Source organism: Enterococcus sp. LJL51, from assembly GCF_054871795.1.
Genome location: NZ_JBTXLW010000003.1, coordinates 172337 through 230007, shown reverse-complemented (window position 1 = coordinate 230007; position 57671 = coordinate 172337). Strand labels below are relative to the sequence as shown.

60 protein-coding genes, 1 other RNA gene and 1 CRISPR repeat array (2 of these 62 running past the window's edge) are annotated in these 57671 nt (G+C 39.3%); of the genes, 49 read left to right on the top strand and 12 right to left on the bottom strand.

Annotated elements, in window-relative coordinates:
* The 8 genes from ACYSNQ_RS05135 to ACYSNQ_RS05100 all read left to right on the top strand — a co-directional run.
* Positions 1-185, top strand: partial view of a hypothetical protein gene (locus ACYSNQ_RS05135; protein WP_426081753.1) — the 3' portion only. It extends 133 nt beyond the left edge of the window; 185 of the gene's 318 nt are visible here — the last part of the coding sequence; its start codon lies beyond the left edge, outside the window; it ends in the stop codon at positions 183-185.
* 53 nt (positions 186-238) lie between these two features.
* Positions 239-619 carry a hypothetical protein gene (locus tag ACYSNQ_RS05130; RefSeq protein WP_426081752.1) on the top strand — a complete coding sequence of 127 codons (381 nt, stop codon included), beginning with the start codon at positions 239-241 and terminating at the stop codon, positions 617-619.
* A 45-nt stretch (positions 620-664) separates the two neighbouring features.
* Positions 665-961 (top strand): hypothetical protein, encoded by a 297-nt coding sequence (locus tag ACYSNQ_RS05125; RefSeq protein ID WP_426081751.1) that lies wholly within the window; start codon positions 665-667, stop codon positions 959-961.
* A gap of 60 nt (positions 962-1021) precedes the next feature.
* A complete protein-coding gene (locus ACYSNQ_RS05120) occupies positions 1022-1663 on the top strand; it encodes an HD domain-containing protein (protein ID WP_426081750.1) in 642 nt (213 codons plus the stop codon).
* 27 nt (positions 1664-1690) lie between these two features.
* Positions 1691-2218, top strand: coding sequence for a hypothetical protein (locus tag ACYSNQ_RS05115; RefSeq protein ID WP_426081748.1), 528 nt, complete (start codon positions 1691-1693; stop codon positions 2216-2218).
* 119 nt (positions 2219-2337) lie between these two features.
* Positions 2338-2766, top strand: a complete 429-nt coding sequence (locus ACYSNQ_RS05110) for a hypothetical protein (RefSeq protein WP_426081747.1) — start codon at positions 2338-2340, stop codon at positions 2764-2766.
* Between the two features lie 166 nt (positions 2767-2932).
* Complete coding sequence (locus ACYSNQ_RS05105; RefSeq protein WP_426081746.1) at positions 2933-4240, top strand: glucosaminidase domain-containing protein; 1308 nt, start codon at positions 2933-2935, stop codon at positions 4238-4240.
* Positions 4241-4359: 119 nt separating this feature from the next.
* Positions 4360-5184 carry an aldo/keto reductase gene (locus ACYSNQ_RS05100; protein WP_426081744.1) on the top strand — a complete coding sequence of 275 codons (825 nt, stop codon included), beginning with the start codon at positions 4360-4362 and terminating at the stop codon, positions 5182-5184.
* 274 nt (positions 5185-5458) lie between these two features.
* Here ACYSNQ_RS05100 and ACYSNQ_RS05095 read toward each other — a convergent pair whose 3' ends face one another.
* The gene (locus ACYSNQ_RS05095; protein WP_426081743.1) at positions 5459-6181 is read right to left on the bottom strand and encodes a gamma-glutamyl-gamma-aminobutyrate hydrolase family protein; all 723 of its coding nucleotides are present in this window, start codon (positions 6179-6181) and stop codon (positions 5459-5461) included.
* Between the two features lie 367 nt (positions 6182-6548).
* Entirely contained in the window at positions 6549-6926 is a 378-nt protein-coding gene (gloA, locus tag ACYSNQ_RS05090) for a lactoylglutathione lyase (protein ID WP_426081742.1), read from the bottom strand.
* Positions 6927-7071: 145 nt separating this feature from the next.
* Between gloA and ACYSNQ_RS05085 the strand changes: the two genes are divergently transcribed.
* On the top strand, positions 7072-7521 hold the full coding sequence (locus tag ACYSNQ_RS05085) for an NUDIX hydrolase (RefSeq protein ID WP_426081741.1): 450 nt from the start codon (positions 7072-7074) through the stop codon (positions 7519-7521).
* Positions 7522-7842: 321 nt separating this feature from the next.
* Here ACYSNQ_RS05085 and yidA read toward each other — a convergent pair whose 3' ends face one another.
* From yidA to ACYSNQ_RS05065, 4 genes are read right to left on the bottom strand one after another with little or no spacing between them, the layout of a single operon-like run.
* The gene (gene yidA / locus ACYSNQ_RS05080) at positions 7843-8652 is read right to left on the bottom strand and encodes a sugar-phosphatase (RefSeq protein WP_426081740.1); all 810 of its coding nucleotides are present in this window, start codon (positions 8650-8652) and stop codon (positions 7843-7845) included.
* A gap of 17 nt (positions 8653-8669) precedes the next feature.
* A complete protein-coding gene (locus ACYSNQ_RS05075; RefSeq protein WP_426081739.1) occupies positions 8670-10037 on the bottom strand; it encodes an HD domain-containing protein in 1368 nt (455 codons plus the stop codon).
* Positions 10021-10893 (bottom strand): lipoate--protein ligase family protein, encoded by an 873-nt coding sequence (locus ACYSNQ_RS05070; protein WP_426081738.1) that lies wholly within the window; start codon positions 10891-10893, stop codon positions 10021-10023. The genes ACYSNQ_RS05075 and ACYSNQ_RS05070 overlap by 17 nt, the downstream gene beginning before the upstream one ends.
* Complete coding sequence (locus ACYSNQ_RS05065) at positions 10886-11245, bottom strand: hypothetical protein (protein ID WP_426081737.1); 360 nt, start codon at positions 11243-11245, stop codon at positions 10886-10888. The genes ACYSNQ_RS05070 and ACYSNQ_RS05065 overlap by 8 nt, the downstream gene beginning before the upstream one ends.
* Positions 11246-11609: 364 nt before the next feature.
* Between ACYSNQ_RS05065 and ACYSNQ_RS05060 the strand changes: the two genes are divergently transcribed.
* From ACYSNQ_RS05060 to ACYSNQ_RS05015, 10 genes are all read left to right on the top strand, one after another.
* Complete coding sequence (locus ACYSNQ_RS05060) at positions 11610-12620, top strand: thiamine pyrophosphate-dependent dehydrogenase E1 component subunit alpha (protein WP_426081736.1); 1011 nt, start codon at positions 11610-11612, stop codon at positions 12618-12620.
* The gene (locus ACYSNQ_RS05055; RefSeq protein ID WP_426081735.1) at positions 12617-13612 is read left to right on the top strand and encodes an alpha-ketoacid dehydrogenase subunit beta; all 996 of its coding nucleotides are present in this window, start codon (positions 12617-12619) and stop codon (positions 13610-13612) included. Before ACYSNQ_RS05060 ends, ACYSNQ_RS05055 begins: the two co-directional genes overlap by 4 nt.
* Positions 13609-14553 (top strand): sugar-binding transcriptional regulator, encoded by a 945-nt coding sequence (locus ACYSNQ_RS05050; protein ID WP_426081734.1) that lies wholly within the window; start codon positions 13609-13611, stop codon positions 14551-14553. Before ACYSNQ_RS05055 ends, ACYSNQ_RS05050 begins: the two co-directional genes overlap by 4 nt.
* A gap of 236 nt (positions 14554-14789) precedes the next feature.
* Positions 14790-15224 carry a YwiB family protein gene (locus tag ACYSNQ_RS05045; RefSeq protein ID WP_426081733.1) on the top strand — a complete coding sequence of 145 codons (435 nt, stop codon included), beginning with the start codon at positions 14790-14792 and terminating at the stop codon, positions 15222-15224.
* A gap of 75 nt (positions 15225-15299) precedes the next feature.
* Positions 15300-15935 carry a DNA-directed RNA polymerase subunit delta gene (gene rpoE, locus ACYSNQ_RS05040; RefSeq protein WP_426081732.1) on the top strand — a complete coding sequence of 212 codons (636 nt, stop codon included), beginning with the start codon at positions 15300-15302 and terminating at the stop codon, positions 15933-15935.
* Positions 15936-16192: 257 nt separating this feature from the next.
* Positions 16193-16954: an IclR family transcriptional regulator gene (locus ACYSNQ_RS05035; protein ID WP_426081730.1), complete on the top strand. Its 762-nt coding sequence runs from the start codon at positions 16193-16195 to the stop codon at positions 16952-16954.
* Between the two features lie 196 nt (positions 16955-17150).
* Positions 17151-17798 (top strand): bifunctional 4-hydroxy-2-oxoglutarate aldolase/2-dehydro-3-deoxy-phosphogluconate aldolase, encoded by a 648-nt coding sequence (locus tag ACYSNQ_RS05030; protein WP_426081728.1) that lies wholly within the window; start codon positions 17151-17153, stop codon positions 17796-17798.
* A 2-nt stretch (positions 17799-17800) separates the two neighbouring features.
* On the top strand, positions 17801-18811 hold the full coding sequence (locus ACYSNQ_RS05025; protein ID WP_426081727.1) for a PfkB family carbohydrate kinase: 1011 nt from the start codon (positions 17801-17803) through the stop codon (positions 18809-18811).
* A 64-nt stretch (positions 18812-18875) separates the two neighbouring features.
* On the top strand, positions 18876-19715 hold the full coding sequence (gene kduI / locus ACYSNQ_RS05020) for a 5-dehydro-4-deoxy-D-glucuronate isomerase (RefSeq protein ID WP_426081726.1): 840 nt from the start codon (positions 18876-18878) through the stop codon (positions 19713-19715).
* Positions 19716-19819: 104 nt separating this feature from the next.
* Complete coding sequence (locus tag ACYSNQ_RS05015; RefSeq protein WP_426081725.1) at positions 19820-20623, top strand: gluconate 5-dehydrogenase; 804 nt, start codon at positions 19820-19822, stop codon at positions 20621-20623.
* A 392-nt stretch (positions 20624-21015) separates the two neighbouring features.
* Here ACYSNQ_RS05015 and ACYSNQ_RS05010 read toward each other — a convergent pair whose 3' ends face one another.
* On the bottom strand, positions 21016-21870 hold the full coding sequence (locus tag ACYSNQ_RS05010) for an AraC family transcriptional regulator (protein ID WP_426081812.1): 855 nt from the start codon (positions 21868-21870) through the stop codon (positions 21016-21018).
* A 261-nt stretch (positions 21871-22131) separates the two neighbouring features.
* On the opposite strand from ACYSNQ_RS05010, the gene bglB reads away from it, so the two are divergent.
* From bglB to ACYSNQ_RS04975, 7 genes are all read left to right on the top strand, one after another.
* Positions 22132-23238, top strand: coding sequence for a beta-galactosidase BglB (gene bglB / locus ACYSNQ_RS05005; RefSeq protein WP_426081724.1), 1107 nt, complete (start codon positions 22132-22134; stop codon positions 23236-23238).
* Positions 23239-23255: 17 nt separating this feature from the next.
* Positions 23256-24272 (top strand): TRAP transporter substrate-binding protein, encoded by a 1017-nt coding sequence (locus tag ACYSNQ_RS05000; protein WP_426081722.1) that lies wholly within the window; start codon positions 23256-23258, stop codon positions 24270-24272.
* A 9-nt stretch (positions 24273-24281) separates the two neighbouring features.
* Positions 24282-24767: a TRAP transporter small permease gene (locus tag ACYSNQ_RS04995; protein ID WP_426081721.1), complete on the top strand. Its 486-nt coding sequence runs from the start codon at positions 24282-24284 to the stop codon at positions 24765-24767.
* A 3-nt stretch (positions 24768-24770) separates the two neighbouring features.
* On the top strand, positions 24771-26066 hold the full coding sequence (locus ACYSNQ_RS04990) for a TRAP transporter large permease (protein WP_426081720.1): 1296 nt from the start codon (positions 24771-24773) through the stop codon (positions 26064-26066).
* 467 nt (positions 26067-26533) lie between these two features.
* Positions 26534-27367 (top strand): sugar phosphate isomerase/epimerase family protein, encoded by an 834-nt coding sequence (locus ACYSNQ_RS04985; RefSeq protein ID WP_426081719.1) that lies wholly within the window; start codon positions 26534-26536, stop codon positions 27365-27367.
* A 365-nt stretch (positions 27368-27732) separates the two neighbouring features.
* Complete coding sequence (locus ACYSNQ_RS04980; RefSeq protein ID WP_426081718.1) at positions 27733-27912, top strand: transposase family protein; 180 nt, start codon at positions 27733-27735, stop codon at positions 27910-27912.
* A 318-nt stretch (positions 27913-28230) separates the two neighbouring features.
* Entirely contained in the window at positions 28231-28635 is a 405-nt protein-coding gene (locus ACYSNQ_RS04975) for a hypothetical protein (protein WP_426081717.1), read from the top strand.
* Between the two features lie 260 nt (positions 28636-28895).
* Here ACYSNQ_RS04975 and ACYSNQ_RS04970 read toward each other — a convergent pair whose 3' ends face one another.
* Positions 28896-29765: a helix-turn-helix domain-containing protein gene (locus tag ACYSNQ_RS04970; RefSeq protein WP_426081716.1), complete on the bottom strand. Its 870-nt coding sequence runs from the start codon at positions 29763-29765 to the stop codon at positions 28896-28898.
* Between the two features lie 180 nt (positions 29766-29945).
* Between ACYSNQ_RS04970 and rhaB the strand changes: the two genes are divergently transcribed.
* The 6 genes from rhaB to ACYSNQ_RS04940 all read left to right on the top strand — a co-directional run bounded on the left by rhaB (position 29946) and on the right by ACYSNQ_RS04940 (position 38114).
* Positions 29946-31412 (top strand): rhamnulokinase, encoded by a 1467-nt coding sequence (gene rhaB / locus ACYSNQ_RS04965; RefSeq protein WP_426081715.1) that lies wholly within the window; start codon positions 29946-29948, stop codon positions 31410-31412.
* Entirely contained in the window at positions 31413-32699 is a 1287-nt protein-coding gene (gene rhaA, locus ACYSNQ_RS04960) for an L-rhamnose isomerase (RefSeq protein ID WP_426081714.1), read from the top strand. It begins immediately after the preceding gene.
* Between the two features lie 45 nt (positions 32700-32744).
* Positions 32745-33572 (top strand): rhamnulose-1-phosphate aldolase, encoded by an 828-nt coding sequence (gene rhaD, locus ACYSNQ_RS04955; protein ID WP_426081811.1) that lies wholly within the window; start codon positions 32745-32747, stop codon positions 33570-33572.
* Between the two features lie 10 nt (positions 33573-33582).
* A complete protein-coding gene (gene rhaM, locus ACYSNQ_RS04950; protein WP_426081713.1) occupies positions 33583-33894 on the top strand; it encodes an L-rhamnose mutarotase in 312 nt (103 codons plus the stop codon).
* A 188-nt stretch (positions 33895-34082) separates the two neighbouring features.
* The gene (gene fucO, locus ACYSNQ_RS04945; protein ID WP_426081712.1) at positions 34083-35234 is read left to right on the top strand and encodes a lactaldehyde reductase; all 1152 of its coding nucleotides are present in this window, start codon (positions 34083-34085) and stop codon (positions 35232-35234) included.
* Between the two features lie 238 nt (positions 35235-35472).
* Positions 35473-36164: a CRISPR direct-repeat array (repeat unit 30 nt; unit sequence GTTTTAATCTAAACATAGTGTAATGTGAAT).
* Between the two features lie 339 nt (positions 36165-36503).
* On the top strand, positions 36504-38114 hold the full coding sequence (locus tag ACYSNQ_RS04940; RefSeq protein WP_426081711.1) for a CTP synthase: 1611 nt from the start codon (positions 36504-36506) through the stop codon (positions 38112-38114).
* Between the two features lie 347 nt (positions 38115-38461).
* On the opposite strand, the gene ACYSNQ_RS04935 is transcribed toward ACYSNQ_RS04940, so the two are convergent.
* A complete protein-coding gene (locus tag ACYSNQ_RS04935; protein WP_426081710.1) occupies positions 38462-40768 on the bottom strand; it encodes a PBP1A family penicillin-binding protein in 2307 nt (768 codons plus the stop codon).
* A gap of 30 nt (positions 40769-40798) precedes the next feature.
* Positions 40799-41416, bottom strand: coding sequence for a Holliday junction resolvase RecU (recU, locus tag ACYSNQ_RS04930; protein WP_426081709.1), 618 nt, complete (start codon positions 41414-41416; stop codon positions 40799-40801).
* Between the two features lie 62 nt (positions 41417-41478).
* Between recU and ACYSNQ_RS04925 the strand changes: the two genes are divergently transcribed.
* The 7 genes from ACYSNQ_RS04925 to nth all read left to right on the top strand — a co-directional run bounded on the left by ACYSNQ_RS04925 (position 41479) and on the right by nth (position 47320).
* Entirely contained in the window at positions 41479-42018 is a 540-nt protein-coding gene (locus ACYSNQ_RS04925) for an SLOG family protein (protein ID WP_426081708.1), read from the top strand.
* Positions 42019-42109: 91 nt separating this feature from the next.
* Positions 42110-42529 (top strand): cell division regulator GpsB, encoded by a 420-nt coding sequence (gene gpsB, locus ACYSNQ_RS04920; RefSeq protein WP_426081707.1) that lies wholly within the window; start codon positions 42110-42112, stop codon positions 42527-42529.
* Positions 42530-42547: 18 nt separating this feature from the next.
* Positions 42548-42916: RNase P RNA component class B (gene rnpB, locus ACYSNQ_RS04915), an RNA gene on the top strand.
* 232 nt (positions 42917-43148) lie between these two features.
* Entirely contained in the window at positions 43149-44321 is a 1173-nt protein-coding gene (locus tag ACYSNQ_RS04910; protein ID WP_426081706.1) for a THUMP domain-containing class I SAM-dependent RNA methyltransferase, read from the top strand.
* Between the two features lie 2 nt (positions 44322-44323).
* Positions 44324-45823 carry a carboxypeptidase M32 gene (locus tag ACYSNQ_RS04905; RefSeq protein ID WP_426081705.1) on the top strand — a complete coding sequence of 500 codons (1500 nt, stop codon included), beginning with the start codon at positions 44324-44326 and terminating at the stop codon, positions 45821-45823.
* Between the two features lie 119 nt (positions 45824-45942).
* Positions 45943-46659: a DnaD domain protein gene (locus ACYSNQ_RS04900; RefSeq protein WP_426081704.1), complete on the top strand. Its 717-nt coding sequence runs from the start codon at positions 45943-45945 to the stop codon at positions 46657-46659.
* Between the two features lie 10 nt (positions 46660-46669).
* Complete coding sequence (nth, locus tag ACYSNQ_RS04895; RefSeq protein WP_426081703.1) at positions 46670-47320, top strand: endonuclease III; 651 nt, start codon at positions 46670-46672, stop codon at positions 47318-47320.
* A 93-nt stretch (positions 47321-47413) separates the two neighbouring features.
* Here nth and ACYSNQ_RS04890 read toward each other — a convergent pair whose 3' ends face one another.
* Together ACYSNQ_RS04890 and ACYSNQ_RS04885 are read right to left on the bottom strand one after the other, a co-directional pair.
* Positions 47414-49216, bottom strand: a complete 1803-nt coding sequence (locus ACYSNQ_RS04890; RefSeq protein ID WP_426081702.1) for a glycerophosphoryl diester phosphodiesterase membrane domain-containing protein — start codon at positions 49214-49216, stop codon at positions 47414-47416.
* 160 nt (positions 49217-49376) lie between these two features.
* Positions 49377-49976, bottom strand: a complete 600-nt coding sequence (locus ACYSNQ_RS04885) for a TVP38/TMEM64 family protein (protein ID WP_426081701.1) — start codon at positions 49974-49976, stop codon at positions 49377-49379.
* A 319-nt stretch (positions 49977-50295) separates the two neighbouring features.
* Here ACYSNQ_RS04885 and rimM point away from each other — a divergent pair, with 319 nt between their 5' ends.
* From rimM to ACYSNQ_RS04835, 10 genes are all read left to right on the top strand, one after another.
* Entirely contained in the window at positions 50296-50820 is a 525-nt protein-coding gene (rimM, locus tag ACYSNQ_RS04880; RefSeq protein WP_426081810.1) for a ribosome maturation factor RimM, read from the top strand.
* Positions 50810-51571 (top strand): tRNA (guanosine(37)-N1)-methyltransferase TrmD, encoded by a 762-nt coding sequence (gene trmD / locus ACYSNQ_RS04875; protein WP_426081809.1) that lies wholly within the window; start codon positions 50810-50812, stop codon positions 51569-51571. Before rimM ends, trmD begins: the two co-directional genes overlap by 11 nt.
* On the top strand, positions 51568-51909 hold the full coding sequence (locus ACYSNQ_RS04870; RefSeq protein ID WP_426081700.1) for a VOC family protein: 342 nt from the start codon (positions 51568-51570) through the stop codon (positions 51907-51909). Before trmD ends, ACYSNQ_RS04870 begins: the two co-directional genes overlap by 4 nt.
* 202 nt (positions 51910-52111) lie before the next feature.
* Positions 52112-53140: a YeiH family protein gene (locus tag ACYSNQ_RS04865; RefSeq protein ID WP_426081699.1), complete on the top strand. Its 1029-nt coding sequence runs from the start codon at positions 52112-52114 to the stop codon at positions 53138-53140.
* An 813-nt stretch (positions 53141-53953) separates the two neighbouring features.
* Positions 53954-54301, top strand: a complete 348-nt coding sequence (rplS, locus tag ACYSNQ_RS04860; protein WP_426081698.1) for a 50S ribosomal protein L19 — start codon at positions 53954-53956, stop codon at positions 54299-54301.
* 464 nt (positions 54302-54765) lie between these two features.
* The gene (locus ACYSNQ_RS04855; protein ID WP_426081697.1) at positions 54766-56247 is read left to right on the top strand and encodes a BglG family transcription antiterminator; all 1482 of its coding nucleotides are present in this window, start codon (positions 54766-54768) and stop codon (positions 56245-56247) included.
* On the top strand, positions 56237-56677 hold the full coding sequence (locus tag ACYSNQ_RS04850; RefSeq protein ID WP_426081696.1) for a PTS sugar transporter subunit IIA: 441 nt from the start codon (positions 56237-56239) through the stop codon (positions 56675-56677). The genes ACYSNQ_RS04855 and ACYSNQ_RS04850 overlap by 11 nt, the downstream gene beginning before the upstream one ends.
* A gap of 11 nt (positions 56678-56688) precedes the next feature.
* A complete protein-coding gene (locus ACYSNQ_RS04845; RefSeq protein WP_426081695.1) occupies positions 56689-57006 on the top strand; it encodes a PTS fructose transporter subunit IIB in 318 nt (105 codons plus the stop codon).
* Between the two features lie 19 nt (positions 57007-57025).
* Positions 57026-57475: a PTS sugar transporter subunit IIA gene (locus ACYSNQ_RS04840; RefSeq protein WP_426081694.1), complete on the top strand. Its 450-nt coding sequence runs from the start codon at positions 57026-57028 to the stop codon at positions 57473-57475.
* Between the two features lie 92 nt (positions 57476-57567).
* Positions 57568-57671: the 5' portion of a PTS fructose transporter subunit IIC gene (locus ACYSNQ_RS04835; protein ID WP_426081693.1), read on the top strand. Its footprint extends 997 nt past the window's final position; 104 of the gene's 1101 nt are visible here — the first part of the coding sequence; its start codon is at positions 57568-57570; its stop codon lies beyond the right edge, outside the window.

Below are 57671 nucleotides of genomic sequence, written 5' to 3'. Positions count from 1 at the left end.
TGTCAGTAAAAGATAAGAAGACGGATGATTATTGTCAATTAACCTCATTCCAGCAAGCAGAAATACTTCGTAGAATAAATTATTGGACTTTAAAGGAATATAAGCGCCAATTATTTGAAACCGAAGCGGGCTTTATAGAAACAGCACCAGATAATTTAGAAGTTCCTTTATTAGAAATGACGTAGAATTCGTAATTAGTTGTGTAGAAGCTGGTAAATGAACGAGGAGAGAACACGTGATGAAATCAGGGAATTATGGCATCTATCATGAAAATGAATATGAAATAATTGGAGACATGGATGGAAATACGTTACTACTTACTGAGAATAAGGGAATAATCGATGATAGCTTTGAAGATACATATAATAGCGGTGTTTATACAAAGAAAATAGAGAAGAGTGAATTGAGTGAGTACTATTCAATCGAACTGATGGCGAAGTACAAAGAGTTTGAATTTTATTTGCGTCCAAATGAAAAAAATGGGAATTATGTCATTGGAACCAGCTTAGCAGATATTGCTGAGGAATACGGATTTTTAAGAACCGATAAATACTTTTATGAAAAAGAAGTTCCAAAATCAGAAGTTGAAGTTAGGAAGATAAGAAAACAGTTGCAATGATTTTTGATATGAATAAGTGAATCGTCAAATCAGGAAGGAAACACAATGATACTAAAATATATTATGTCGGTTGGTTTTAAGATGGAAAAAGATGGAGAGCAGCGAATTGCTGGCGGATTGGCTTCAGACTATTCTATTGATAATTTAAAAGGCTTGTATCTAGAGGAAAAAGAAATTATTATTCAGTCTGAGGGGCATGAATACAGATTTAAAGTAAAAAAAAGTGAAATTGCGACCTCTATAATTGAGCAGGTAAATTTAGGACTTAGTTTATATAAATCAGCTGACTTTCATAAGGTTAAGTTGGGAGATAAGGTTCATATTTCTATAGAGCATCATTAAATAGCTAAACTAGCCTTTATGGTGCTGACTTTTGTTTTAAGAAATAGCAAGGAGGATGTAATGAAATATTACAGATTAACAGACAAATTGAATTTTAATGAAGTAATCAAAGATACAAATACCTATTCTTATCGTTATTATTTTGGTTTAGAAAAGTGGGTCAAAACCGGTATTATGATTAGATACCAATGGCCCGAGGATGAACTATTTGATGAATATGAGGAAATAAGCGAAACTGCGGCATTCCAGCTTTTAAGCGAACAGCGGGAAAGGTTAAAGTTATTACACGGGCTGGCTGAACAGCTTGCAGCAAAAGCACATGCGGGGCAAGTCGATAAGGGAGGTCAGCCTTATATCAAGCACCCTCTGGCCGTAGCCAATATGGTAGGAAGTACCGAACAAAAAATTGTTGCATTGCTCCATGATAGTATTGAAGACACCTTTGTAACGGAGGCGTTTTTAAGAGAAAACGGGTTTACAGAACGAATCATTCAATCGATTGTAACTCTTACAAAAGATAAAACAATTTCTTATGAAGAGTATCTTTCTGCTGTAAAAATGGATAATAGTGCCTGGATAGTGAAAATGGCTGATTTAAAACAAAATATGGATCTCAGCCGGATTCCTCAGCCAAAAGAAGAGGATTTCAAAAGACTTGAAAAATATGAAGCAGCTTTGAGCTATTTGGAAAGCTTTTTATAAAATAAGTTTAGAGGAAGGAAAAGTGTTGTGGTGGTAGTAGTAAATAATCAGTTTTATCAATCGGGGATTCTCTGTGGCTCCTATCTTCTTGATCCAAAGGCTGTTTCTTTCAAAAATAAAAAAGATTATTTTATTTCGATTGGAGATCAAGCAAAGCTTCTAAAAATTAAAACAAAAGTAAATACAAATACATTAGAGGGTGCAATTATCCTGAAGTATTTTGATGAAGAGCTATTGTCCTTTGAAGAATGGGATTTGCTTGATCAGCTGTGGTGCTATCTAATCGATATGGTAGAAGGATATTTAAAAGAGGGACAGGCAGAAACTTATTTTCCGGATCAGCCAATTAGAATCAGCTTTAAAAAGCTACCTGGAAAGCAGCTTCTTTTTACTAAAGAAGGAAAAGAAAAAAGCAAGTGGGTATTACCGGAACAGCTTTTTTTAAGCGTTCTTTTGACCGCAGGATTCACTTTTTTTGAAGAAATCATGGCTGTTTTTCCAGTGAACTATGGCATAGAGAAAAAACAAATTGAAGTATTACTTGAAACATTCTAGCGAGTGAAGGGAAAAAATCAGACGGTCTAGATTAGCATTAATATAGCAAAATAATTAAATTAAATATTACGGATATTAAATCTATATTTTCTGATTCAGGACAAAGAGGGGCAAAAAATATGAATAATGAAGATGGTAGTATTTTGATTGGAGATATACGGATTTATCCATTTATGGAAGAGCAACATTTTATCCAGCTGTTTAAGGAGCCGTTAAGAGAAGATAATTATTCTGGTGTGAAAATGTTGAATCAGCCAGTTCTCATTTCAGGATTATTCTTTTGGTTTACTGCTGTATTTAAGGAAGATACGCTCAAAGGAATCAATTTATCTAATGCAGATAAAAATCTTCAAAATAGTTATGCTGACTGGTCAAATGAACGCAATCGGTTAAAGCGGTTGAGCCATGATACTTGGTTGGAAGAACAGCTTGGAAAACCTTATGAGAAGACTGCTACAGCCATTATATTCAAACGAAGCTGGGGTGAAGTGACTTCTTATACTGATATGAAAGGCGGCGGTGTTGAAATCAGCCTTTATTATAAATAGTTATTTGTATATGTTGTTTTTAAGAAAGCAGGAGAGGGAATGTTGTAAATATAACCCCAATATCGTTCACCTAAAAAAATAAAAACCAGAAAGACTTCGTATATTAATGACGAAGCCTTTTTTGTATGAAAAATTAAAGTAGCGAAATGATTGGAGGAAAACAGCAATGATAAAAAAACAACTAATGGTACTATTGATAATTTTAATGGGGATGGCAGGAAATGTTCCTATTGTGCATGGTATGGAAAGTGGGATAGAGAGTTCAAAGGAAATGGAAATCCCAAGTTCTAATGGGGAGAGTGGAACCGTTTATACTGATACTACGAATGAACTGATTGTAGAGCAATCTTTAAGTCCTACCAATGAATTTTCTGATGGGGTAGAGTCAGGAGTAGCAGTAGAGCCAGAAGCAATTGAGTCGTCAGTTATTGAAGAGGAGACAAAAACTACAGAAGATGAAACAGCGGGAAGCAGTATATTAAATTATGAGGAAAATCAATGGTTACCTGAGATAATTACCATTGAAAGAACGAATGAAACTGAAGTATTTATTCAAGAAATCGGCGAGCAGGCACGTAAAATAGGTCAGGAATATGGATTATACAGTTCAGTGATGATTGCACAGGCAATTTTGGAGAGCGGATCTGGGAATAGTCAGCTTAGTCAAAGCCCTTATTATAACTTGTTTGGAGTGAAGGGAGCTTACAATGGAAGCTTTGTTGCATTTCCTACCTATGAAGACGATGGCTATGGCAGTTGGTATCAGATAGAAGCTGCATTCAAACGCTATCCAGGTTATGAGGAATCTTTTCAGGATTATGCAGTACTTTTAAAAGAGGGGACTGACTGGAACCCTTTTATCTATCAGCAAGCATGGAAAGATTCTGCACTGAGCTATCAAGAAGCAGCAAAAGCGTTAACAGGAGTCTATGCGACAGACATTCTCTATGATCAAAAATTAATTGCTCTAATAGAAGCTTACGAGTTAATGAACTATGATTTACCGGAATCAGTGATAACAGATTTTGGCAGAATTGTATCAGAAGAAAGTGTGGACAGTGATTTTATACAGTATTTTGGTGAAAACTATGATGGAGCAGAATACTATGCGTTTGGTAATTGTACGCAGTATGCCTATAATCGGGTGAAACAGTTAGGAGGGCATCTGGATGTAGACATGGGAAACGGCATGGATTGGGGGCAGACTGGAGCTGTAAGAGGTTATGAAGTTTCCCCTCATCCAGCTGCTGGAACTGTGGTCAGCTTTCAACCAGGAGCTGCTGGGGCAGATGCTGTTTATGGGCACGTTGCTTTCGTAGAGCATGTCTACGAAAATGGCAGCATCTTGCTTTCTGAAATGAACGTAATCGGTTTGAATGTAGTCTCCTATCGAATAATAGATAAAGTAAATGCGGACACCCATACTTATATTGTGCCTAAAGATTTTTATCCCAATCAATTAAGTGTAGAATGAAGGCTGCTTTCAGATAGCTTCAGTCACATAAGAAATAGGTAAACTAATTTTTTCAAACTTTGCCGTTTATAGCGTATAATAAGTATGTAGTGGATTTTTAGAAAGGAAGGATTAATATTATGACTTTTGAAAAAACCAAAGAACTGGCAAACGGCAATAAAATTCCTCGGCTTGGACTAGGTGTCTGGCGAGTAGAAGATGGAAATCAAGTGATTGATTCTGTGAAGTGGGCATTAAAAGCAGGGTATCGCTTGATTGACACAGCAGCTGTTTATAAAAATGAAGAGGGTGTAGGAGAAGGGATTCGCCAATCTGGTGTTCCAAGAGAAGAAATCTTCGTTACAACCAAGCTGTGGAATGCCGATCAAGGCTATGAATCAGCACTAAAAGCATTTGATGAAAGCTTGAAAAAATTAGGTCTGGATTATGTGGATTTATATCTAATTCACTGGCCTGTGAAAGATAAATATAAGGACTCGTGGCGGGCAATGGAGGAAATCTATGCCAGTGGTCGCGCAAAAGCCATCGGTGTCTCTAACTTCCATCAGCACCATATTGAAGACTTAATGACTAGTGCGAAGGTTAAGCCGATGGTTGATCAGATTGAACTGCATCCAACCTTGACGCAAGAACCCTTGCGGGCATTTTTGAAAGAGGAAGGCATTGCTGTTGAAGCATGGTCTCCTCTGGGTCAAGGAACAATTTTAAAAAATGCTGATTTAATTGAAATTGGAGAAAAATACGGAAAAACAGCAGCGCAGGTAATTATCCGCTGGCATCTGCAAAGTGATATTATTGTGATTCCTAAATCTGTTCATGAAGACCGGATCAAAGAAAACTTTGATGTGTTTGATTTTGAATTAAGTGAAGCAGATATGAAGAAAATTGACGGATTAAACAGTAATGAACGACTAGGTGCTGATCCAGATAATTTTAACTTTTAATTAAAGAACAGCTGGCGAATCATAGCCAGCTGTTTTTCTCTATTTTACTATGTTGTGTCAGCAAAAAAAAATTGCCGACATCTTTTTGAATAGTTAAAAACAAAAAAATTAAATAACTGATTGATAAAATAAAATCGTCAAAAACAAGTGGGAATCAAAAAAAGACTTTTCCAAAAATAAAAAAACTTAAAACAAAAACAGCTGGTTTTGTTTCAAGTTTTAAGGTTTCATTCAGTTTTTTAATTCTATAAAAGCAATTAAATGTAGAACTATTTTATAGTTCATTAACGAAATAGTCGAAAAGTCCTAGTTCTTTTGGTTCTTTATGAAAAATCAATTCAGGATGCCATTGAACGCCCAGTATGCGGGAATCCGCTTGTTTTCCTTCCACACCTTCAATAATTCCGTCAGCAGCTCGGGCGGTGACAGTTAAATCAGGAGCCAATGTATGAATCGCCTGATGATGATAAGAGTTAACTTGATAATGCTCTCCTAATAAGCGGCTCAATATACTGCCTTTTTCAGTTGTAATAGAATGTGTAGGAAATTCAGGAGCCGTTGGTTCTTGGCTGTGTTTAACTTTCCAGTCTGAATACTGAGAAAGATCTTGATATAAAGTTCCGCCCAGAGCAACATTCAGCAGCTGTGTTCCTCGGCATACGGTAAAAATGGGCTTTTTCTGCTTTATTGCTTCTGAAATAAGTGCTAATTCAAATTTGTCTCTATTTTTATTTGTTTCCTCAAGCTTGGGATGTGGTTCTTCACCGTAAAATTCGGGAGAAACATCTTGACCGCCAGCTAGTAAGAGTTTATCGATTTTTTCAATATATGCGGAAGCTGATTCAGGTGTTCCGATTGGCAACACGAAGGGCAACCCGCCGGTTTGTTGAACACCAGCAACAAATCCCTGTGGGGTGTAGGATACCTGATTGCCATGAAAAACGTCAGCAGCATGAATCAGCTGGTTTCCAGCAATTCCGATTATTGGTTTTGTCATCTTATCACTCCTTTATTCTTTCTATTTCTTATTCTATCATTTTTTTCTGAAAAGGCTATTGAAGCGTCTCAATCCCAAGGACAATGAGATTTGTTTCAGAAAAAGTATAAAAGAAGACAGGCAAAAACAACCAGCATTGATTTATTTTTACTCAGCAATCAGTTATTTATTTTTTAGTCTAAAAGAAATAGAGAACCGGCTTCTATTTCTGCCGGCTCTCTATTAATCTGAACAAAATAGTGAGACAAAAGGATTTACCAGTACTAAACTGCAGCGAGGTAGCAGCAAGAATAGTTTTTTCAAAGATAAGTCGAACGTCTCGGCATTAAGTTTTTTGTCATAGACTCAAAAAATAGCTGTAATTGGCTTAATATTTCGTACGGATAACTTCAACTTTGTATCCATCTGGATCAGTAATAAAGAAGTAAGAAGGAGGTGTTCCAGGTAAACCCTTCATATCTGTTACGTTAAAGCCAGCAGCTTTTTGTTTTTCATGAAGTGCTTCAATGTCATCTGTACTGATAGCAATATGTCCATAGCCGTTTCCAAGATCATAAGCTTCGTGGTCATAGTTATACGTTAGCTCAAGTTCATAATCATCGCCTGGTAAGGTTAAGTAGACCAAAGCAAATTTATGTTCGGGGAAATCACGTCGGCGGCTTTCTTCAAAGCCAAAAGCTTCTTTATAAAATGCTAGTGAAGCATCCAAATCCTTCACACGAACACAGGTATGTGCCATTTTCATTGATAAATCATCCTTTCTATATAAAACGAATAAATAGGTAGTCCTTCTCTTCAATACTAGCATAGACCACTAAAAATGATAAGTTTTTGCTTGTTCATTAGAAATTTCTCATGTAAAATTAAAGGGATTAAAAGGAGTTGTTTCTATGAAAATTCCCACTTTTGGAGAAAAATTAAATCAGCGGGAGTATAAAACAAGATTAGGGGCTTATATTATTGTCACTAGAAATGAAGAAAAAGAAATGGTGCTGATTCAGGCGCCGAACGGGGCTTATTTCCTTCCTGGGGGAGAGATAGAGGAAGGGGAAACAAAAGAACAGGCGATTGATCGAGAGATGCTTGAAGAGTTAGGGATTAAAGTTGAAATCGAAAAGTACTTAGGTCAGGCGGATGAGTATTTCCATTCCCGCCATCGTAGTACAGATTATTATAATCCGGGGTATTTTTATGTAGCAGCTCAATGGCAGCAGCTGAGTGAACCACTGGAAAAATGCAATACGATTCGCTGGGTTTCTATTACAGAAGGCACGGAGCTTTTAAAACGCGGAAGCCACAAATGGGCAGTAAAAGAGTGGCAAAAGCAAAACCAAGAATAAGATTCAAGCAAAATAGCTGAGCGTATGTCTGAATTCTAGTCAAATAGACAGGAGTTCGTGCATACGCCTTTTTAATTGGTTATGAATATAGGACAACAATCAATTTCCAGACGCTTTACATGTCTAAATCCCAATAAAAGGTCCTTCTTCAGAAATAAGCCGTACTATACGAAAATGCTACATTTTCAATATAATACGGCTTATTGCTTGAAGCAAAACACTTTTGGCCCAAACTCACAAAGACCAGCTGTGTTCGTAAGGTTTTCTAAAAGTAAAGAAGGACTTATAGAATGAAAATTTTTTAGGAAATCCTACTTTTTCTTAATCCAAGTATTTAAATAAAATTTCTGCAACACCATCTTCGTCATTAGAGGCCGTTTCAACTTGAGCCGCCGCTTTAACGGAGTCAGTTGCATTACCCATGGCCACACCAATACCAGCAGCTTCAATCATGGAAAGATCATTTTCATTATCTCCAATCGCCATAGTTTCTTCGATAGGAATATTCAAATGAGCAGCTAATTTTTTCAATGCGTTCCCTTTGCTGGCTTCTTTATTTAAAATTTCGTAGTAGAATTCAGTGCTTTTCACAGTTGTGTATTTTTCTTTAAAGCATTCAGGAATTTTACTGATTGCTTCATCAAGTATTTCAGGTTCATCAATCATCATCATCTTTATAGCTTTGATTTCCGGTGTGATTTCTTCAACTGAACGGTAGCGTAGAGGCATATCGACTAGATAAGCTTCATGTACCGTGTATTTTCCAATATCACGGTTAAAGGTATAGATGGACTGCTCATCGCTCATATGAAGATGAACATTGAGTTTTCTCGCCATAAGCTCAATCTCAAGAAAATCTTCGTAGGGAAGAGAATATTCCGAGATTACTTCTTTTGATTTTGTCGCTTGTACCAGAGAGCCATTATACGTAATGACATAATCATTTTCTTTGTAAAGATCCAGCTCCTGTAAAAAATTTTCCACTCCAGGAATTGGGCGGCCCGTACATAATACAATGTAAACACCCTGATCGTTGGCTTTTTTTATTGCTTCTTTTACACGAGGAGTAATCTCGCGATTAGAGTTCAATAGTGTCCCGTCAATGTCAATTGCTACAAGTTTAATAGTCATAGTGTCCTCCTGAGTATTTAGTTCTTTTCAATAATTGCACCATTGTGTATAAAGGATTGGAATTCATGGTATGTCTCTTCAAATAAATCCAGATGCTGTTGTTTTGCAGGCTGAAGCATTTCTTTAGGGAAATAAAAGCGGTGATCCCCTTGACCTTGTCCGGCTAACGCTGCAACCAGCTGGCTAACCTTTGATAGTTCGATAAGTGTGCCGTCTTTTTGAATAATTTCTATCTGAGTCCGGTGACTGTTTTTTTCAGGGCGATAAAAATCATAAGGTAAATCATAGCTGGAATTAATAGCTGTATAGTATTTGGGATTAAACCCGACTTTTTCTATCAAGTTCTTTAGATGTTCAATTGTCTGATCAGCTGTTCCAGCTGAAAAAGTAGCAGATTTCAACGGTTTTCTTTTCAGAAAACGGTTAGTTAAATCAGTTAAAACCGAGTCCCCCAGCTCGCTCCACTGAGTAAAATACGTACTTAGTACGCCGTCATCCAGTTTTAGGTATTCCTGCAGGGTATAATCACCTTTGAAAAAAGGAACAAGCAGGCGGGAATGTAAGAGATAGTCCTCTGGCTGCTCTTCGTAGAGCTCCTTCGCCCGATGCAGCAGATGATCCAGTATAACCTCCATCCCTCTAGAAACAGGATGGAAATAGACCTGAACGTACATTTGATAGCGGCTGACAATATAATCTTCAACAGCATGCATGCCGTTCATCGTATAGGCAATTCCGCCTTTATAGGGACGAATTACTCGAAGGATACGAGTTAAATCAAAAGTTCCGTATTCTGTTCCTGTAAAATAGGCGTCTCGAAGCAGATAGTCCATTCGATCAGCATCAATCTGACTGGAAATCATTTGAACAACCTGAGGATTCGGATATTCCTTCGTAATGACGCTAGCCACCTTTTCTGGAAAATCCGCTGAAACACGGTTTAAAATCTGAAATACTTCTGTTTCAGGAGAAGTAATGATATCAACTGTAAACTTTTCATGATCCGTCTGAAAAATATGTTCAAAAGTATGGGAATACGGACCGTGTCCTACATCATGAAGCAAGGCGGCACATAAGGCAACCAAACGTTCTTCATCATTCCAGCCATCTTCACCGATTTGTTCAACAGAGTAATTCCGCTGAAAAATATCACAAATTCGGCGCGTAATTTCATAAACACCTAAGGAGTGAGAGAAACGGCTGTGTTCTGCTCCATGGAAGGTCAGAGAGGAAGTTCCCAGCTGCTTAATGCGGCGCAGTCTCTGAAATTCACTGGAATCAATCAAATCTAATATGACTTGATGCTGTACATGAATATAGCTATGTACAGGATCTCGAAAGACCTTTTCAATAGGCAGATATTGATTTTTATAAGAATAAGGCATTCGTTTCCTCCTTTAGTTGTTGATTGCGCTGGACCATTTTTTCAAGCTGCTTGTGATAATCCTCTGAAAACTCAGCGAGTGCCGTCCACGATTCAAGCGGCTCTTCATGTAAAGATTTTCCAAAGTGTTCTTCAAAGGAAAATAAAAGTCTGTTTTTGACTTCTGCAACAGTTAATTCCTCCCCAATTAAAGTACCAAGATTTTCCATGACTGTTGGATCAACAGCCGGATAGCCGTTTTGTCCAAAACCATCTTTCAAAGCGGCTTGGTAAAATTGACGAACGACTTCACCACGCATCAGTTGATTTCCTTCAACACTTAGGTAGGCCATAACAGCAATACCGTTTTTTACACGCCGCTGAGCAAGCCCGGCAAATTTTTTCCCTTCAATACTTAAATCAAAAGTTCCAGGGCAGTATGAAGAGCTTATTTCGTACGCTTCAATGCGCTTTTCTTTTGTCTGAAAGGCTGAAGCAATCCAGTCAGACATGATGAGATAGGCTCTATCGATGGTCAATTTGTGTTCTGGGGGATTCGGCAGAATCAAAGAGAGATTTAAAACACCTTGATCGGCAATAACGCCCAGACCGCCGGAATTTCTGATTACTGGTTGATAATTATGCTTCATTAATGCAGCTATTCCCTCGGAAAAATGAGGGACTCTAGTGTCCTTCATCCCTAAAATCATGGTCTGACTGAACTGCCAAAAATGTAGAATTGGTTTTTGCTGCTTTTCGGCAAAAGCGGTTAATGTATCTGTCAAAGCGAAAGGAACCAGTGTATCTCTAGAAGAAAGAATATTCTGATCAAGCAGAGCAACTGGCTGGCTGAAAAGAAGCCGGTTCAAATTAGTCATAAGTGTCATCATCCTGTTGTGTTTTTGAAACGTATTTTTTTACTTCTTTATTCATCTGTGAATACTCATTGCTGAATCTGACTGGTTTGCTGAGCAGCCGCATCGGCATAGAGGATAAGAAGCGGCTGAAATCTTTACGAGCTTCCTCTGTTAGCCGTCCAGGTTTGGAAACCAGACGTTCATATAAATAATGATAGAACTCTTTCATTGCATCAATATCAATACTCATTTTATTGTGACACTCTTCGCATTCAATACTGGAAATGACTTCATTCAGGTATTGGATGTCATGGAGTGTTTCTTTTTGGCAATGCATACAGAAGAGCATTGCTTCTTCATCATGAAACAACATTGTTTCCACCCCCGATTTCTATTATAAACTATTTATAGCAAAAGTCTTGTAGTAAAAGTATAAAGAAACTTTTATTTTTCTTAAGATAAATAGAGAATTTTTCCAGTAGTCTTGCCAGAATAGTGAGAAACAGCTAAACTGTTTACATATGATTTACTCTAGAACAAATGTAAAGATGTGGTTAATAGCTAAGCGTCAGCTAAAAGAGCAATGGCTGTTATTCAGGCATGTATACATTCCATAAAGGAGTTGTATTAAGAATGCGTTTCTTTGTTTAGGCTATGGACAAAAGCCGCTGCTCATAAAATGAAGATCTTTGCAAAAATTCAGATAAATAAAATACATAAAGAATAAGGGGATAGGTATGATTCATCCAATCGATCAGTCAGAAACATCAACAGTTCTTTCAAACGGCAGTTTAGAAAGCTATCGGAAGATGTGGGAGATACGAATATTTGAGGAGGCTGTTCAACAGCTTTTTGACAGCGGACAGATGTATGGTACGATGCATCTTTGTATCGGTCAGGAGGCCACCGCCGTTGGCGGTGCCGGTATCTTACGTCAGGATGACTGGATGCTTTCTACTCACCGCAATCATGGACATGCTATTGCCAAAGGAACGGACCGCCGTGCAATGTTGGCCGAAATGCTGGGGAAAGCAACTGGGACAAATAACGGAAAAGGCGGCAGTATGCATATCGCTGATTTAGCGGTGGGAAATCTTGGCTCAAACGGAATCGTCGGAGGGAATTTTCCGATTGCAGCCGGGGCGGCTCTTAGTGCTGTGATGAATAAAACTAACCAAGTTGTTCTATGCTACGCTGGTGACGGTGCCACAAATGAAGGCAGCTTTCATGAAGCACTGAATCTAGCCTCTATTTGGAATCTGCCGGTTATTTATCTAATTGAAAACAATCAATATGGAATGAGCAGCTCTATTAAGCAAATGGTAAATGTAGACAGATTGTCAGCACGTGCAGAAAGTTACGGAATAGAGGGACTCACGATTAATGGGAACGACTTATTTGAAGTGAGCCGGACAGTTAAAAGCGCAATTGAAAAGGCCCGTAGCGGCAAGGGACCGACCTTAATTGAAGCGATTACCTATCGCTATAAAGGGCATTCTAAATCAGATAAGCTTGTTTACCGTTCAGAAGAAGAATGCCGCTATTGGATGGAAAATCACGATCCGATTTTACGGATGGAAAACTATTTATTAAAAGAGAAAGCAGCTAGTCTAGCTGAATTACGCGGGATTCAAGCTTCGGTGCAAAAGGAGACGGATGAGATGATTCGTTCAGTAGCAGCAGATCCAGAGCCTGACTTGAATGAGTTATGGCAAGACGTCTATCAGGAAGGAACGATTGGAAAATGAGAGAGATAACCTATCTTGATGCTGTCAATGAAGCGTTGGATGAAGCGTTAGCGCTGGATGAAACAGTATTTCTTCTGGGAGAAGACATTGGCGTATACGGTGGCGGATTTGGAGCGACCAAGGGACTTCAGGAAAAATACGGACCTGAACGAGTGCGGGATACACCTATTTCTGAGAGTGCCATCGCAGGAGCCGCTGTCGGTGCTGCAATGACTGGCATGCGTCCAGTAATGGAGCTGCAGTTCTCTGATTTCATCACAGTGGCAATTGATCAGCTGGTCAATCAGGCTGCTAAAATTCATTATATGTATGGCGGTAAAGCCTCTGTACCTATGGTGATGAGGACAGCAGGCGGTTCAGGTACAGGAGCGGCAGCACAACACTCGCAAAGTCTGGAAAACTGGATGGCACATATTCCTGGCTTAAAAGTGATTCAGCCTTCTAATGCGTATGATGCAAAAGGACTGCTTCACGCAGCGATTGAAGACAATAATCCAGTGATGTTTTATGAACATAAATTATTGTATAAAACAGCCATGGCTGTGCCAAAACAAAAGTACAGCCTGCCGATTGGCGTAGCAGATGTTAAGAGGCAAGGACAGGATGTGACTGTAGTTGCAACAGGAATCATGGTGGATAAGGCCCTGACAGCCGCAGAACAGCTGGCTAAGGAAGGGATTCAAATCGAGGTCGTTGATCCGAGAACTTTGGTACCATTGGATAAAGAAACGATTCTTTCTTCAGTTATGAAAACACGCCGTGTACTGGTTGTAACAGAGGCTGTGAAAAACAGCGGTTTTAGTGCGGAACTCACCGCCGTTATTGCCGAGTCAAAAATCAGCCGTGAGTTGCTTTATCCTATTGTCCGCTTAGGCGGCGAGTTTGTGCCAATGCCTGCACAGCAGAAGCTGGAACAAAGAGCTGTTCCCCAAGTGGAAACCTTGGTAAATGAAATTCAGAAAATGATGAAGGAAAGCGGCGGAATCGAATGAAACTTAGTGAAGACCGCAGGAAACTGTTGAAGATTGTCACGCTGTATTATGATTCTGGTTTAACGCAAGCGGAGATTGCAAAAAAGATGGCAATCTCACGACCGGTTATTTCTAAAATGCTGCAGCAGGCAAGAGAAGAGGGAATGATAAAAATCTCAATTCGAGATGATTCTGCCTATGCTGTCAAGCTTAGTTTGAAGCTGGAGGAATACTACGGCTTGGATGAGGTTATTGTGGTGCCGGATAACGAATACACTCCTGCACTTAAAATAAAGCAGAAGGTTAGTGAAGCAGCCGCTGATTATCTGGGAAGCATCTTGACAGAGCACATGTCGATTGGGCTGTCTTGGGGAACGACGCTGGCAGATATGATTGATGCGCTGCCCTTCTATTCTTTTCCTACAGTGAACGTTTGTCCACTAGTTGGAGGTGTCTCCAGCGAGCATTTATACTATGACACCAATCACTTGGCTTTCCAGCTATCGGAAAAGCTGAACAGCCGCTGTCAGTATGCCTATATCCCGGCTTTAGCAGAAAGCAGAGAACTGGCAGAAAGTCTGAATCAGAGCAGGCTGCTGAACACCGCAATGGATTTTGCCAAAAAAGTAGACTTGGCGATTATCGGTGTGGGCAATCCGATTAAGCATTCTACTTGGAATCAGCTGGGATATTTCACCAAAGAGGATATCAATAAGATAACAGAAGACGGCGTCAAGGGAGATGCAGTAGCCTCCTTATTTGACAAAAATGGTCAGACAGTGAACAATACTATTAGCGAGCGGATGCTTGGCATCAAGGTCGAGGATTTGGCTAATATTTCTCGGGTGATGGTCATCGGAAGCGGAAAGGAAAAAGCCGAGAGTATTCGTCCTTTGTTAATCGGAAACTACTGTTCAATATTAGTAACTAATCAGACCACCGCTGAATTACTGTTGTCGTAGAGAAAAAGTTGCATTTTACTTTGTTCTGGTTATAAAATAAATATACGCATAAAATGATTGATTTTATAAAATTTAGAGATTAAGGTGTTTCTTGTGTAAAGAACTAAGTGGGCTGAAGCTAGAGTCTATCAGTTTGAAAGCACGCTTTAGTAAGGCAGATAAGCAAGTTCAAGAGTCTCAAACCTATCTGCTTAAGAAATAATATGCTTAATCATCGTACTGGAGGAGTGTTTCTTATGGATTTAAAGCAAGGAACAGATATTTCGATTCAATTGAAAACAGAGGTAACCCAGGAAGGGGAAAAAAAGAATTTTTACTTTGATTTAACTGGTCAAATGGTTAAAATTGGTGATACGCTTTATATCCGTTATAAGGAAGAACAAGAGGATGGCGAGCAAGTCCCTGTGACAATCAAAGTAGAACCAGATGGCAAAATCCAGCTGATTCGCGCTGGAGACTTGCGCATGCGTTTGAAATTCGGCTATCGTGAACATTTAGAAACAGCTTATCGTACCCCGTACGGACTATTCCAAATTACGACTTATACGCATAATTTGAGGTTCAGCTTAAAGGACCAGCCAATTTCCGGTTCAATTGTTATTGACTATGATTTATCTTCTCAAAATGCAAAAATTGGCGAGTATCATTTAGAATTGGAATTTACTGCGTAATTCTTAAAGAATCAATTGCTTTTTTTTGCTTGTTTTTGTATGATAAAGAGTAGACTGTGAAAGGACGTGTACCGCTTGGAAATTAATGTATTTGAAGGATTGAATAAAAACGAGTTGTCCATGATTGAAGTTGCTCACGCAATTTTGGAACAAAAAGGAGATGTCATGGATTTTTCCGACTTGGCTAATGAAATCCAAAACTATCTTGAAAAGTCTGATAGCGATATTCGTGATTCTCTTGCGCAATTTTATACTGACTTGAATATTGATGGAAGTTTCATCTCTCTAGGCGACAACCAATGGGGTCTTCGTTCATGGTATCCAATTGATTCAATCGATGAAGAAGTAACACATGGCTTGGATGAAGATGAGGAAGATAAACCACGTCGTAGAAAACGCAAGAAAGTCAATGCATTTATCATGGATACAAATGATGAAGATGCCATCGACTATAATGATGACGATCCGGAAGATGCGGAATTAACTGCAGATGACGATGATGATATCGATATTTTATATGAGGATGAAGAAGAAGAGGACGATGAAGAAATCAAAGCCTACAATAGTGATCTTCAGGAAATCGGAGCGGATGAGGATGCAGATGATGACTTATCCAGTATTGAAGAAGATCTGACAATCATCGATGATGAAGATGTAGACAGTGATTTTGATGATGAGGAAGAAGACGAATATCCTGAAGAGGAAGAATAAAGCGAAGTTAGATGTTTATTCTTTACTTGAAGGACGTTTCGACTTGTCGCTTGTGGATGATTGAGTTTTATTCATACGCTAAATAGTAGTATCGTTTATTCAGCTTTTAAGGACTGGAGCATAGTCAGCATGACTATTGTTCTAGTCTTTTTTTAGCAAAACGAGGTTTAAAAGAGCGGGCGTTTATAATAAAAAAATAAATAGTTGCATTTTCCTATTTATATTATATAATTTCTTATATAGAAAGGGTGAGGCTGATGAGCGAAGCGAAACCTTATGGAACTGTACTGATTAAAGCGGCAAAAATTATGGATTATCTGGCAGAAAATCCCAATCACTCACTGCAGGAAATTGCCAAAAATACTGAAATGACAGCTTCAACAACAATCAAAATATTAGATACCCTAGTGCTGATTGGTTATGTTCAGAAAAATGAAGATAAAAGCTATCGTCTAGGTTCTAAGCTGATACGCTATGCAAACCAAAGATTGGAGCAGCTGGATCTGGCAGAAATCACTTTGCCTTATCTTGAAAAGCTGCAGGCGACAATTGATGAAACGATTCATTTAGGGATACTAAATGATAATGAGATATTATATATCAACAAGCTGGAGCCTAAGCATCAAACGATTCGCATGTCTTCTAAAGTCGGGATTACTCGTCCGTTGTACAGCTCAGCAATGGGGAAAGCAGTACTGGCGAAATTTTCCGATGAGGACTTTCAAAGCTATTTGTCTGATCATGTACTGACGCCATATACGGAAAATACAATTACTAATCCTTTAAGATTAGTGAAAGAGCTGGATGAGGTTCGGCGTTCAGGTATCGCTTTTGATGATGAAGAAATGGAAATGGATATTTTTTGTATTGGTGCTTCTCTTGAAAAGGAGCAGCAGATTATCGGAGCCTTCAGTGTTAGTATGCCGAAATACCGCTTAAATGAAGAAGCAAAACAAATGATTATTCAAGCAGTTTTACAAACAAAGGATGCCTTGGAGCGAGTGTTAAAAGGAAAATAGAGTATAGAGAGGGAGAGACGTCAAAATCTCCCTCTCTATTTTATTGTTTTTAAGCAGCTGTAAAATAGCGGGATAAAAATTTTTTATAAGAAATCTGTATAAAAAACGTTTGCATTTTCTTTTTTTCTATGTATAATGAAAGTAAGAATTTCCTAATAATAAAATATAATTTCCAAATAAGAAAAGAGTGGTTGTTTTGAAAAGAGTTAACATTCTTCAACGTTTAGAAAATGCAGGTGTAATTGCTGTTGTTCGAGGAAAGACAAAAGAAGAAGCAATTAAAGCAAGTCACGCAATTGTCAAAGGTGGTATGTACGGTTTGGAGCTGACCTTTACTGTTCCACGTGCAGATGAAGTGATTAGAGAGCTGTCAGACCATTATAAGGATTCGCCAAAGGTTGTGATTGGAGCTGGAACGGTTCTTGATGCGGTAACTGCCCGCTTGGCAATCATGGCTGGAGCTGACTATATTGTAAGCCCCTCTTTTGACCGCGAGACTGCAGAAATCTGTAATCTTTATCAAATCCCTTATTTGCCAGGCTGCATGACAATTACCGAAATGAAGGAAGCCCTGAAGAGCGGTGTAGATATTATCAAGCTGTTTCCTGGAAGTGCTTATGGACCGAGTATCATTTCTGCATTTAAGGCACCAATGCCTCATCTTAATATCATGCCGACAGGCGGAGTTAGTCTTGAGAATATGGCAGACTGGTTTAAGGCTGGAGTAGTGACAGTAGGGGTTGGCGGTAATTTGCTGGCACCAGCTGCGACAGGTGATTTTGAAAAGGTAACAGAAGTTGCTGCTGAGTATATGGCGAAATATCACGAAATCAAAGGAGCATAGCTATGGGAAAAGTTGTAACCCTAGGAGAAATCATGCTGCGCTTGTCTACTGATGGTGGGATTCGCATCGCACAAAGCGAAGGATTTTCTGCTCATTATGGTGGCGGAGAAGCGAATGTTGCTGTTTCATTGGCTAATTATGGACATCAGGTTTCATTTGCCAGCAAAGTTCCGGCAAATGGACTGGGTGAAGCAGTAAAAAAACACCTTAATCGTTATGGAGTAGATACCTCGGCATTACTGAGCGGTGGTGCCCGACTGGGAACCTACTACTTAGAATCAGGAGCAGGAGAACGGGCTGCCAGTGTGATTTACGATCGTGCCGGGTCGAGCTTCGCAACGATGGAAACCAGTGAATGGGATTTGCAGAAATTGTTTGATGGTGTAGACATTTTTCATGTATCAGGCATTACGCCTGCACTTTCTGATTCATGGAAGCAATTAACTCTTGAACTAATTACTAGTGCTAAAAATGCTGGTTGTAAAATTAGCTTTGATGTGAATTATCGAGGAAAGCTGTGGAGCAGAGAAGAAGCTGGTGAAACGATTCGTCAAATCCTGCCATATGTAGATTATTGTTCTGCCGGGAATCTGGATGCTCAGCATTTTCTGGAAATTCCAGCATATGATAAAACTGCTGATGAGGAAGAAACCATTTACTACTATCGAAGTATGCAGGAAAAATATCCCAACATTTCTGTTTTTTATTCCACCAGACGAAAAGTCCATTCAGCAAGTGCCAACGAGTTGATAGGAACTCTTTGGGCAGCTGGAACCTACTATGAATCCCAATGCCACCAAATCAATCCAATTATCGATCGGGTTGGTGGAGGAGATGCTTTTGCAGGCGGGGTTCTCCATGGGCTGCTAAGCAGCTACGACTATCAGCAGGTGATTCGTTTTGCTACAGCTGCTTCAGCATTGAAGCATACGGTTCACGGCGACTGCAATCAATTTAGCTGTGAAGAGGTTGAAAGCTTTCTTGCGGCAGGTTCAGGTAAAATTGTTCGATAAAATAACTAAGCATTTTTTCTTTCAAAAGATTGAATGCTGCTAATTAAAGGAAGGAGCATGAAACATGCAAAATATGGAAACTCGTTATACTCATAGCCCGGAGGATATTCGTCATTATTCTACTGAACAGCTGAGAGATGAATTTTTAGTAGAGAAGGTGTTTGTTCCTGGTGAAATCAGTCTGACTTATACCCATAATGACCGAATGATTTTTGGTGGAGTAACGCCAACGAATGCAGCTTTGGAAATTAAACTGGATAAAGAGCTAGGCGTGGATTATTTTCTTGAACGCCGTGAATTAGGGGTAATCAATATTGGCGGACCAGGTTTTATTGAAATCGATGGCGCAAAAGAATCAATGAAGAAACAAGATGGCTATTATATTGGAAAAGAAACTCGCCATGTTGTCTTTTCTTCTGAGGATGCTGCCAATCCTGCAAAATTCTATATCAGCTGTGTACCGGCACATCACAAATATCCTAATGTGAAAATTAGTATTGATGACATTAAACCAATGGAAACTGGTGAGCCGCTAACACTAAATGAACGTAAAATTTATCAATACATTCACCCAAATGTCTGCGAAAGCTGTCAGCTTCAAATGGGGTATACGATTTTAGAACCAGGTAGTTCTTGGAATACAATGCCGTGTCATACCCATGAAAGACGGATGGAAGCTTATGTGTATTTTGATATGGAGCAGGACACACGTGTCTTTCATATGATGGGCAAACCAGATGAAACAAAACATTTAGTGATGGACAATGAGCAGGCAGCAATTTCACCAAGCTGGTCTATTCATTCTGGTGTTGGAACTAGTAACTATTCATTTATTTGGGCAATGTGTGGCGAAAATATCACATATACTGACATGGATATGGTGCCGATGGATCAATTAAAATAGTCAACTGGCTGCTAAAGCAATGTATTTAAAGTTTTAAACAGATAGAAATAATGGAGCACTTAGTTTGCTCCCTTTAATAAAAAAGAAAAGAGGCAGATGAAATTATGGATTTTAAGATGGACAGCTTCAGATTAGATGGGAAAATTGCTTTAGTTACTGGGGCAGTATATGGTATCGGGTTTGAGATTGCCAGCTCTTTAGCTGCAGCAGGTGCTACAATCGTGTTTAACAATATTGATGAAAAATCAGTTAATGACGGGATTGAAAATTATAAAAAAGTCGGAATCGATGCAAAAGGTTATGTTTGCGATGTAACCAATGAAGAACAGGTTCAGGCAATGGTTAAACAAATTAAAGAAGAAGTTGGCGTTATCGATATTCTGGTAAACAACGCTGGTATCATTAAGCGTACACCAATGCATGAAATGGAAGCTGCAGATTTTCGTCAAGTCATTGATATTGATTTGAATGGTCCTTTCATTATGTCTAAAGCTGTTCTTCCAGGAATGATGGAGCAAAACAGCGGCAAGATTATCAACATCTGCTCAATGATGAGTGAGTTAGGTCGGGAAACAGTTAGTGCGTATGCAGCTGCTAAAGGCGGCCTGAAAATGTTGACAAAGAATATTGCTTCTGAGTATGGTGAGTATAATATTCAATGTAACGGCATTGGTCCAGGCTATATTGCAACACCGCAAACAGCACCGTTGCGTGAGGAGCAAGCGGATGGTTCTCGTCATCCTTTCGACCAATTTATCGTTGGCCGGACGCCGGCAGCTCGCTGGGGTACACCAGATGATCTTGCGGGGCCTGCTGTATTCCTAGCATCGAAAGCCTCTGACTTTGTTAACGGACACATTTTGTATGTAGACGGCGGTATTCTAGCTTACATTGGTAAACAACCATAATCAGCTTTTAATCACCTAAGTAAAAGAAAATATGTATGAATGGTTTTCTAAGTAATATGTTTCTGAAACTAAAAAAATTCCTAAGTAAATAAAATCGACAGAGCTGTCCTTTCATATGCGTGAATGAAGGGAATAAACAGCTCTGTTTTTTTATAGAACTACTCCTTTAGATAGATATTCTGTCTAAAAAAGAGCAGCAGCAGTAAATTTTTTATCCATTAAGAAGCTAAGTAAACGTATAAATGAAGAAACAGACTCCACAACAAAATAAAAGGGATTCACAGAAATCTGAGCAATCATTTCTATGAATTCTTTTTATTTATCTAAAACGATCCTTCCTATTCACAGAGACTTTCATATATGCCGAAAGCAATCTCTTGTTTTAACCTTAATTATGCTTGATGATGATCAAAAAACACAACTTCCTGAGTATGATGCTTTTTCAAAAATTCTTTTGGTGTCATACCAAATTCTTTTTTGAAGCATTTAAGAAAATGAGGATAAGATTTGAAGCCGCACTGCAGATAAATCTCATTAGAATTCTTATAAGTCACTAACAATTGCTTGGCATAGAGCAATTTCTTTTTTAAGACATAATTATGAAAGGTGAAACCTGTGCTGCTTTTAAAGGTACGGGAAATATAATATTTACTGACAAAAAATTCTTTTGCTACATCGTCCAAGGTTAGAGGCTCGCTGAGATTTTCTGAGACATAATTCATTAAGTCTTCAATCAAGGTATTCTCCGTGGCCTGTTTTGGTTGAACCTCTTTTTCCTCATTCATTACCAGCTTGTTCAAATAAACGAGAAAGTTTACAAACTGTTGTTCATACATTAAATCTAATCCATATTCTTTCTTATCTGCTGGTGCTTCAATCAGTGAAAGATAATAACGCAGCTTTTCCGGATCAGTCTGAATAATTTTGCTCTTTGTACGGCCAGTTGGATGAAAACAGCGCTCCAAATTCGTATATTTACTAGAGCGTTTTTTTAGAAAGCTTGGCGTAATAAACATATAAACTCTTTCAAAAAAATCAGAGTTCTGTTTGACGATGCGGTGAAGGTCCAGGTTATGGATAAAAATTACCGAACCTGGTTTTAAAAGATACTGTTGACCATCCAAATAAAATTCGGCTGTACCCATTAAGGTACAATGAATCTCATAAAAATCATGGTAATGATAAAGCGTTTTCTCTTGGATGACAAAATCCTTAACATGAAAGACTTCATAGTCATTGGAAATCATCGAATTTACTAGTGAAGTATTGAGCAATTTAGAGTCTGTCAAAATGAACTCCCCCTTATTTCAAAAATGTATCCGCTTCTATAATACACTAAAAATACACTGAAAAGGCTTTATATGCAATTTTTGACAGTAATTTAGCAATTTTTATTATATAAATAATTTTACTGACTTGTTAAACTAAGTACATACCTAGTGTTGAAAGCGCTTTGAAAAAACTCGAGTAATAATAGAATAAAGAATCGAAAAGGAGTTAATGCAGCGATGATTATTAAACAGGAATTATTTGTACCGAAAGAAACGGTTGAAGAAAAAATTGATTTGATGATTGAAAATCTGACAACTATTAAAGATAACAGTGGAGAATTCCTATTGGATTTTGATGGATTGAAGGTTGACGATAAGAGCTGGACAATTTGGAACTGGCCTCAAGGTGTCGGTTTGTATGGGATGTATAAGAACTATCGGATTACTAAAAATGAAAAGGCTTTACAAGTTGTAAATGATTGGTTTGATGCCCGCATGAAAGAAGGAGCACCGCCTAAAAATGTCAACACAATGGCTCCGCTGCTGACGATGGCTTATCTCTATGAGGATACGAAAGATCCTAAATACGTTCCTTACTTGGAGCAATGGGCGGAATGGGTCATGCATGATATGCCTAGAACAAACGAAAACGGACTGCAGCATGCGACTTATGGTCCCCCAAATACTAATCAGCTTTGGGATGATACGTTGATGATGACTGTTCTGCCGCTGGCGAAAATTGGTAAGCTCTTAAATCGCCCTCATTATTTGGAAGAGGCAAGGCACCAGTTTCTGATTCACATCAAATATTTGATGGATAAAAAGACTGGCCTTTGGTATCACGGATGGACTTTTGAAGGCAATCATAACTATGCCGAAGCATTGTGGGCCAGAGGTAACTGCTGGATTACGATTGCAATTCCTGAAATTATTGAAATTTTAGAGCTTCCTGAAGGAGATGGATTAAGAGCCTTCCTAATTAATACACTAAACGCTCAGGTAGCATCTCTTGCAGACTACCAGCATGAGTCAGGACTGTGGCATACATTGCTGAATGATCCTGATTCGTATCTGGAATCCTCTGCGACTGCCGGCTTTGCATATGGTATTTTGAAAGCTGTTCATAAACGCTATATCAGCAGTGACTATGAAGCGGTTGCTTATAAAGCGATGGCTGGTCTATTAGAAGAGATTGATGAAAAAGGAGAAGTTCAGCATGTTTCAATCGGAACAGGGATGGGTGATGATTTGGACTTCTACCGCAACATTGGTATGACAGCAATGCCTTATGGACAGTCATTGACGATTCTGTGTCTGACAGAACTGCTTGTTTCTTATTGCTAAAAACAGGAGGAAAAATGATGAAAATGAAACATCTTATTACGGGGCTGCTGCTGTCAACAGCTGGTCTGATAGCATTAAGCGGCTGTAGTCAATCCGAAGCAGCTGACGATGGAAAGGTTGTGCTGCGGTATGCTTATGCCAGTAACAGCCAGCCGGTTATCGATTCTATGCAGGAATTTGGCCGCTTAGTTGAAGAAAAAACAAACGGAGAAGTAAGTATTGAGTATTTTCCCGATGGCCAGCTAGGTGGGGAAACTGAGCTGATTGAACTGACTCAAACGGGCGGAATTGATTTTACAAAGGTTAGCGGTTCTGCACTGGAAAGCTTTTCAAAGGATTATTCAATCTTTGCTGTACCTTACATCTTTGATAATGAAGAGCACTTTTTTGAAGTGATGGAGAATCAGGAAATCATGGATGAGATTTATCACTCAACTGAAGACTTAGGATTCATTGGTCTAACCTACTATGACTCTGGTCAGCGAAGCTTTTATATGACAGGCGGTCCTGTGAATACACCTGAGGATTTAAAAGGGAAAAAGATTCGAGTGATGCAAAGTGAAACAGCGATTAAGATGGTGGAGCTCTTAGGCGGATCACCCGTTCCTATGGGCAGTTCGGAAGTTTATACTTCATTGCAGTCAAACTTAATTAATGGCGCCGAAAATAATGAGTTCGTACTATATACGGCAGGACACGGCGGCGTTGCGAAGTATTACTCTTATGATGAGCATACTCGCGTACCGGATATTGTAATCATGAATGATGATGTGAAAGAACGTCTTACAGATGCGCAGTATGAAGCAGTTGTTGAGGCTGCTAAAGAATCCACTGAATTTGAAAAAGAAGTATTTAAAAAGGCGGTTGAGGAAGAGAAAAAAATTGCCGAGGAAGAGTATGGTGTGGTTTATAACGATGTAGACAGTGCGCCTTTCCAGGAAGCCGTTCAGCCGCTTCATGATCAATTCAAAAATGATAAAAACTACAGCGATTTATACGAGAAAATTCGTGCTGTAGCAGACGAAATGAACTAGGAGGTCACTATGAAAACGGTAAGGAATATTTTAGATAAATGTTTAGAGGTTTTCGGAGCTGTGCTGCTGGCAGTTATGATTTTAGTCGTTCTCTATCAAGTATTTGCCAGAACTGTACTGAATAATCCTAATACAATTACCGAAGAGTTTGTTCGATTTGGTCTAGTTTGGCTGTCGATGCTGGCCTCTGCTTATGTAGTGGGAAAAAGAAGTCATTTAGCAGTAACGCTGCTAAGTGATCATTTGAAGGGCGGCAACAAACGTCTTTTAGAAATTGTTGTACAAATTTTATTCTTGTTGTTTGCTGCAGTTATCATGGTATTCGGCGGCTGGAAAGCTGTAACAGTAACTATGGGACAAATTTCGCCATCGCTTTCTATTCCGATGGGCTATGTCTATCTGGCAGTTCCAATATCGGGAGTGATTATGTTTATTTACAGCTTATTGAATCTACTGGAAAAACCAGTAGAAGAAAGTGTTCAGGAGGGGGAATAAAAGATGGCGTTGGAAGCTGGTTTAATACTATTTATCGTTTTTGCCATACTGCTGATATTAGGAATGCCGATTGCAATCAGTATCGCCGTTTCTTCTATAGCCACATTATTGTTAGTTGTTCCATTTGATATTGCAGTATTTACTTCTGCTCAAAAAATGGTGTCCAGTCTAAATAGCTTTTCGTTGGTCGCAATACCGTTCTTTGTTCTCTCGGGAATTATTATGAATGGTGGCGGAATAGCGGAAAAGCTCGTTAATTTTGCCATGTTGTTTGTCGGTCGGGTGCCAGGAGGTTTAGCACATACGAATGTTTTAGGGAATGCGTTGTTCGGTTCAATGTCAAGCTCAGCGATTGCTGCTTCAACAGCCATTGGCGGAGTGTTGATTCCTCAGCAGGTAAAGGCTGGGTATGACCGGAAGTTTGCAACAGCAGTGAACATTGCTTCTGCACCAACAGGCATGGTTATCCCGCCCAGTACAGCATTTATCATGTATTCACTGGTTGCCAGTGGTGCATCGATTTCCTCATTGTTTCTCGGCGGTTATCTGGTAGGTGCTCTATGGTGCATCGGAATTATGATTGTTGCATTTATCCATGCTAAGAAAAACAACTATAAAACAGTTACTCGTTCTGAAATTGGAGCAGTTGGCACAGTGCTGAAAGAAGCGCTGCCAAGTGTGATGCTGATTGTTATTATTATCGGCGGAATCCTAACAGGTTTGTTTACAGCAATCGAAGCGTCAGCAATTGCGGTTGCCTATTCATTACTCATTGCGATGTTTTTCTACAAAACAGTAACGGTGAAAGACATTCCTAAAATGCTAAAGGATGCGGTGTTAACAACAGGAACGATTGCTTTCTTATTGGCAACATCTTCAATGATGTCTTTTGCAATGGCTTTTACCGGCATTCCTCAAGCAATTAGTGCAGCGATTTTAGGTCTGACAACAAATAAACTGTTAGTACTGCTGCTGGTAAATATTGTATTGTTATTAGTTGGAATGTTTATGGATGTAGGTCCGGCAATCTTGATTTTCACACCAATTTTTCTGCCGGTTGTAACCAGTGTTGGCGTAGATCCTGTTCATTTTGGACTTTTTGCCATCATGAATCTGTGTGTCGGCTCAATCACACCGCCTGTAGGAACCGGCCTGTATGTTGGAGCCAGTGTCGGCGGGGTTAAGGCTGAAAAAATGCTCAAGCCGCTTATTCCATTTTATCTAGCAATTTTAGCGGTACTCTTCTTGATTACCTATTTCCCGCAAGTTGTTATGTGGCTGCCAAATCTCGCTTCTTAATCACATTCACCACTGTTTATCTAATTAATCACCCCAAATTTTTGATTGGATAAACCAACAAACAACCAGAGAAGGCAGTTTTTATAGATTGAAGGGGGGAGCAAGCATTATCTGAATTGTAAAATAAGCAAAGGTTTGGACAGGAGTATTAGGATATGGAGAGTAAAAAAACAAGAAACGCTGCGTGGGAATCGAGTAGCGGATGATTGAGACTTATGTAGAGCTTTTCATATTTTCAATAGGACTCGATTTTTTTCCAAAGAGTCTGCTTCTGAAATACTGTTTTAGGGGATGGCGACATGCAACTGTCACATCCTCTGTTTCTTATTTATAGCAGTGGACAATTTAAAATAATGCCCGCTGGTTATTTTCTGGGTAACACGAATTTTATTTTACGTGTGATGCAAGGCTTTCAAGTATATGAAGCAATCAATAAAAGAATTTACTAATAAAGTGAGGGTACTAATTTGTATAATTTAACAGTTCGAGGCCATGATTTAACAGGAGGGTACTCTATAACAGATTTGCCGGCAAAAATTAAAGAAGCTGGCATAGAAAATGTTCAACTGGCATTAGGTATGTCGTTTCCGAAATTAGCAAGCGGCAAGGAAAACTTATCTCCAGGATTTGGAACATTTATAAAAAATGAATTTATGAAAAGTGGTGTTCAAATTGCCATTTTGAGCTGCTATATCAATATGATTCATCCTAATCAAGATACAAGGGAGGAGCTTCTGCAGAAATTTGAAGCTTACGTACAGTATGCAAAATACTTTGGTGCTTCTATGGTAGCTTCTGAAACTGGGAATGTCTTACCAGAAATTGTCTTTACGGAACAGAATTTTACAGAAGAAGCTTTTGAATTAGCCGTTGAATCGATTCAGCGGCTGGTGAAGTGTGGAGAAAAGTACGGTATTTTAGTAGGAATCGAGCCGGGTTTAAACCATCCGATTTACTCTGTTGAGCGTATGAATCAGCTGATACAACGAATTGATTCTGATTATTTGGGTGTTGTTTTGGATGCGACCAATTTGATTACCGCTGCAAACTATCAGCAGCAAACCACTATTTTAAAACAGGCATTTGAGCTGTTTGGTGAAAAAATTGCTGCAATTCACCTGAAAGATTTTGTTATTGAAGCTGGAAAGGTTATTCCAGCAGCTGTAGGAGAAGGCTTGATGGACATCGAAGGGATGTTGGAGATTATTAATACTCATAAACCTTTGATAAATATTGTTTTGGAAGAAACAAAAAATGAGAAAATCAGTAGAGCTAGAGAATTAATAGCCAAATTTAAATAAATTACAGTGTAATCAAGTAATAAAGTCTCTTCAAAAATATCTAGGGACTAGATCAGATAAACGTTTTTAATAGTAGTCGATTTATTTTGGCAAAAAAGAAAGTTCATAGAGAAGTCTAATGTAAAAAATTATAGCTCAGCATTAGACGAACGAACTTCCGACCCAGGACATACTCATGAAGGAAAAAGAAAGTGAGAAAATTGAAAGAATCTGTTTTCCTGTTGGTAGTAATGAACTAGACTGAAACTATCAATTCAATGTAGAAGGGCACTTTTTTCATGAAGGTCCTCTTTGTTTTTCATCTCAAGTCACTGATTCTCGTCAAGCACGCAAGGTGGTTCATTCATTATCAGCTAGTGTGATGATTGTTTTTTTGCTACTTGGTAAATTGTAACGAATGGGAAGAAAGTCATTTTTTCGCTTTGCGTAATAAAACGATTTTGAAACACTTTATTAGTTTGGAAAATGGTGTTCCTTCAAAAGACACCATTTGTCGAGTCATGGGAATGATTTATCTCTATCGAGTACAGGATTGTCTCCAATAGGAAGGAGCCAGTAAAGAATTGAAGCAGCTGTAGAAGCAATAGGGAATTACTCGCTGTTAGTATAAGGAATACAGCGAGTTTGACGCTATTTAGGAATGGAATAGGCACGATTTTAGCTGAGTCGCTTCCGGCTAGCTGTTTCAATTCATTAGTGCGGTCTCCGGATTTCTGTTTTGCCCTTGACTAAGTATCTATAATCAAGAGAGTTAGTTTCATACTTTTGTCGTACTTCCAACTGGAACCTCGTTTACTTTAAAAATAGCCTATGCTATATTAATTTTATAAAGAGGTTCTTGTTATCGAGTTGGAGGAGTAAAAATGAAAAAGAAAAATAGTGTGGGAAAAAGAAAAAAAGATGAAACCGGCAATTTTTTTTTCGGAATTATTCTTTTAGGGATTGGTTTGTTTATGCTGTTTAACCGAGTCTATGTAAGTTCTTCTTGGTATAGCACGAACTTTTTCAGATTTGGCCGGTATGGTTTTTCTAACGGATTGGTAGTTATTCCGCTAATTGCCGGGATTGTTTTGTTTTTCTATAATATGAAATCGGTGATAGCTAAGCTATTGATGGGTTTAGGTGTTGTTCTAATCGTCTTTAGTATTATTACTAGCGTGCATATTCGCTTAATGGCAACACCGCTTTATGTTTATATCTTGATTATGGTATTGATAGGTGCTGGTGGAGGAATGACCTTAAAGGCTTTAATGAATGAAAGAAAATAAGTGTATTAGTTTGAATAACTGTTTTACATCAAAGCTGCTTGTAAGACTAAAAATTAAATAACAGCGTAGAGCTTAAAACAAAAATCCGATTTTGTTTTAAGCTCTTTTTTGATTAAAAGAAACGATATGAGTCATCTAGGTGGCTGATTGAAAGTAACTGATTCTTTCTACCTTGTCAGTGTGACTGGAAAGATACCTTCCTCTAATACTGCGAAAAATAAGAACCTTAAATAATAGAGAAACTGGTAAAGCATTTAACGCTAGCCGATTTTTCTGTAGCTACTGGGGGAAAGACCAGTTCTTTTTTTAAACAAACGACTGAAATAAGCAAAGTTTTCCAAGCCAACTTCCATTGCAATTTCTTTGATGGACTGCTTGGAATAGCGAAGTAAATCTTTCGCATAAGAGATTTTCTTATTAATCTGATAGCTAATAGGCGGTTGGCCAATATAGCGGGAAAAATCTTTGTTCAACTGGTATTTGTTGACATGAAATAGCTTTTCCAGCTGTTCCATGGAAATGAACTCTTTAAAATACTGATCCAGAAAATCCTTCATAGCAAGTACGTGATCAGGAATTTCTTCATAGGTAAAATCCAGTTGATTTTTCTGAAGCAAAAGCTCGTTTAACAGCTGATGAAGTAAAACCGAAACCTGATAATCCGTCTGGGCGTGCTGATTTTCTTGTATTAGCAGCATCTGATTGATAATCAAATGAATAGGATTAGTTAGTGTGGTCATTTCTGTGTGAAAAACATTTGTGCCATTTTTCATAAATTCCTGATAGAAGGCCTCTGCATTTCCGCCAAAAAAATGAATCCAATCCATTTCCCAAGGTTCGTCGCTGGTTGTCTGATAGTGCTGATACTCACGGCAGTCGATAAAGAAAACGTCACCCTTTTTCAAAATATAATGTTGATTCTTATAGATTAGTTTTCCTTCCCCAGAATGTGTAAATTTGACTAAAAAAGACGGGAGATTTGCTCGTTCAGTAAAGTAGGGCTGATGAGCCTTAAAGTGACCGATTTCTTGAATATAATAGAAGAGCTCGCGGCTTTTCTGATCAGGTGTATTAATGTATCGAGTAGAGTCAGGGCTCCATGAATGATTCGCATTTTCCCAATAGGACATAGCTAATTTCCCTCCTTTAAATGTATATACCAAGATAGTGCAATTATATATCAAAATTGTGTGATGTAAAAGAATTGATTTGATACTATTATTACTTTGTAAACAAATAAATAAACTATTTTTGCTAAAAATGACATCGCTTTATTTTTATATCAAAAAAGTGTAATAGAAGGTGGAAGAATGAAAGAAGCATATATTGCCGTCGATATTGGTGCTTCCAGCGGTCGGCTGATGAAAAGTAATTATGAGCTAGATGATCGGATTACTTTAGAAGAGGTTCATCGCTTTAAAAATGGCTTTTCCCAAAAAGATGGGCATGATCGCTGGGAAATCAACCGTCTGATAGAGGAAATAATTAACGGGTTGGAAAAAGTCAAACAATCCGGTATAGAGAAATGCTATGTGGGAATTGATACTTGGGCGGTTGATTATTGTTTAATTGATAAGCACGGCTGCTTAAAAGAGGCGCCTATTTCTTATCGGGATGATCGGACGAAAGGCGCTGTACAGGAATTTACCAGACACTATTCCTTAGAAAAGCTTTATGAGAAAACCGGCATTCAGATTCAGCCCTTCAACACTATTTTTCAGCTGCTGGCAGAAGACCAGCAAAAACTGAGGGAGGCACACCAGCTGCTGCTGATTCCTGATTATATAGGCTACGTGTTTACTGGGAAGGCAGTAACAGAAAAGACAAACGCTTCAACCATGCAGCTCTTAAATCCGGAAAGCAAAAATTGGGATGGTGAATTGTTAAAGCTGGTTGGTCTTAGAGAAGAACAGCTGCCCCCATTAGTAGAAGCTGGGACAGTACTGGGTACTCTTTTGCAAGAAAAATTCCCAACAAGGGATTTGCCGGAAGCCACATTTATTACTGTAGCAACACACGACACAGCTTCTGCAGTCATCGGAACTCCAGGCTGCGGGGAAAACTGGGCATATATTAGCAGCGGTACCTGGTCTCTTCTAGGAATCGAGACAACGTTGTTTAATGTTTCCCGACAAGCATTTTTTGAAAACTACACAAATGAATGGGGCGCCCATAACACGATTCGCTTTTTGAAAAATATTATGGGAATGTGGCTGATTCAGGAGGTTGCAAGAATGCAGAAATATCAGTATAGCTATGCGGAGCTTGCCGAGCAGGCTGCTGCGGCTCCTGGATTTCAGCAGTTCATTGATGTGAATGACCCAGTATTTCTAAATCCAGATAATATGATTGAAGCATTACAAAGCTATTGCCGCAATACGAATCAAAAGGTTCCAGAAACAGCCGGCGAATTGGCCAGATGTATCTACGATAATCTAGCCCTTTGCTATGCTGTAGAGCTGGAAAAAATGGAAGGCTTGACTGGAACTGGAGAAAAAATCAATAAGCTTCATATTGTCGGGGGCGGTGCAAATAATCTATTTCTTAATCAGCTGACTGCTAATGCAGCAGGCATTCCAGTTGAAGCAGGCCCTGGCGAAGCAACAGCCATTGGCAATATTCTAATGCAGATGATTGCTACCGGAATTTTTAACAATCTTGAAGAAGCCCGCAAGGTGATTCAAAAATCCTTTGATTTTTCTATTCATCAGCCGGAGCCATTTGATAATCAAATTATTGAAGCATATAAATCTATGATAGAAGGAGCAAAAAAGTAAATGACTGATGTAAAACAACGATACGAAGATGCTAAGAAACGATATGCTGCTGTTGGTGTGGACACGGATGCAGTAATGAAGAAAATGAACGACGTAAAAATTTCCATGCATGTTTGGCAGGGGGATGATGTTAAAGGGTTTCTAAGTGACGAGGAGCTCTCCGGAGGAATATCTGTTACCGGCAACTATCCAGGGGCAGCACGTACACCGGATGAGCTGAGACAGGATTTGGAAAAAGCTTATGGACTGATTCCTGGGAATCATAAACTAAACCTGCATGCGATTTATCTTGATACAGATGAAGCAGTTGATTTAAATGAAATTGAGCCGAAGCATTTTGAAAAATGGGTCTCTTGGGCTAAAGAGCAAAAGCTGGGATTGGACTTTAACCCGACCTTTTTCTCTCATCCAATGTACAAGGATGGATTTACTCTAGCATCACCAGATAAGGAAGTTCGCGATTTTTGGATTGAACATGGAAAACGTTCAAGAAGGGTTGCTGAATATTTTGGAAAAGAGCTGGGACAGGTTTGTGTAAATAATTTCTGGGTTCCTGATGGCTTTAAAGACAACCCTATCGACCGTTTGGCGCCAAGAAGAAGATTGATGGAGTCTCTTGATGAGATTTTTTCAGAAGAGCTAAGCACAGAGTATACGCTGGATGCGGTTGAAAGCAAACTGTTCGGGATTGGTTCAGAAGCCTATACGGTTGGTTCTCATGAATTTTATATGGGCTATGGGTTAACTAGAAACAAGCTTGTCTGTTTGGATGCTGGTCATTTCCATCCAACGGAAGTGATTTCCAATAAACTGTCTTCCTTGTCTCTATTTAGTAAAGGGATTCTTCTACATGTGAGCCGTCCGATTCGCTGGGACAGTGATCATGTGGTCATTATGGACGACGAGTTACAGGAAATCGGTAGAGAGCTGGTTCGCAACGACTTGCTGCCAATAACAAATATTGGCTTGGATTTCTTTGATGCAACGATTAACCGGATAGCAGCTTGGGTGATTGGTACAAGAAATACTCAAAAAGCGATTATGAAGGCAATGCTTGAACCAACCGAAGAGCTGAAGGCTATCGAAAATTCAGGAGATTATACAACTCGTTTAGCGATGATTGAAGAACTAAAGGATTTTCCATTCGCTGATGTCTGGAATTATTACTGTGAAATAAATGGAGTACCTGTAAATTTAGACTGGCTTGCTGAAGTTAAGCAGTATGAAAAAGACGTATTGAGTCAAAGAATGACTGGTAATGGTAAAGAAAGCTGCCGTTTTTCGTAGAAAAAAGCTTATTAATGGAAAATCGAAGGAGAGACAAACAGAATGATGAAAAAAATGGATATGCTACATGCACCTTTTGTGCAGGAAATGACAAAAACTACGGCAAATCTTTACCGCTTAGGCTGGGATGAACGGAACGGAGGAAATATTTCTTATCTGCTAACAGAAGAAGAAATCCTACCCTTTCTTAATCCGGAAAATGTGCTTAGAACAATCCCAATGATTTTTGACGGCAGTAAGCTGGCGGGCAAATATTTTATCGTGACAGGTTCAGGGAAATACTTCAAGAATGTTTGCGATGCTCCTGCTGAAAACTTAGGTGTGGTGCGCGTAAGCAAGGACGGAAGTGCTGTAGAGCTCTTATGGGGTTTAGAGAACAATGCTGTACCAACCAGTGAGCTTCCCAGCCATTTCATGAGCCATATCGCTCGTTTGGAAGTTGATCCTGACAATCGGATTATCATGCACAACCATGCCAGCCATTTGTTGGCTATGAGCTTTACACATGAGCTGGATGAAAAAGCATTTACCCGCACCTTATGGCAAATGTGTACAGAATGCTTAGTTGTTTTCCCGGAAGGCGTTTCTATTATTCCTTGGCTAGTACCTGGAACCAATGAAATCGGTGAAGCAACTGCAGCAAAAATGAAAGAAACGCGCCTTGTTTTATGGCCGCAGCATGGGATTTATGGAGCTGGTAAAGATATGGATGAGGTTTTTGGATTGATTGAAACAGCGGAAAAAGCAGCGGAAATCTATACGTACGTCTGCGCGCAAGGTGGAGTGAGACAGACAATTACCGATGAAAATCTCTGGGCGTTAGCTGATGCCTTTGGTGTAGAACCAAAAGCAGGTTATTTGAAAGAAAAATAGGAGTGCTTAGATGATTAAAAAAGCAGTGAAAATGAAAGTATATCCTGATAAGCATGAAGAATATAAGCAACGGCACGATGAGCTATGGCCGGAAATGAAACAAATGCTTAAAGAATACGGCGCAGTGAGCTATTCAATCTTTTTGGATTCGGAAACAAGTACACTTTTTGCTTATCTGGAGATAAAAGATGAACTGCTGTGGGGAAAAACAGCAGCAACAGCTATTAACCGCAAATGGTGGGATTACATGGCAGATATTATGGAAACCAATCCAGATAACTCGCCAGTTGCAGAGGACCTGTTGCCAGTATTTGAATTATAATGGAATAGATTGAAGAAAAAGAGGATTCTGTTTCAGCTTCTTTTTCTTCAAGGATTTTTTGCAGCGGAAGGCATGGTAAGGGTAATTGGGAAACGTTTACTTTTGCGCAGAAATGAAGAGCTGCGGCTTGGAACCGTCTCTCTTTTAGATAAACTTGTGAAAAATAACACATGAGGAGGAAATAGGAAATGGCAAACAGAATGGTATTAAACGAAACATCGTATTTTGGAAAAGGGGCAATTGCAGAAGTGCCGGGAGAATTCCAAAAAAGAGGCTTTAAAAAAGCGGTTGTGATTACCGACAAGGACTTGGTGCAGTTTGAAGTTGCAACAAAGGTTACGGCTCTGTTGGATGAAGCAAGTATTAGCTATAGTGTCTATGACGGAATTGTTCCAAATCCTACAATTCAGAATGTCAAAGATGGCGTAGAGGCAGTCAAGGAGGCCGGAGCAGACTGCATTATTGCGATTGGCGGCGGCTCTCCTATTGATACAGCGAAAGCAATCGGGATTATTGTAAACAATCCAGAGTTCGCTGATGTCCGCAGCTTGGAGGGCGTGGCGGCAACCAAGCAGCCTTGCTTGCCTATCTTAGCCGTGCCAACCACTTCAGGTACTGCAGCGGAAGTAACAATTAACTACGTAATAACAGATGAAGAGAACCATCGTAAGTTTGTTTGTGTCGACCCTCATGATATTCCAATTGTGGCTTTTGTAGACAGTGATATGATGATGGGAATGCCGAAGGCACTGGCTGCCGCTACAGGCATGGACGCCATGACGCATGCGATTGAAGGCTATATTACCAAAGGTGCCTGGGAAATGACGGATATGCTTCATATCAAAGCGATTGAAATCATCGGTCGTTCGCTAAAAGACTCTGTCGCTGGTCATCAGGCTGGACGGGAAGCCATGGCGCTGGGACAATATATTGCCGGTATGGGCTTTTCCAATGTAGGATTGGGACTAGTTCACGGGATGGCCCATCCATTGAGTGCTTGGTATAACATTCCTCATGGTGTGGCCTGCGCTTCTTTATTGCCAACGGTTATGAAATTTAATAAGGATTTTACCGGAGAAAAGTATCGGGATATCGCCCTAGCATTAGGGATTAAAGACGCAGAAACATTGTCCATCGAAGCGGTGCGTGATGCAGCCTGTGAAGGGATTGATCAGTTGAGCAAGGATGTAGGAATCCCAGCTACCATTTCTGAACTGGGCGTGAAAGCTGAAGACATTCCACAGATTGCTGCTGATGCCTTTAAAGATGTCTGTACACCAGGCAATCCAAGAGATGCTTCAGTGGAAGAGATTATTTCTCTTTATCAAAGCCTGATGTAAGATATATGAATGAAGAAAACTCGTTGAACTTCTACTCGATAGAAGATTTCAGCGAGTTTTTTATCTGTCGACCGTCAATACTGTAAAAAGAACGGGGGATCGACAGCAGACGAAAACCTTGATATTATTGACTTCTTGTTAAAAGTGCTCTAAAATCTATAAATAAAGAGCAAAAAAAAGCGAGGTCGACAGAAATGCCCTGTTCAGCTCAGTCATAGCAAGGGCTAAACAAGAGCCGGTTTTAATCTAAACATAGTGTAATGTGAATGAAATTATCGCTCGTTACGGTGGCTATGGAGTAGACGTTTTAATCTAAACATAGTGTAATGTGAATGACGAACCTGAGACGGCTTTCTGAATACCTTCTATCGTTTTAATCTAAACATAGTGTAATGTGAATTTCATCAGCCTGAAATTCATCATATAAAACAAGTTCGAGTTTTAATCTAAACATAGTGTAATGTGAATAGCTTTTCATATTGCTTCTACAGGAAGAAAAGGACCAGTTTTAATCTAAACATAGTGTAATGTGAATAAAATCGCTAAACGCTTCGGTAAATCTGCGATTAAGTTTTAATCTAAACATAGTGTAATGTGAATACGCTCTTCTCGGAGCAGGCACTCGGCTTTATCCCTGTTTTAATCTAAACATAGTGTAATGTGAATGTTGCATGGTATGAACATGATTACACATTATTTTCGGTTTTAATCTAAACATAGTGTAATGTGAATTCGTCAAAATCAATGCCTATCTGCTCGGTTGTTGGTGTTTTAATCTAAACATAGTGTAATGTGAATATCTTTCTTTAGTTCTTTTGCTTTATTCAGCAAGTTGTTTTAATCTAAACATGGTGTAATGTGAATTGCATACATTAAGCATAGAAACGGAACAGAGTCAGGGTTTTAATCTAAACATAGTGTAATGTGAATATTGAACGTGTAGCACTTTGTGTGCCTCCTTCAAAGTTTTAATCTAAACACATTGTTGACATAAACTTGAATTCTTTATGTTTTAAAGAGCCAATATAAGATCTGTTCATTAATACTTGACCTTGAGCGATTTTGCTTGTATTATACTACTTGGGCACCTTTGAGAAGGTCAGAAATTGAACATTATCCGCTCCCTATTCTTTTTGGATAGGGGCGTTTTCTTTTTTTATTTGGTATGTCGGTGAAGATTCGTTAATTTCCTAGCTAGATATGTCTGAATAAAAGCTGTTCAATATCCTCTCCAAAATTATCATAAGAAAAGAAGGGGTTTTTGTAATTATGACAAAATATATTTTTGTTACCGGTGGCGTTGTTTCCTCAATCGGAAAAGGAATTGTAGCTGCCTCTCTCGGACGCTTACTTAAAAATCGCGGTTTAAAGGTGACGATTCAAAAATTTGATCCTTACATTAATGTGGATCCGGGAACAATGAGTCCCTATCAGCATGGAGAAGTATTCGTTACAGATGATGGTGCCGAAACAGATTTGGATTTAGGACATTATGAACGCTTTATTGATATCAATTTAAACAAGTATTCAAATGTTACCACAGGAAAAATTTATTCCGAAGTTCTTAGAAAAGAACGTAAGGGGGAGTATCTAGGGGCAACTGTTCAGGTTATTCCTCATATTACCAATGAAATCAAAGACAAGATTATGCGTGCAGCGAAAATGACCGATTCTGATATCATCATTACAGAAGTCGGCGGAACAGTAGGGGATATTGAGTCTCTGCCGTTTCTGGAAGCTTTGCGTCAGATGAAAGCTGATGTAGGAACAGACAATGTGATGTATATCCATACAACCCTAATTCCTTATCTAAAGGCTGCTGGAGAAATGAAAACCAAGCCGACACAGCATAGTGTGAAAGAACTGCGTGGTCTGGGTATCCAGCCAAATATCTTAGTCGTTAGAACGGAATTACCTGTTTCTCAAGGAACTAAAAATAAATTGGCGCAATTCTGCGATGTAGAACCGGAAGCAGTTATTGAATCAAGAGATGTAGAAACGCTTTACTCAATTCCATTGGCTTTACAAGCACAAAACATGGATCAGATTGTCTGTGACCATTTGAAGATTGATGCTCCTGCTGCAGATATGACCGAATGGCGTGCATTGGAAGAAAAAGTATTAAACCTGAAAAAGAAAACCAAAATTGCTCTTGTTGGAAAATATGTTGAACTACCAGATGCGTATATTTCAGTAGTAGAGTCCTTGAAGCATGCAGGCTTTTCATTTGATTCAGAAATTGAAATTGACTGGGTAGATTCACAAGCAGTAACGGCTGAAAATGTTGGTGAATTACTTAGCGGAGCAGATGGGATTTTGGTTCCAGGAGGCTTTGGTGATCGCGGGATTGAAGGGAAAATTGAAGCAATTCGCTATGCTCGTGAAAGTGATGTACCATTTTTAGGAATCTGTCTTGGTATGCAGATGGCTTGCGTGGAATTTGCCCGTAATGTGGTTGGCTTAGAAGATGCCGGATCAGCAGAAACCAATCCGGATATTACCAATAATATTATTGATTTAATGGCAGATCAGGAAAATGTAGAGAATCTGGGTGGAACTCTCCGCTTAGGACTGTACCCTTGCAAACTAAAAAAAGGCAGCGTCACGGCAGCGGCCTATGACAATCAAGAGGTTGTTCAGGAACGCCATCGTCACCGCTATGAATTTAACAATAAATACCGTCAGATTTTCGAAGAAAATGGTCTAGTCTTTTCTGGTGTATCTCCAGATAACCGTCTGGTTGAAATTGTTGAAATTCCAGAGAAGAAATTCTTTGTGGGCTGTCAGTTCCATCCGGAATTGATTTCCCGTCCGAACCGTCCGCAAAAATTGATTCAGGGATTTGTCGGAGCGGCTCTTAAAAATAGTCAAAGTAATTAGTACTTAAAAATAGAGAAAAGCATCTGAGTTTTTTGGCTCAGATGCTTTTTTATTGATAAAGGGGAATAAGCTATCTAGGTATCCTGTAAAGGCTACACAGAAAAGTATTTTGCCAATGTTTGGCTTTACGAGCAAGCTTACTTCAGCAGTAAGGCGAGTCAGTCTCATGATAAAGAACATCATGTTTCTGACTCGCCTTATTGTTTGAGAGAGCTACTTTTGCGTCTACGGTTCTCACTCTGTTGCAATCCTCGAAGCATACAAAGACTGGAACGCCGTTTATTCGGATTTTAGAGAAATAAGAGTTCAGGCATGTACTTATGTCCCACTCACTTTCCTAATTGTAATCAGCCTGGTGCAGCGGGGTTATCATTCTCGGCATTTTCGCCATCACCGCCGCCAGGAGTAACAGGTGGTGTGACGTCGCTGCTGTCAGTTGTTGGCGGCGTTGGTTCTGACGTTTGAGTTGGTGGTTCTTGTGTCGATGTTTCTGTTGGCGGAACGACAGGTGCTTCTGATGTAGATGTACTTGAAGTAGAATCCGTTGTACTGCTGGATTCACTTGTCGTGCTGCTTTCAGTCGAATAGCTGGAGGTGTATACAGGAGCCTGTTGATTGGTTGCACCTTTAACATAAAGCTCAGCACCAATTCGAACAACATCGTCCGGCATAACCCAGTCATCGTTTGAAACATTCTGAGATAGGTAAGTCATCATTTCACGGTATACATCTGATGCAGTTCCCCAGTATTCTGAATGAATCGGTGTCAAACGGTCGTCGTAGCCGGTCCATACTGAAACAGCATAATGCGTAGTGTAGCCAACAAATGTGCTGTCTGGTGCAATATTTGAATAAATACCAATTTTTTCAAGGTCAGCATCTGTATAGTTGGCTGTTCCAGTTTTGCCAGCTTGAATCAAGCCGTCAATGCCGGCGTTAAATGCTGTTCCGCCGTTAATAACATCCTTAAGCATATCTGTCATCATATAGGCAGTTGATTCTTTCATTGCCCGTTTACTTTCAGGAGCAAATTCTTCTTCAGAATCGTCTTGATAGACCACCTTGTGAATATACGAAGGCTTGTTGTACATTCCGCCATTTGCAAAAGCGGCATAAGCAGAAGCCAGTTTTAAGGAAGAAACGCCATATTCTTTAGCATCTTCGCCCTCGTTCATATTACTGGAAATCGCATTTGCTTCATTTAAGGTCTTGAATTCAATGCCTAGATTTTTAAGAAATTCTCCAGCCTTATCTTTTCCAACTGCGTTAAATGTTTGAACAGCTGTGGTATTTCGTGAACCCATAATCGCCCGTCTCATAGTGAGTGCGCCATAATATTGTAAATCGGCGTTATAAACAGGTGTTTTATCTGTATAAGTCGTTGGCTGATCGTACATAATTTTACCAGTAGAATAATCCAAGTATTCAATCGCTGGTCCATAGTCAATCAATGGTTTCATCGTAGACGCCATGTCTCGCCGATTATTTGTCGCTAGATTTTCCGCTCGCTGAACATCATCAGGGACATTCCGTCGGCCAATCTGAGCGCGTACCTGGCCAGTCTGAACATCAACGACAGTAGAAGCAACCTGCATATTCTCATCTGGGTAAGCAACGTATTCCTCAGTGTTAATGATGTCGAATAATTTCTTTTGCGCCTCCATATCAAGATTTGTGTAGATATCAAGGCCGTCAGTATAAACATTTTTACCAGTTTTTTCTTCTACTTCAGCAATTACTGCTGTAACGTAATTATCAACGATTTTTCTTTCATCGCTTGATTCACTTTGAGGCAGCAGACCATCTTCAATCGGCGCTGCTTTCGCCTGTTCATATTCAGCAGTGCTAATTTTATCATTTTCTTTCATCGTATAAAGAACAACATCGCGCCGTTCTTTCGCTAGATCAGGATGGACATAAGGGTCATAGTCATTAGGTGCTTGGGGCATCCCGGCAAGCATCGCTGTCTGCGGCAGGTTCAGTTCTGACAAAGGTTTGCCAAAATAAGTTTCAGCTGCTGTTTGCATCCCGTAAAGACCGTTTGCCATGTATACCTTGTTGATATAATAGGTAAGAATCTCGTCTTTTGATTTTTCTCTTTCCAGCTTGACGGCCATCCAGGCTTCCTGAGCCTTCCGTTTCAATGTCTGATCAGATTCCTTTGTTGAAAAGAAGGAAAGCTTAATCAGCTGCTGAGTCAAGGTACTACCTCCTTGGAGTCCGCCGGTTTTGAAATTTGAAAAGGCAGAACCAATAATCCGAATAGGATCAACCCCGTTGTGCTTATAAAAGCGCTTGTCCTCTACAGAGACAACTGCGTCTTTCAGCAGCTGAGGCACGTCATTCGGCTGAATCAGCTCCCGCTTTTCAGACCCTAGTTCTTCAAAAACGTTATTATTGATATCATAAAGCTTTGAAGAAACTGTATCGCTTAGCCGGTCGTCATCTAAATCTGGCGCATCCTTTGCGTAGAACCAAAAAAGAATGGCACCGCCTAAAAGTGCTGTAAAGCCTAATGAGACTAAAACAATTAATATTCGAATAAAAATATTTTTCTTTTTTTTCGGCTGGCCGTTTGACCCTGAACCAGTCGGGGCTGAACCAGCTGAGAAATGGGAATGTTTCTGTGAACGTGTCCCTAATTCGCTTGACATATACTACCTACTCCTTTATCTTAACAAAAATCAGTCAGTCTTCTTTTCAAGATAGCGCGCGACTGCATCTAAATACGGCACTCTGGGTGCTAGCCCCAGCTTGATTTCTATTCCTTCGGTTTCAAGTACTTTCAGTGGCAGGGATTTTTTTCCTGTCTGCTGTTCTGTCCAATAATGGATGAGCGTTTCAGCACTTAGAAAAAAGCAGCGGTTCAGTGAAGAAAACCATAATAGCACGAAGCAGATTCCTTGTTGCTCAAGGCATTGTGCCATATGATCAATCTGATGCTGGTGAAAGTTTTTAAAAGGAAAAGATGTTTTGTTCTTGGTTTCTTTTGCTTCAAAATCTAGATAATACCCTTTATATACACCATTATAATCTGTGGTGGAAGCTTGTCTGAAGTAAGCTTCCTTGATGACAGCAGCACTTCTCCGAGGATAGTCAACCTTAACGATTTGAATAGGGGTGGGTTTCTTATGAATCACAGCAAGACGACGGTTTAGGTAATAAGTATTACTTAGATTAATCTCGTCTTCAAAATTCATGCCCCGTTTAGCAAAGTCGACAGGTTTCTTTTTCTCTTGTTTTTTTTGATTGTTTGCTTCATTATTATTGAAGGGAGTACCATTTGGATAATGGAAAACCATTTATATCACACTCCTAGCGAATATTATAGCAAAAAATGTGAACGAAAGAAAAGGAAACTCTTATGGAAGTAATAAAAACTGTCTTTGTTACGGGCTATAGAAGCTTTGAACTCAATGTATTTCAGGAAAATGACCCGAAAGTCGGGGTTATTAAAAAAGTGTTAAAAAGTGAACTGATTAACTTTCTGGAAGAGGGAGTTCAGTGGTTTTTAATTGCCGGAAATTTGGGTGTAGAGCTTTGGGCAGGAGAAATTGTGCTGGAGCTGAAAGAAGAATATGAAGTCAATCTGGGTGTGATTTATCCATTTATGGGGTTCGGTGAAAACTGGAATGAAAAAAATAAAGAGCTGCTTGAAAAAATCGAGGCAAATGCCGACTACGTTGATTATGTCAGCCGGCAGCCGTATCAATCGCCGGCACAGCTCAAGAGTCATACTGCATTCATTTTAGATCATACACAAGGCTGTCTGCTTATATATGATAAAGAATATCCAGGGAAGACGTTGTTTTTTGAGAAGGAAGCAGAACAGTTTTCCGAAACCCATTTCTATGAAAAACGGATGATTTCCATGGATGATTTACAAAATTTTGCATTAGAATAGAGAATCTGTTTGATTTTCCGCCTGTTTTTAGATACAATGAAAATGTTGAATTGTGAATTCGAGTACAGAAATATAAATATGAGGTGTAGATATGGCAAACTTGATATACAGCCCAAAGGAAATTTTACAAAAAGAGTTTAAATCAAAAATGCGTGGTTATGATCCGATTGAAGTGGATGAATTTTTGGATAACGTCATCAAGGATTATGAAGCATACAACAAAGAAATCCTTGCTTTACAGGAAGAAAACAGCAGACTTTCCGCAAAGGCTGATCAGGCAGCTAAAGTGCAGCCGTCTATGCCGGGCAGAAGCTCAGTAGTTCCAGATGCGCCTAAGAGTGCAGCCGTAACTAACTTTGATATTCTGAAACGTCTCTCTAATTTGGAGCGTGAGGTTTTTGGCAAGAAGCTGGATGATACACCAGCTGCGGCGCCAACACACCATGCAGCGCCAGTTTACGAACCGGCACCGCAAACACCAATCGACAACACAGAAACACGTCAATTCTAAAACTATCATGATCCTGTAATTTTCGGGTTACCGCGGTTTGATTAAATCAGGCTGAGGAAAGTCCATGCTCGCACAGACTGAGATGTCTGTAGTGTTCGTGCTTAGCGAAACCATAAGCTAAGGTATTCCTTTGAGAATAACGGCAGGAAAAAGGGCTAAGGCTTCGGCTATGCCTGAGTATCCTTGAAAGTGCCACAGTGACGAAGCAGCGTGGGAAACGACGCTGGTGGAACGCGGTAAACCCCTCGAGCGAGCAACCCAAACAATGGTAGGGGCACTCTTCTAAAGGAAATGAACGAGTAGAAGAGGCAGAAATATCTGCAGATAGATGGTAACCATCAGATTCTTTTACCTGAGAGGATTTGATACAGAACATGGCTTACAGAAAATTACAGGCAATCAGGCTGACCTTCCAACGTTGTTGTGAAGGCTTTTTTTTCGAAAAAGACTAGGACTTGTTTGAAAAATGCAGCAGAAACGAATTTTTCATCCAGATTCTGGGTTGATTAAAAAAATCCGATGACAAACAGCAGATTTGCAGAAGAAAGAGCAAATTACGGTTGATTTGGAGCATGAACAGTAAACAAAGCAGCACTATAATAGAAAGAAGGCGCATAACATGGCAAATAAAACATATCAGCTGGTAGCAACAGCAGCCAGCGGTCTAGAAGCATTAGTAGGAAAAGAACTGAGAGACTTAGGGATTCCTTGTGAAGTTGAAAATGGACGGGCAAGGTTTGAAGGAACGATGGAGACGATTGCTACGGCTAATCTTTGGCTGCGTACAGCAGACCGAGTGAAAATCATCGTGGGTGAGTTTGATGCTTTTACGTTTGATGAGCTTTTTGAACAGGTGAAAGCTTTGCCCTGGGAAGATTTTTTACCCTTTGATGCAGAGTTTCCAGTAGCAGGTAAATCAATAAAATCCAAGCTTTACAGTACACCAGACTGTCAGGCAATTACGAAACGGGCGATTGTTAATCGTTTAAGAGAGGTATACCACCGTCCTGCTAGTGTACCGCTGCCAGAGACAGGCGCATTTTTTCAGCTAGAGGTTGCACTGTTGAAGGATCATGTGATTGTGACATTGGATACGACAGGTCCTAGCTTATTTAAACGGGGGTACCGCTTGGATAAGGGCGGCGCACCGCTGAAAGAAAATATGGCGGCGGCTTTGGTGATGCTGACGAACTGGCGCAAGGACCGGCCATTTTATGATCCTGTTTGCGGTTCAGGAACCTTGTGTATTGAGGCTGCTTTGATTGGCCACAATATTGCTCCAGGCTTTAACCGGGAATTTGCTTTTGAAGCTTGGGATTGGTTTGATTCAGCAGTAACTGAAAAAGTGAGAGCAGAGGCAGAAGCGCAGGCTGACTATGATGCAGTGCTTGATATTGCCGGTTCAGATATCAACGGGCGGATGATTGAGATAGCCAAGGCAAATGCGGCAGAGATTGGTTTAGGTGATTCTATCCAGTTTAAGCAACTGGCAGTGAAGGATTTTTCTACAGATAAAGAGTATGGAGTAATTGTTGCCAATCCTCCGTACGGTGAGCGTTTGGGCGAAGAGGAGACGGTTCGGGAGCTTTATAAAGAAATGGGCGAGGTCTTCCGTCCATTAAAAACTTGGAGTAAATACATTCTGACTAGTGATTTAACCTTTGAGCAATATTATGGAGCGAAGGCGACGAAGAAAAGAAAACTGTATAATGGTGCATTGAGAACGGATCTGTTTCAATTTTGGGGAGAACGTCCGCCTAGGAAGCCAAGAAATGAGGAGAAAGAGGGATAGGCATGAATGAACAACAGTTTCTGAAGGAAGTAAAAGAAATTGATTTACTGAACCAGTCATTAGGCTTGCTTGAATGGGATAGCCAGACTGGTATGCCGGAAGGCTCCAATGAATTTCGTGGAGAAGTTGTCGGTTATATTAACAAGCTGGCATTTGAAAAAAGTACAGGACCAATTATTCAGGAAGCAGTAACCTTTTTTTCTGAGCATCCTGAGAAGCTTTCAGAGGTTGGCGGGGAGGTTTTCAAGGAGATTAAGGAAGAATTCGAGCGAAACCACCGCATCCCCGCTGAGCGCATGCAGGCGTATCACGGCGAGATTTCTAACGCTCATGCTGCCTGGCTGCAGGCTAGAGCAGATCAGGATTTTGCGGGCATGAAACCATCTATCAGCCGTCTTGTTTCCTATTTAAGAGAATTTATTCCCTATTGGCAAAAGGATGAAAAGACCCCCTATGATGTTCTTTTAAATCAGTATGAACCGGGGTTAACAGTGGAAAAACTGGATCAGCTTTTTGCTGAGCTGAAAACCGGCATTATTGAACTAAGAAAAGAATTGGCAGAAAAAGGAACACCGCCGCGGACAGATTTTCTGAATAGAAAGGTTTCAAAGGAGCAGCAGCGGACATTTGTAACAAGGGTTGCTGAACAGCTGGGCTACGATTTTTCTAAAGGACGTTTGGATGATACGGTTCATCCCTTCATGCTTGATTTGAACCGCAACGATGCCCGGATTACTACCCGCTGGGATGAGCAAAACTTCTCAATGGCTGTGTTTGGTGTTATTCATGAAGCCGGACATGGTATTTACGAGCAAAACATCGATTCAAAATATGATTACACGCCATTGTCAACAGGGGCTTCAATGGGTATTCATGAGTCACAGTCTTTGTTTAATGAAATCATTTTAGGCAGCAATCGGAATTTTTGGCAGAAACAATATCCGCTGTTCCAGAAATGTACAGAGGGAACCTTTGACGATATTGATTTTGATACATTCTATAAAGGGTTAAAAGAAACTAAATCCAGCTTAATTCGGATTGAAGCGGACAGTCTTACGTATCCTCTGCATATCATTATTCGTTATGAAATAGAAAAAATGATTTTCAATGATGCTGTTGATTTGGAACAGCTGCCTGCTATTTGGGCAGACAAGTATGAAGAATATTTAGGGATTCGCCCGCAGAATGATTTAGAAGGAGTCTTGCAGGATGTTCACTGGTCTGGCGGGAGCTTTGGCTATTTTCCATCGTATGCGTTAGGTTATATGTACGCTGCCCAGCTGAATCATGCGCTGCAGCAGGAGGTTGCCGTTGATGAGGTCCTTCTTTCAGATGATTATTCACCAATTTATAACTGGATGACAGAGAAAATCCATCGTTACGGGGCTTCGAAAAAGCCGAATGAGCTGATTGTCGGTGCTACTGGAGAAGAGCTGAAGGCCTCTTATTTACTTGATTATATGAAGTCTGTTTATTTTGATGTTTATCAAGTTGAAAAATAGGTCATAGAGAGTGTTTGTTCTAAACTATTTTATGCTAAAATAGATAAAACAAGCTCATTTTGAATGCTGCTGAGAGCTGCTTAGAACTATTTTTATAGATAAGAAGGGGATGGACAGCTGTGTTATCCATTAATGATTATTTACAAGCCGGGGAAACCGTCGTTTCTAATCTTGTTATCGAAAATTATCGGAAAATCGGATTGAGTGATGAAGAATTTCTGTTTTGGCTGCAGCTTTACCGTTCCCAAAAAAAAGGGGACCTTTTCCCCGACCTGCTGGCAATTAGCGAGATGCTAGAAAAACCGAAGGAGAAGGTTTATCAGCTGTTGAACGAGCTGGTTTCCAGAGGATATATTCGAATTGATACAAAGCAAAATGAGCAGGGTCAGATGATGGATACCTACGATTTGCTGCCGATATTTGATAAGATTGCCGGTTTGCAGAAGAAACAATTGATTCAAAAGGAACAGCAGTCAGAGGAAAATGCAGTGAAAACACTTTATCAGGATTTTGAAAAAGAATTTTCACGTCCGCTCTCGCCTATTGAACTGGAAATGATTGGGCAGTGGCTGGAAACAGATGGTTATAAACCGGAGGTCATCCGATTAGCCCTTAGAGAAGCCGTTTTGAATCAGGCATATAGCTTAAAATATATTGACCGGATATTACTGGCATGGGAAAGAAAGAATTTAACTACAAAGGAACAGATAGCCGAAGATCAGAAGCGGCGCAAGCAGGCGCTGCAGCAAAAAGAAATTGAAGCAGAGAGCAGCGTACAGGAGCCGCTGCCTAAGGTAACACTGCACAATTGGCTGAATCCTGAAGACAGCGAATAGGAGGAAGGTAATGATTTCAAAAGCAAAAACAATGGAAGCCATTCAGATTATGTATGACATGTTCCCGGAAGCAGTTGGGGAGCTTCAGCATAAGAATCCTTTTGAGCTGTTGATAGCGGTTATTCTTAGTGCACAAGCAACCGATGTATCGGTAAATAAGGCGACTCCTGCTTTATTTGCTGCATATCCAACTCCTGAAGCGTTGGCAGAAGCGCCGGTGGATGATATTATCAGCAAGATTAAAACGATTGGCTTGTACAGAAATAAAGCCAAAAACATCAAAGCCTGTGCAGCTCAACTGCTGGAGCGCTTTAACGGCACTGTGCCTAAAACAAGAGAAGAATTGATTTCTCTTCCGGGAGTTGGCAGAAAGACAGCAAATGTCGTCATGGGAGATGCGTTTGGAGAACCGGCGATTGCGGTGGATACTCATGTCGAACGTGTATCCAAGCGGCTGCGGATTTGCAAGCTGGATGCAAACGTGACTGAGGTTGAAGAAACATTGATGAAGAAGGTTCCCAAGGAGCTGTGGGTCAAAACCCATCATACAATGATCTTTTTTGGCCGCTACCATTGTCTGGCTAGAAATCCCAAATGTGAGGTATGCCCATTGTTGTACATGTGTCAGGATGGGAAAGAGCGAATGAGAGCAAAAGCTTAATATTTTAAGCAAAGTCTGAAGCTAAAGAGTGTTAGTAAACGAAAGAAGCCCGAAAGCGCGTGAGAGAATCTCTCAGGCTTTCGGGCTTCTTTTTTAACCAATCCCTGTAACGAAATAGAAAAGCTTATCAGAGTAGGTGGGTTCTTTTAAATCTGTCTTGATAGTCTCTTTTAAAAGCTCCATCTGGTCTGTGATAAGTCCGTCTACGCCGTAGAACATCATCCGAGTCATTGTATCTTCATCGTTGACTGTCCAGGCATAGACCTTTTTGCCGTCATTATGAGCGGCATCGATAAAGTTTCGGTTCAAGGTGGTGTACTCCATTGTAAAAAAATCTACCTTAGAAATAGGCGGACCGATAATATTAAATGGTAAAATGTAGCCCACTTGAAAATCTGGTTCTTTTTCCTTTAGGTTTTCTGCAATATCAAAGGTTAGTGTATGAATAATATGCTTTTCCTTTATGATGATATCCTTATAGCGTTTAATAAAGTTGTTCAGCATATCTGGACTATCCTGAGGAGTGGCTTTTATTTCGATGAGCAGCGGCTGGTTCAGTTTTTTCGCTTCTGCCAGATAAGCATCAAAGGATACAACCGAAGCTTCCTGCCCGTTTTCTTTCGCTTTCAGTTTTTCCAATTCAGCTAAGGTCAGCTGATTCGGCCGTTTATTCACACCAGTCAGATTTTTAAGATTAAAATCATGCATCACCACAAACTGGTGATCTTTGGTTTCCTGAATATCCATTTCGATATAAGAAGGCTTAAGCTGACTGGTTTTTCTCATAGCTTCCAGACTGTTCTGAACACCGTTTGTGTCATCAACGCCTCGATGGGAAATGGTCAAAGGTTCTTTGATTGAATAATTACTTAGATAATTGGTATTATATGTCCCAACACCCATACCGAAAAGAGCCGCAGCGACAGCAAACAGCATTACTTTAGTAAAGGTCCAAGGGGCAGCAGGTGCATTTTCTTCCTTTTCAAACCACGAAGGTAACGTCGGCAGGAAGCCCTCATCATCCATAAAATCAATCGTGATATAAAAAATACCTACAGTAGAAAAGATAATATTCAGCAGAAACATCAGCTGCAGCAGCGTCATAGCTGCTACCGCACTTTGCAGCGCATAAGTGGGAAACTGAGCTTCCATAAAGGATTGAAAAATGAAAATGGCTGTATAGCCAATGATAGAGATCAGAAGAATCGTTCCGCCGATGGCAATAAATTGACCAATAATTTTAAAGAAACGGTTTTTGGTCAGCTGCCAGCTTTCTGCAACAGCTTCTTTGAATTTCCGATCTCTTAAAATCATTTCCGGCAGTGCAAATATTAAACGGATAGATAGGTAAATCAACAGCAGATAAGCAATAATTACTGCGGCGATAATAATCACCCGATTAGCAAAAATATAGTCCAAAATGAACGCTGGAATTTTAATCTTAGCAAGTAAATCAGAGTTAAAATTTAAACCGCTAACAGGCAAAATAAGAAAGAAGTAGAATAAAAAGAATAAGAATGTGCTGGGCTTAATCTTTTTGATTTGGCTAAAGGTACCAGCTAAGAGCTGTTTTAAAGAAATCGGTTCTTTCTTTTTGATAAAAAATACACTTAACAATAAGAACGTAAATTCAAAAAAGACACTGATCACGATGGCGGTTAGTACCAGCAGGAGAGAGATTAAAACAGCCGGATGCTCTTTTAGAATAATTCCGATAGAGTCGTAGGACAGATAATCAATATTGCCCCGACGCAGGATAAATTTGGTCAAGCTTGATAAAGAAGGGAGCAGAATAAAAAGCATAAATCCGTGAAGAAGAAGAACATCCCGGAAATAGGCGGTCGTGCTTTTTAGAAAATCAACAATATTAATTAGACTGTTTTTTAAATAGTTCATTGTTCGTCATCCTATCTGTGTTAGCATCTTTCCGAGTTGCAGCTAAGTGCTCTCTGGAAAATAAATCATTAGCATAAAAGAACGAGACAGAAGCAGCTCTTTTAAAGCAGCTGAATACTTCTCCCTCGTCCTCTGTAATTATAGTATAAAATTTTTCTGCTTAAAAGCCTAATAAAGAGTTCAGGAACGTTCCTCCATACATCAGCGCTAAGCTGTATACTGCAATAGAGAATGGCTTCGCAAAAATAATAATCATCGTAAATTTTCTTAAAGACATTTTTGTCAGACCAGCCATCAAACAAAGTGCATCATCAGGAGCAACCGGGAAGAAAATGGCGAAGGCAAACAATCGTTCAAAGCGTTTTTCGTTATCCAGCCAGCCAATGTATTTATTATAAGTCTTGTCGCTAATCAGACTAAGAATCAGCGGTTTTCCATATTTTTGACTCAAGATGAAAATAATGACTGAACCTATTGCAATTCCCACATAGTTATAGATGAAGCCGGCAACTGGACCAAAGATTAAAACGCCTGCCGCACAGCTAATTCCACCTGGAATAACTGGAATAACTACCTGAATAATCTGAATGAGCATAAAAATTACAGGACCGAGAATGACGGAATCGCCCACTAATCCTCTCAAGGCATTAGTATCCTGGAAAACACCCAGTTTTAAAAAGTAAATAGTCACGATTATAGTAGCGATGATGCCAATGAATGAGATCATCTGGATAATTTTTCTGGAAAGGGCAATACTCATTTTTCTCAGCTCCTTGTAATGGTTTTGCTAGTTAAGCTTTTTAAGATATTTCTATTTTAACATCAATCCATAACAAAATTGAATAACAAAGTTGTAAGGAAGCATTTCTATAATTATTATAGTGTATTTTAAAAGGATGTACATCAAACTTTAGCCCGAAAGAATAAAAAGTTATGGTCCGATTATCGCCTACATCCTGAGATGTAGAATAAAAGCGGCAGAAGGACTTGGTTATTTACCCTGGCATATAATTGTTCGTGGTATTCAATCGCTAAAAGTGATAAACTATAAAGGATTATGAATGAAAAGAGGGCTACGAGTGACAGACTATCTAAACGTTGGCAAAATTGTAAATACTCAAGGACTTAAAGGAGAGGTTCGTGTGATTTCTCAGACGGATTTTCCAGAGCTTCGCTATAAAAAAGGGGCAGTCTTACTGTTATTTCAGGAAAGAAAAAATCCGGTAGAATTGACGATTAAAAGTCATCGCAAGCATAAAAATTTCGATATTGTAAGCTTTGAGGGACATCCATCGATTAATGATGTAGAAAAATATCGGGATGGTATTTTGAAAGTTGCTAAGGATCAATTAAACACGTTAAATGAAGACGAATTCTATTACCATGAGATTATTGGCTCGAAGGTCATTGATGAAGCCGGAACAGAAATCGGTAAGGTAAAAGAAATTCTATCTCCTGGAGCGAATGATGTCTGGGTAGTACAGCGTGTGAAGAAAAAAGATGCCTTGATTCCCTACATTGAATCGGTTGTTAAGAAGGTTGATATTGAGAAGGGTGAAATCACAGTGGAGATTCCGGAAGGTTTGATTGACGATGAAGATTGATATCTTAACTTTGTTTCCTAGGATGTTTGAAGGGCCGCTGGGAGAATCGATTATTGGCAAAGCAGTGGAAAAAGAACTGCTGCAGATTCAAGTGCATAATTTTAGAGATTACTCTGATAATAAGCACCAAATGGTGGACGACTATCCCTATGGCGGCGGCGCAGGAATGCTGTTAAAAGCACAGCCTATTTTTTCCACAATTGCTGCTATCAATGAACGGACACCGGAGACAAAAAAACGAGTGATTCTGTTGGATCCGGCTGGCAAGCAGTTTGATCAGAAAACGGCGGAAGAATTTGCTGGAGAAGAACATTTGGTATTTATCTGTGGTCATTACGAAGGGTACGATGAACGGATTCGAACCTTGGTAACCGACGAAGTTTCTCTAGGGGATTACGTGCTGACTGGCGGTGAGCTGGGCGCAATGGTTATGGTGGATGCCACGGTACGTTTGCTTCCAGAAGTGCTGGGCAATAATTTATCCGCTCAAACGGATTCTCATTCAACAGGTTTGCTTGAGCATCCTCAATATACACGTCCTGCTGAATTCCAAGGGATGATGGTTCCTGAAGTACTGATGAACGGCAACCATAAACTGATTGAGGAATGGCAGCTAAAAGAATCACTGCGGAGAACTTTTTTAAGACGGCCGGACATGTTGGACAAACTAGAATTGACGGAACAAATGAAAAAGCTGCTTGATGAGATTGAAAAAGAGACGCGTGAGGCTGCAAAGGAGATTGAGGAATGAAATTTAGCGGTATCTGTCTTTTGGCAGAGGATGTGCCGGCGTTAAGTAATTTTTATTGTCAGCTACTTCAAGTTGCAGGCAAGGGAGATGACATTCATCAGGATATTCTATGTGAAGGAATGACCTTGGCGATTCTAAAAAATCCAGATAAAGCAGCTGTACCGTCGCCAGTTGTTGCATTGGTATTTGATGTAGAGAATGTGGATCAGGAGTTTCAACGGCTAATAAAAATGGATGTGCCAGTCATTGCTCCGCCTCAAGATCAGCCATGGGGATATCGCAATGCACTGTTTATAGATCCTGAAAATAATCAATTTGCATTACGGTCAAAAATTTAAATAACTATCTGCTTCCTGAAAAGAGAATTTTCAAGAACAGAATTTTTTCTAAATCAACATTTTCTTTTGTATAATGAAAATGTTGATTTTATTTATATGTAATAGTTTTCATTGAGTTTCGTAATAGTACCTATCATGATAATTCATCATATGAATGATAAAGACGAGGTATAATGATGAAGAAATGTGAGGGGAAAATAACATGAAGATAAAACAATGGATTAATAATTTGAGAAAAAGTCCTATTCTACTGGGACTGTCATTGGCAGTAATTGTTGCTGTGATTAGTAAAGGCTTGGCTGTTTTTTTACCGCAGCTGGGTGGTGCTACAATTGCGATTCTCTTAGGAATCGTTTTGGGCAACACAATAGGACATCAAGACCAGCTGGATGCAGGTACAAAATTCGCTGAAAGCAAGCTGTTGGAGTTCTCAGTCGTATTACTAGGAGCAACCGTAACTTTTCAAACCATCGCAGAAATGGGAGTTATGGGTGTGCTGTTTGTTCTACTACTAATGGCTGGAACAATTGTTTTTACCTACTGGATAGGAAAAAAACTAGGCTTTAATCAATCAATGTCTTTAATGATGGCAGGAGGCAATGCAGTTTGTGGTTCTTCTGCCATCGCCTCAATTGCACCAGCAATTGGTGCAAAGGATGAAGAAAAGGGACAAATTATCACTTTGGTTAATCTATTAGGAACAGTAATGATGCTGACACTGCCCTTTCTTGGTCAGCAGCTCTTTTCAGAGCTGATTCCTAAAAGCGCTCTGCTAGGCGGTACCCTTCAATCCGTAGGTCAGGTCGTAGCTGGTGCCAGTCTAATTAATCAGGATGTGGTTCAGTTTGCAATGCTGTTCAAGATTTTGCGTATTATGATGCTGGTGGTGGTTGTATTTGTTTTTGAAAAATGGGCTAATCGAGGAAGCGTATTATCAACAGCGGAAGCATCTGTTTCAGTGAAAAAAAAGAAACAATCGCTGCCTTGGTATGTTACAGGATTTTTAGTTGTCTGTATTATAAATAGTCTATTTCAGCTGCCCACATTGATCTCTGACTCTGCCCACTTTGTCAGCACCTGGTTTGAAACAACTGCTCTAGCAGCGATTGGGCTTAGACTAAATTTGAAAAAGTTCTTGAAGGAAGGCCCGCGTTTTATGATTTACGGTATTTCAGTGGGCGGCTTTCAAACAATTGCCGCTTTAGCATTGATTTTCTTACTGTTGAATTGATTCAAGGTATTTTAAATCATTAGAGTTGTAGAGATATAATCTGAAAATATTAATCTGTGAACAAGGTGAAAATTCGAATGCTTAAGCAATGGATGACTCTTTTTTAGAATTTGTACGAACTATTTAACTAAAACCAAGTGCGATATCCTTCACTTGAAATGTTTAGCCATCAGGCCTGTTTCTCTCCAACCAATTTTCTGCTGGCTCAAACTTCAGATAATGAAAGGAGCGCTTTAGCTGAAACAGGCTGGCTCTTGTTCGCAGTTCTCTCTTGATCAAGTAGGTTAATAGTGAGGGGATCAGTGCAATAATTACTTGATTCTTTGCCCCATGCTCGCTACGAAAATACAGCTGTTTTATGGTTAGATTCTGCCAAGAGTAGCATAAAGGACTTTTTTGTCTATGGATAGCTATGCTTCAGAACCAAGAACAAGCAGTGTTAAAAGCAAATGAGGAATTACAAGCTGTTTTTCAAGTTCAGCTACAGCTTGTTTGACTTCATTTAGGAATGAAATCGGCCATGATCTTCTACCGAGTTGCTTCCGGCTCACTGCTTATTCTATTAGTCTGAAACATGATGAACCGTCTTATTTTCTTTGAAACACTAGTGATTTTAAATAAAGCTGCAGCTATCAAAAAAAGAAACTATCTTTGAGTTGGCGGGTTTCCTTGATACTTGTAAAGAAAAAAATCTTTACAGACATTAGGTGCTGTGGTAAAATTCATTGGTGAGTGCAAAAGTGCTCAACTATTACGGTATTCCGCTGTGACGAGTATGCTCATAAGAATATTCGGTATAAGGAGAAGGATAAAATGAATCCATTGATCGAAGAATTAACAAAAGAACAACTGCGTGCAGATATTCCTGCATTTCGCCCTGGGGACACAGTTCGTGTTCACGCGAAAGTAGTCGAAGGAACACGCGAACGTATCCAGATTTTTGAAGGTGTAGTAATCAAACGCCGCGGAGCTGGAATCAGCGAAACTTACACAGTACGTAAAATTTCTAACGGTGTAGGTGTGGAACGTACATTCCCTGTACATACACCACGTGTCGCTCAAATTGAAGTTGTTCGTTACGGTAAAGTACGTCGTGCAAAACTGTACTACTTGCGTGCATTACACGGAAAAGCAGCTCGTATCAAAGAAATCAGAAGATAATAATTCGTTATTGTCTATACGAAAACCTCTTGATTATCAAGAGGTTTTTTTGTTTTTATTAGTTATTTATTACAACAACATATAAAAGCAGCCTGTTATATTTAGAGCGTGTCCGAAAATTTTAACAGTGAATCTTTATATAACTATCTCTCGAAGATAAGTGGTACTTGTTTATTTCAAAGAAAATTTATCGAAACAGCGCTTATCATTCTGTTAAGATACTAAAGTAAACAGAACTGGCGGCTCGCTGATGCACCACACAAGCTATGTTTTTCTTGATTTTCACAATAATCCTTGAAAAATTTAGCTGCCGCTCTACTTTTCAGATACACTTTAGCTGGAAGCCTAAATGATTTTCCGTAACAGTTCTAATGGTTCACAAAAGTGACCATTGTAAGGGACAAAAATTAGGGAAGCGTTTTCTATTAAATGAGTTATGATAAATATATCAAGGAGGGGTTGCTATGAGTTCGAAAAAAGAACGTGAGCAAAAGTTATTGTTGCTTCTCTCGAAAAAACAAGATTATATGACCGCAGAAGAATTGGCAGCAGCGCTAAATGCCTCTTCTAAGACTGTTTATCGTTTAATAAAAAAGATTAACGATGAAGTCTTAGAGGGTTCTCTCATATTATCTGAGAAAGGACGGGGATACAAGTTAGACTACGAAAGATATATGAAGCAAAACCATCAGTCATTTGATAAAAAAAGCAGTTTTTCACCAAAAGAACGGCGTAGTCGAATTTTAGAGGAATTATTGTTGTCTGCTCCCAAACCTAAAAATGTTTATGAGTTGTTTGAAGAATATTATGTTGGAGATTCAGTGATTTTCAGTGATGAACAACGGTTAGCGGAAGAATTAAAAAGGTATGATTTGACTCTCAGGCGTAAAAACCGGACATTGGCTGTTATTGGCGAAGAAGGGGCTATTAGAAAAGCTATATCTGACAGAATCCAGATGCTGAATATTATTGATATTGATGATCTTCGAACCACTAAAGAGCTGAATTTTAATAACTATGATGTACTTTTCGTATTGGATCAATTAAGAATTATCGAAAAGAAGCTGGATATTATGATTCCATATCCATACAACGTAAATATATTTTCGCATTTGTATATCTTAATTAGCCGTTCGCGAAAAGTTGTTGTTTCTGAAAAATCAAAATTATCTAACGAGGAAAAAACAGAACTAAAAAAGGATTTAGCACTTAAGGAAGTTGCTCAAGCAACCATTCAAAATATCGAAAATTATTTGAATAAACAACTTCCCAAAATAGAAGCGTACTATCTATATCAATACTTAGTTTCTTCCAGAATGCAGGGCTCATTCAGTAAAGCAACCAACTTTTCTCCTAGAGTTATGCAAATTACTCAGTTTTATTTAGATGAGATGAGTACGCACCTTAAGATTTTAATTGCCAATGATACGATTTTTCTAGAGCTGGCTAATCATATTAAGCCAATGCTGAATCGACTTGAAAATGGCATACGAGTAAAAAATAGTTTGCTGGACCAAATAAAAATGACTTATGAAATGATTTTTAGCAAAATAACAGATGTATCGGATGCAGTGAGTGAAAAATATCAATTACCAGTCATCAATGAAGATGAAAATGGCTTCATTACGCTATACTTTGCTCGAATTATTGAAACCAACCAGCTGCCTATTCGAACGTTGATTATGTGTACAACTGGGGTAGGTACTTCTGAGTTACTCAGAGTAAAAGTTGAGAAAAAATTTCCTGAACTACAAATTGTCGATGTTGTTGCTACTCGAAATGTAGCAAAGTCTTTAAAAAAACATTCTGATATTGAATTGATTCTCACAACCATTCACTTGCAGGACAGCCTATCTATTAAATCTTTATTAGTGAGTGCAATGTTTACTGTGGACGATCAGCACAGACTTCAGAGGAAGATCGAGGAGATATACCATGAACGCTAACCCTTTATATCAGGTTTTCCTAAATCAAGCATCAATTTCTAAAGAGCAAGTCTATCAATTCATTGCTGATACAGCTGTTCCATTTTTAGGAATTGAAGAGAAGAAGCAGATTGTTCATTCTTTAGTTGAGAGAGAAAAGGTTGGAAATACCCAGATTGCGGAACAGGTTGTATTGCCCCATTTGGAAAGTTCTCTGTTAGGAAAAAGTGAAGTCTATTTAATTCGTTTAAAAGAAGAAATTACCGAATGGACGAAAGATATTCGAAATATAAAATTAATCATTGCCATCTTACTAAAGAAAGATGAGACGATTGAAGAAAAAAAGAAAATCAGCGAATTTACTAAGAAATTGGCAGATGAGCAATTTTTGGAAAAGTTGCTGATTATGGAAACAGAAACCGATTTTTATAAAGAAATTCAAGAATTTTAGGAGGAAAAAAGATGAAAATAGTAGGCGTAGCAGCATGTACTGTTGGGATTGCCCATACCTATATTGCACAAGAAAAATTGGAGAATGCTGCCAAAAAAGCAGGGCATGACATTCACGTGGAAACGCAAGGCACTATCGGAATTGAAAATGAGTTAACCGAAGAGCAGATTAAGGAAGCGGATATTGTGATTTTAGCAATTGATGTAAAAATTTCGGGAAGAGAGCGTTTTGAAGGAAAAAGAATCATTCAGGTTCCCACAGAGGTTGCTGTAAAATCACCTAATAAATTGATTGAAAAAGCGCAGGAAGTTATTGCGCAGGATAAGTAAACTCTTAGGAGGAATTATGATGGAAGTAAAAGATATTGTTGATTTGAACACAGTAAAAACAAATATGAATGCAAAAACGAAAGATGAAGCATTAAGGGAATTAGCTGATCTTTTGCTTAAAAATGGAAATATTTCCGAGATTGATGGATTTATAAAAGATATTTATGCCAGAGAAGCAGAAGGGCAAACTGGTATAGGAAACTATATAGCTATTCCACACGGAAAAAGCTCGTATGTAAATACGATTGGTGTAGCTATTGGCATTAACAACAACGAAATACCCTGGGAATCTTTGGATGGAAATGGTGTAAAAGGAATTATTCTTTTTGCAGTTGGGGACGACAATGATGGAGCAACCAGCCATCTCAAACTATTGTCTTTGTTTGCCAGAAAGCTTGGAAATGATGAAATAGTTGCAGAACTTATTCAGTCTAAATCAGCAGAGGATGTAGTAAAAGCTTTCTCTTAATACAACCACAAAAATAACTTGCTGCGAAAACTTCTTAAGGGTTGGAGCAGAGAAGCTTCAAAAAAATAAAAGTATTGTTTAGGAGGATAAAAATGAAGAAAATAAAAGAACTCAATCTTAAAGGTCATTTATTAACTGCCATCTCGTATTTAATCCCGATTGTTTGCGGCGCCGGCTTTTTGATAGCGATTGGTAT

Excerpts from the sequence above, each read along its gene's own strand:
- ACYSNQ_RS04865 (WP_426081699.1), top strand. The coding sequence starts at position 52,112 with ATGAAGATAAAACAATGGATTAATAATTTGAGAAAAAGTCCTATTCTA.
- ACYSNQ_RS04910 (WP_426081706.1), top strand. The coding sequence starts at position 43,149 with ATGGCAAATAAAACATATCAGCTGGTAGCAACAGCAGCCAGCGGTCTA.
- ACYSNQ_RS04970 (WP_426081716.1), bottom strand. The coding sequence starts at position 29,765 with ATGTCCTATTGGGAAAATGCGAATCATTCATGGAGCCCTGACTCTACT.
- ACYSNQ_RS05015 (WP_426081725.1), top strand. The coding sequence starts at position 19,820 with ATGGATTTTAAGATGGACAGCTTCAGATTAGATGGGAAAATTGCTTTA.
- ACYSNQ_RS05065 (WP_426081737.1), bottom strand. The coding sequence starts at position 11,245 with ATGTTGTTTCATGATGAAGAAGCAATGCTCTTCTGTATGCATTGCCAA.
- yidA (WP_426081740.1), bottom strand. The coding sequence starts at position 8,652 with ATGACTATTAAACTTGTAGCAATTGACATTGACGGGACACTATTGAAC.
- recU (WP_426081709.1), bottom strand. The coding sequence starts at position 41,416 with ATGGTTTTCCATTATCCAAATGGTACTCCCTTCAATAATAATGAAGCA.
- ACYSNQ_RS04890 (WP_426081702.1), bottom strand. The coding sequence starts at position 49,216 with ATGAACTATTTAAAAAACAGTCTAATTAATATTGTTGATTTTCTAAAA.
- ACYSNQ_RS05125 (WP_426081751.1), top strand. The coding sequence starts at position 665 with ATGATACTAAAATATATTATGTCGGTTGGTTTTAAGATGGAAAAAGAT.
- ACYSNQ_RS05050 (WP_426081734.1), top strand. The coding sequence starts at position 13,609 with ATGAAACTTAGTGAAGACCGCAGGAAACTGTTGAAGATTGTCACGCTG.
- kduI (WP_426081726.1), top strand. The coding sequence starts at position 18,876 with ATGCAAAATATGGAAACTCGTTATACTCATAGCCCGGAGGATATTCGT.
- ACYSNQ_RS05105 (WP_426081746.1), top strand. The coding sequence starts at position 2,933 with ATGATAAAAAAACAACTAATGGTACTATTGATAATTTTAATGGGGATG.
- ACYSNQ_RS05010 (WP_426081812.1), bottom strand. The coding sequence starts at position 21,870 with ATGATTTCCAATGACTATGAAGTCTTTCATGTTAAGGATTTTGTCATC.
- ACYSNQ_RS04905 (WP_426081705.1), top strand. The coding sequence starts at position 44,324 with ATGAATGAACAACAGTTTCTGAAGGAAGTAAAAGAAATTGATTTACTG.
- ACYSNQ_RS04850 (WP_426081696.1), top strand. The coding sequence starts at position 56,237 with ATGAACGCTAACCCTTTATATCAGGTTTTCCTAAATCAAGCATCAATT.
- ACYSNQ_RS04855 (WP_426081697.1), top strand. The coding sequence starts at position 54,766 with ATGAGTTCGAAAAAAGAACGTGAGCAAAAGTTATTGTTGCTTCTCTCG.
- rhaB (WP_426081715.1), top strand. The coding sequence starts at position 29,946 with ATGAAAGAAGCATATATTGCCGTCGATATTGGTGCTTCCAGCGGTCGG.
- ACYSNQ_RS04925 (WP_426081708.1), top strand. The coding sequence starts at position 41,479 with ATGGAAGTAATAAAAACTGTCTTTGTTACGGGCTATAGAAGCTTTGAA.
- ACYSNQ_RS04935 (WP_426081710.1), bottom strand. The coding sequence starts at position 40,768 with ATGTCAAGCGAATTAGGGACACGTTCACAGAAACATTCCCATTTCTCA.
- ACYSNQ_RS04840 (WP_426081694.1), top strand. The coding sequence starts at position 57,026 with ATGGAAGTAAAAGATATTGTTGATTTGAACACAGTAAAAACAAATATG.
- ACYSNQ_RS05055 (WP_426081735.1), top strand. The coding sequence starts at position 12,617 with ATGAGAGAGATAACCTATCTTGATGCTGTCAATGAAGCGTTGGATGAA.
- ACYSNQ_RS04995 (WP_426081721.1), top strand. The coding sequence starts at position 24,282 with ATGAAAACGGTAAGGAATATTTTAGATAAATGTTTAGAGGTTTTCGGA.
- ACYSNQ_RS05025 (WP_426081727.1), top strand. The coding sequence starts at position 17,801 with ATGGGAAAAGTTGTAACCCTAGGAGAAATCATGCTGCGCTTGTCTACT.
- nth (WP_426081703.1), top strand. The coding sequence starts at position 46,670 with ATGATTTCAAAAGCAAAAACAATGGAAGCCATTCAGATTATGTATGAC.
- gpsB (WP_426081707.1), top strand. The coding sequence starts at position 42,110 with ATGGCAAACTTGATATACAGCCCAAAGGAAATTTTACAAAAAGAGTTT.
- rplS (WP_426081698.1), top strand. The coding sequence starts at position 53,954 with ATGAATCCATTGATCGAAGAATTAACAAAAGAACAACTGCGTGCAGAT.
- rhaD (WP_426081811.1), top strand. The coding sequence starts at position 32,745 with ATGAAAAAAATGGATATGCTACATGCACCTTTTGTGCAGGAAATGACA.
- ACYSNQ_RS05035 (WP_426081730.1), top strand. The coding sequence starts at position 16,193 with ATGAGCGAAGCGAAACCTTATGGAACTGTACTGATTAAAGCGGCAAAA.
- gloA (WP_426081742.1), bottom strand. The coding sequence starts at position 6,926 with ATGAAAATGGCACATACCTGTGTTCGTGTGAAGGATTTGGATGCTTCA.
- ACYSNQ_RS05110 (WP_426081747.1), top strand. The coding sequence starts at position 2,338 with ATGAATAATGAAGATGGTAGTATTTTGATTGGAGATATACGGATTTAT.
- ACYSNQ_RS05120 (WP_426081750.1), top strand. The coding sequence starts at position 1,022 with ATGAAATATTACAGATTAACAGACAAATTGAATTTTAATGAAGTAATC.
- ACYSNQ_RS04940 (WP_426081711.1), top strand. The coding sequence starts at position 36,504 with ATGACAAAATATATTTTTGTTACCGGTGGCGTTGTTTCCTCAATCGGA.
- ACYSNQ_RS05085 (WP_426081741.1), top strand. The coding sequence starts at position 7,072 with ATGAAAATTCCCACTTTTGGAGAAAAATTAAATCAGCGGGAGTATAAA.
- fucO (WP_426081712.1), top strand. The coding sequence starts at position 34,083 with ATGGCAAACAGAATGGTATTAAACGAAACATCGTATTTTGGAAAAGGG.
- ACYSNQ_RS05000 (WP_426081722.1), top strand. The coding sequence starts at position 23,256 with ATGAAAATGAAACATCTTATTACGGGGCTGCTGCTGTCAACAGCTGGT.
- ACYSNQ_RS05130 (WP_426081752.1), top strand. The coding sequence starts at position 239 with ATGAAATCAGGGAATTATGGCATCTATCATGAAAATGAATATGAAATA.
- ACYSNQ_RS04990 (WP_426081720.1), top strand. The coding sequence starts at position 24,771 with ATGGCGTTGGAAGCTGGTTTAATACTATTTATCGTTTTTGCCATACTG.
- bglB (WP_426081724.1), top strand. The coding sequence starts at position 22,132 with ATGATTATTAAACAGGAATTATTTGTACCGAAAGAAACGGTTGAAGAA.
- ACYSNQ_RS04845 (WP_426081695.1), top strand. The coding sequence starts at position 56,689 with ATGAAAATAGTAGGCGTAGCAGCATGTACTGTTGGGATTGCCCATACC.
- ACYSNQ_RS05045 (WP_426081733.1), top strand. The coding sequence starts at position 14,790 with ATGGATTTAAAGCAAGGAACAGATATTTCGATTCAATTGAAAACAGAG.
- trmD (WP_426081809.1), top strand. The coding sequence starts at position 50,810 with ATGAAGATTGATATCTTAACTTTGTTTCCTAGGATGTTTGAAGGGCCG.
- ACYSNQ_RS05075 (WP_426081739.1), bottom strand. The coding sequence starts at position 10,037 with ATGCCTTATTCTTATAAAAATCAATATCTGCCTATTGAAAAGGTCTTT.
- ACYSNQ_RS04870 (WP_426081700.1), top strand. The coding sequence starts at position 51,568 with ATGAAATTTAGCGGTATCTGTCTTTTGGCAGAGGATGTGCCGGCGTTA.
- rhaA (WP_426081714.1), top strand. The coding sequence starts at position 31,413 with ATGACTGATGTAAAACAACGATACGAAGATGCTAAGAAACGATATGCT.
- ACYSNQ_RS05095 (WP_426081743.1), bottom strand. The coding sequence starts at position 6,181 with ATGACAAAACCAATAATCGGAATTGCTGGAAACCAGCTGATTCATGCT.
- ACYSNQ_RS04885 (WP_426081701.1), bottom strand. The coding sequence starts at position 49,976 with ATGAGTATTGCCCTTTCCAGAAAAATTATCCAGATGATCTCATTCATT.
- ACYSNQ_RS04975 (WP_426081717.1), top strand. The coding sequence starts at position 28,231 with ATGAAAAAGAAAAATAGTGTGGGAAAAAGAAAAAAAGATGAAACCGGC.
- ACYSNQ_RS05060 (WP_426081736.1), top strand. The coding sequence starts at position 11,610 with ATGATTCATCCAATCGATCAGTCAGAAACATCAACAGTTCTTTCAAAC.
- ACYSNQ_RS05100 (WP_426081744.1), top strand. The coding sequence starts at position 4,360 with ATGACTTTTGAAAAAACCAAAGAACTGGCAAACGGCAATAAAATTCCT.
- ACYSNQ_RS05070 (WP_426081738.1), bottom strand. The coding sequence starts at position 10,893 with ATGACTAATTTGAACCGGCTTCTTTTCAGCCAGCCAGTTGCTCTGCTT.
- rhaM (WP_426081713.1), top strand. The coding sequence starts at position 33,583 with ATGATTAAAAAAGCAGTGAAAATGAAAGTATATCCTGATAAGCATGAA.